The sequence below is a fragment of the Nocardia canadensis genome, assembly GCF_032656385.1.
Classification (GTDB): domain Bacteria; phylum Actinomycetota; class Actinomycetes; order Mycobacteriales; family Mycobacteriaceae; genus Nocardia; species Nocardia canadensis.
Genome location: NZ_JAVCWB010000008.1, coordinates 114,460 through 170,819 on the forward strand (window position 1 = coordinate 114,460; position 56,360 = coordinate 170,819).

57 protein-coding genes (2 of these 57 only partly in view) are annotated in these 56,360 nt (G+C 66.9%); 31 read left to right on the plus strand and 26 right to left on the minus strand.

Going from position 1 to position 56,360, the window contains the following annotated elements; all coding sequences use genetic code 11:
• The 4 genes in view from Q7X29_RS14220 to Q7X29_RS14235 are tightly spaced (at most 45 nt apart) and all read right to left on the minus strand, a layout consistent with a single transcriptional unit that may run on beyond the window.
• On the minus strand, positions 1–289 hold the 5' portion of the coding sequence (locus Q7X29_RS14220) for an NAD(P)-dependent oxidoreductase (protein ID WP_316574320.1). 584 nt of this gene lie to the left of the window's left edge; only the first 289 of its 873 coding nucleotides appear in the window; its start codon is at positions 287–289; its stop codon lies off the left edge, out of view.
• A complete protein-coding gene (gene pcaC, locus Q7X29_RS14225) occupies positions 282–677 on the minus strand; it encodes a 4-carboxymuconolactone decarboxylase (RefSeq protein WP_316574321.1) in 396 nt (131 codons plus the stop codon). Before pcaC ends, Q7X29_RS14220 begins: the two co-directional genes overlap by 8 nt.
• Before the next feature lie 15 nt (positions 678–692).
• On the minus strand, positions 693–1,517 hold the full coding sequence (locus tag Q7X29_RS14230) for an SDR family oxidoreductase (RefSeq protein WP_316574322.1): 825 nt from the start codon (positions 1,515–1,517) through the stop codon (positions 693–695).
• 45 nt (positions 1,518–1,562) lie between these two features.
• On the minus strand, positions 1,563–1,772 hold the full coding sequence (locus Q7X29_RS14235) for a hypothetical protein (protein ID WP_316574323.1): 210 nt from the start codon (positions 1,770–1,772) through the stop codon (positions 1,563–1,565).
• 78 nt (positions 1,773–1,850) lie between these two features.
• Between Q7X29_RS14235 and Q7X29_RS14240 the strand changes: the two genes are divergently transcribed.
• The 8 genes from Q7X29_RS14240 to Q7X29_RS14275 all read left to right on the plus strand — a co-directional run bounded on the left by Q7X29_RS14240 (position 1,851) and on the right by Q7X29_RS14275 (position 10,089).
• Positions 1,851–3,428: a methylmalonyl-CoA mutase family protein gene (locus Q7X29_RS14240; RefSeq protein WP_316574324.1), complete on the plus strand. Its 1,578-nt coding sequence runs from the start codon at positions 1,851–1,853 to the stop codon at positions 3,426–3,428.
• On the plus strand, positions 3,428–3,829 hold the full coding sequence (locus Q7X29_RS14245; protein ID WP_316574325.1) for a cobalamin B12-binding domain-containing protein: 402 nt from the start codon (positions 3,428–3,430) through the stop codon (positions 3,827–3,829). The genes Q7X29_RS14240 and Q7X29_RS14245 overlap by 1 nt, the downstream gene beginning before the upstream one ends.
• A 48-nt stretch (positions 3,830–3,877) precedes the next feature.
• On the plus strand, positions 3,878–4,834 hold the full coding sequence (locus Q7X29_RS14250) for a TIGR03564 family F420-dependent LLM class oxidoreductase (protein ID WP_316575350.1): 957 nt from the start codon (positions 3,878–3,880) through the stop codon (positions 4,832–4,834).
• Positions 4,831–5,880 carry a CaiB/BaiF CoA transferase family protein gene (locus tag Q7X29_RS14255; RefSeq protein ID WP_316574326.1) on the plus strand — a complete coding sequence of 350 codons (1,050 nt, stop codon included), beginning with the start codon at positions 4,831–4,833 and terminating at the stop codon, positions 5,878–5,880. Before Q7X29_RS14250 ends, Q7X29_RS14255 begins: the two co-directional genes overlap by 4 nt.
• Positions 5,881–5,955: 75 nt before the next feature.
• Entirely contained in the window at positions 5,956–7,359 is a 1,404-nt protein-coding gene (locus Q7X29_RS14260) for a class I adenylate-forming enzyme family protein (protein ID WP_316575351.1), read from the plus strand.
• Positions 7,337–8,242: an acyl-CoA dehydrogenase family protein gene (locus tag Q7X29_RS14265; RefSeq protein WP_316574327.1), complete on the plus strand. Its 906-nt coding sequence runs from the start codon at positions 7,337–7,339 to the stop codon at positions 8,240–8,242. The genes Q7X29_RS14260 and Q7X29_RS14265 overlap by 23 nt, the downstream gene beginning before the upstream one ends.
• Positions 8,229–9,317 carry an acyl-CoA dehydrogenase family protein gene (locus Q7X29_RS14270; protein ID WP_316574328.1) on the plus strand — a complete coding sequence of 363 codons (1,089 nt, stop codon included), beginning with the start codon at positions 8,229–8,231 and terminating at the stop codon, positions 9,315–9,317. The genes Q7X29_RS14265 and Q7X29_RS14270 overlap by 14 nt, the downstream gene beginning before the upstream one ends.
• 1 nt (position 9,318) lies before the next feature.
• On the plus strand, positions 9,319–10,089 hold the full coding sequence (locus Q7X29_RS14275) for an enoyl-CoA hydratase/isomerase family protein (RefSeq protein ID WP_316574329.1): 771 nt from the start codon (positions 9,319–9,321) through the stop codon (positions 10,087–10,089).
• Between the two features lie 72 nt (positions 10,090–10,161).
• Here the strand turns inward: Q7X29_RS14275 and Q7X29_RS14280 are convergent, their stop codons facing one another.
• Together Q7X29_RS14280 and Q7X29_RS14285 are read right to left on the minus strand one after the other, a co-directional pair.
• Positions 10,162–10,917 (minus strand): SDR family NAD(P)-dependent oxidoreductase, encoded by a 756-nt coding sequence (locus Q7X29_RS14280; protein ID WP_316574330.1) that lies wholly within the window; start codon positions 10,915–10,917, stop codon positions 10,162–10,164.
• Entirely contained in the window at positions 10,914–11,678 is a 765-nt protein-coding gene (locus tag Q7X29_RS14285) for an SDR family NAD(P)-dependent oxidoreductase (RefSeq protein WP_316574331.1), read from the minus strand. The genes Q7X29_RS14280 and Q7X29_RS14285 overlap by 4 nt, the downstream gene beginning before the upstream one ends.
• Positions 11,679–11,730: 52 nt before the next feature.
• Here Q7X29_RS14285 and Q7X29_RS14290 point away from each other — a divergent pair, with 52 nt between their 5' ends.
• From Q7X29_RS14290 to Q7X29_RS14305, 4 genes are all read left to right on the plus strand, one after another.
• Positions 11,731–13,167: a class I adenylate-forming enzyme family protein gene (locus Q7X29_RS14290; protein WP_316575352.1), complete on the plus strand. Its 1,437-nt coding sequence runs from the start codon at positions 11,731–11,733 to the stop codon at positions 13,165–13,167.
• The gene (locus Q7X29_RS14295) at positions 13,160–14,311 is read left to right on the plus strand and encodes a thiolase family protein (RefSeq protein WP_316574332.1); all 1,152 of its coding nucleotides are present in this window, start codon (positions 13,160–13,162) and stop codon (positions 14,309–14,311) included. Before Q7X29_RS14290 ends, Q7X29_RS14295 begins: the two co-directional genes overlap by 8 nt.
• Before the next feature lie 55 nt (positions 14,312–14,366).
• Positions 14,367–15,284 (plus strand): ArgK/MeaB family GTPase, encoded by a 918-nt coding sequence (locus tag Q7X29_RS14300; RefSeq protein WP_394358716.1) that lies wholly within the window; start codon positions 14,367–14,369, stop codon positions 15,282–15,284.
• A gap of 133 nt (positions 15,285–15,417) precedes the next feature.
• Positions 15,418–16,671, plus strand: coding sequence for an amidohydrolase family protein (locus Q7X29_RS14305; RefSeq protein WP_316574334.1), 1,254 nt, complete (start codon positions 15,418–15,420; stop codon positions 16,669–16,671).
• Between the two features lie 57 nt (positions 16,672–16,728).
• Here Q7X29_RS14305 and Q7X29_RS14310 read toward each other — a convergent pair whose 3' ends face one another.
• From Q7X29_RS14310 to Q7X29_RS14320, 3 genes are read right to left on the minus strand one after another with little or no spacing between them, the layout of a single operon-like run.
• Positions 16,729–17,850 carry an NAD(P)H-dependent amine dehydrogenase family protein gene (locus Q7X29_RS14310; RefSeq protein WP_316574335.1) on the minus strand — a complete coding sequence of 374 codons (1,122 nt, stop codon included), beginning with the start codon at positions 17,848–17,850 and terminating at the stop codon, positions 16,729–16,731.
• Complete coding sequence (locus Q7X29_RS14315; protein ID WP_316574336.1) at positions 17,804–18,661, minus strand: acyl-CoA thioesterase; 858 nt, start codon at positions 18,659–18,661, stop codon at positions 17,804–17,806. The genes Q7X29_RS14310 and Q7X29_RS14315 overlap by 47 nt, the downstream gene beginning before the upstream one ends.
• Positions 18,662–18,705: 44 nt before the next feature.
• Positions 18,706–19,362 carry a TetR/AcrR family transcriptional regulator gene (locus Q7X29_RS14320; RefSeq protein ID WP_316574337.1) on the minus strand — a complete coding sequence of 219 codons (657 nt, stop codon included), beginning with the start codon at positions 19,360–19,362 and terminating at the stop codon, positions 18,706–18,708.
• Between the two features lie 182 nt (positions 19,363–19,544).
• Here Q7X29_RS14320 and Q7X29_RS14325 point away from each other — a divergent pair, with 182 nt between their 5' ends.
• The 3 genes from Q7X29_RS14325 to Q7X29_RS14335 are packed head-to-tail and all read left to right on the plus strand — an operon-like array spanning position 19,545 to position 22,495.
• Positions 19,545–20,543, plus strand: a complete 999-nt coding sequence (locus Q7X29_RS14325; RefSeq protein ID WP_316574338.1) for an acyl-CoA dehydrogenase family protein — start codon at positions 19,545–19,547, stop codon at positions 20,541–20,543.
• A complete protein-coding gene (locus Q7X29_RS14330; protein ID WP_316574339.1) occupies positions 20,527–21,705 on the plus strand; it encodes an acyl-CoA dehydrogenase family protein in 1,179 nt (392 codons plus the stop codon). Before Q7X29_RS14325 ends, Q7X29_RS14330 begins: the two co-directional genes overlap by 17 nt.
• 4 nt (positions 21,706–21,709) lie before the next feature.
• Positions 21,710–22,495: an enoyl-CoA hydratase gene (locus Q7X29_RS14335; protein ID WP_316574340.1), complete on the plus strand. Its 786-nt coding sequence runs from the start codon at positions 21,710–21,712 to the stop codon at positions 22,493–22,495.
• A 129-nt stretch (positions 22,496–22,624) separates the two neighbouring features.
• Here Q7X29_RS14335 and Q7X29_RS14340 read toward each other — a convergent pair whose 3' ends face one another.
• The 6 genes from Q7X29_RS14340 to Q7X29_RS14365 form a co-directional block, all read right to left on the minus strand.
• Complete coding sequence (locus Q7X29_RS14340) at positions 22,625–23,605, minus strand: Gfo/Idh/MocA family protein (protein WP_316574341.1); 981 nt, start codon at positions 23,603–23,605, stop codon at positions 22,625–22,627.
• Between the two features lie 72 nt (positions 23,606–23,677).
• Entirely contained in the window at positions 23,678–25,240 is a 1,563-nt protein-coding gene (locus tag Q7X29_RS14345; protein ID WP_316574342.1) for a carboxylesterase/lipase family protein, read from the minus strand.
• 40 nt (positions 25,241–25,280) lie between these two features.
• Positions 25,281–26,117: an ATP-binding cassette domain-containing protein gene (locus Q7X29_RS14350; protein ID WP_316574343.1), complete on the minus strand. Its 837-nt coding sequence runs from the start codon at positions 26,115–26,117 to the stop codon at positions 25,281–25,283.
• The gene (locus Q7X29_RS14355; RefSeq protein ID WP_316574344.1) at positions 26,114–27,922 is read right to left on the minus strand and encodes a dipeptide/oligopeptide/nickel ABC transporter permease/ATP-binding protein; all 1,809 of its coding nucleotides are present in this window, start codon (positions 27,920–27,922) and stop codon (positions 26,114–26,116) included. Before Q7X29_RS14355 ends, Q7X29_RS14350 begins: the two co-directional genes overlap by 4 nt.
• Entirely contained in the window at positions 27,919–28,860 is a 942-nt protein-coding gene (locus Q7X29_RS14360) for an ABC transporter permease (RefSeq protein WP_316574345.1), read from the minus strand. Before Q7X29_RS14360 ends, Q7X29_RS14355 begins: the two co-directional genes overlap by 4 nt.
• A 9-nt stretch (positions 28,861–28,869) precedes the next feature.
• The gene (locus tag Q7X29_RS14365) at positions 28,870–30,237 is read right to left on the minus strand and encodes an ABC transporter substrate-binding protein (protein WP_316574346.1); all 1,368 of its coding nucleotides are present in this window, start codon (positions 30,235–30,237) and stop codon (positions 28,870–28,872) included.
• Positions 30,238–30,751: 514 nt separating this feature from the next.
• On the opposite strand from Q7X29_RS14365, the gene Q7X29_RS14370 reads away from it, so the two are divergent.
• From Q7X29_RS14370 to Q7X29_RS14425, 12 genes are all read left to right on the plus strand, one after another.
• Positions 30,752–32,083 (plus strand): ABC transporter substrate-binding protein, encoded by a 1,332-nt coding sequence (locus tag Q7X29_RS14370; protein WP_394358717.1) that lies wholly within the window; start codon positions 30,752–30,754, stop codon positions 32,081–32,083.
• Positions 32,084–34,201 (plus strand): branched-chain amino acid ABC transporter permease, encoded by a 2,118-nt coding sequence (locus Q7X29_RS14375; protein ID WP_316574348.1) that lies wholly within the window; start codon positions 32,084–32,086, stop codon positions 34,199–34,201.
• Positions 34,179–34,892, plus strand: coding sequence for an ABC transporter ATP-binding protein (locus Q7X29_RS14380; protein WP_316574349.1), 714 nt, complete (start codon positions 34,179–34,181; stop codon positions 34,890–34,892). The genes Q7X29_RS14375 and Q7X29_RS14380 overlap by 23 nt, the downstream gene beginning before the upstream one ends.
• Positions 34,889–35,596 (plus strand): ABC transporter ATP-binding protein, encoded by a 708-nt coding sequence (locus tag Q7X29_RS14385; RefSeq protein WP_316574350.1) that lies wholly within the window; start codon positions 34,889–34,891, stop codon positions 35,594–35,596. The genes Q7X29_RS14380 and Q7X29_RS14385 overlap by 4 nt, the downstream gene beginning before the upstream one ends.
• Entirely contained in the window at positions 35,593–35,964 is a 372-nt protein-coding gene (locus tag Q7X29_RS14390) for a hypothetical protein (RefSeq protein WP_316574351.1), read from the plus strand. Before Q7X29_RS14385 ends, Q7X29_RS14390 begins: the two co-directional genes overlap by 4 nt.
• The gene (locus Q7X29_RS14395; RefSeq protein WP_316574352.1) at positions 35,936–36,244 is read left to right on the plus strand and encodes a hypothetical protein; all 309 of its coding nucleotides are present in this window, start codon (positions 35,936–35,938) and stop codon (positions 36,242–36,244) included. The genes Q7X29_RS14390 and Q7X29_RS14395 overlap by 29 nt, the downstream gene beginning before the upstream one ends.
• A gap of 64 nt (positions 36,245–36,308) precedes the next feature.
• Positions 36,309–37,475, plus strand: a complete 1,167-nt coding sequence (locus tag Q7X29_RS14400; protein ID WP_316575353.1) for an acyl-CoA dehydrogenase family protein — start codon at positions 36,309–36,311, stop codon at positions 37,473–37,475.
• A complete protein-coding gene (locus Q7X29_RS14405) occupies positions 37,475–38,236 on the plus strand; it encodes an SDR family NAD(P)-dependent oxidoreductase (protein ID WP_316574353.1) in 762 nt (253 codons plus the stop codon). The genes Q7X29_RS14400 and Q7X29_RS14405 overlap by 1 nt, the downstream gene beginning before the upstream one ends.
• Positions 38,236–39,432 (plus strand): CaiB/BaiF CoA transferase family protein, encoded by a 1,197-nt coding sequence (locus Q7X29_RS14410; RefSeq protein ID WP_316574354.1) that lies wholly within the window; start codon positions 38,236–38,238, stop codon positions 39,430–39,432. The genes Q7X29_RS14405 and Q7X29_RS14410 overlap by 1 nt, the downstream gene beginning before the upstream one ends.
• Before the next feature lie 16 nt (positions 39,433–39,448).
• The gene (locus Q7X29_RS14415; protein ID WP_316574355.1) at positions 39,449–40,255 is read left to right on the plus strand and encodes an enoyl-CoA hydratase/isomerase family protein; all 807 of its coding nucleotides are present in this window, start codon (positions 39,449–39,451) and stop codon (positions 40,253–40,255) included.
• The gene (locus Q7X29_RS14420; RefSeq protein WP_316574356.1) at positions 40,248–41,393 is read left to right on the plus strand and encodes a thiolase family protein; all 1,146 of its coding nucleotides are present in this window, start codon (positions 40,248–40,250) and stop codon (positions 41,391–41,393) included. Before Q7X29_RS14415 ends, Q7X29_RS14420 begins: the two co-directional genes overlap by 8 nt.
• A 13-nt stretch (positions 41,394–41,406) precedes the next feature.
• On the plus strand, positions 41,407–42,555 hold the full coding sequence (locus Q7X29_RS14425; RefSeq protein WP_316574357.1) for an acyl-CoA dehydrogenase family protein: 1,149 nt from the start codon (positions 41,407–41,409) through the stop codon (positions 42,553–42,555).
• 66 nt (positions 42,556–42,621) lie between these two features.
• Here Q7X29_RS14425 and Q7X29_RS14430 read toward each other — a convergent pair whose 3' ends face one another.
• Together Q7X29_RS14430 and Q7X29_RS14435 are read right to left on the minus strand one after the other, a co-directional pair.
• On the minus strand, positions 42,622–43,764 hold the full coding sequence (locus tag Q7X29_RS14430) for a thiolase family protein (RefSeq protein WP_316574358.1): 1,143 nt from the start codon (positions 43,762–43,764) through the stop codon (positions 42,622–42,624).
• Positions 43,765–43,795: 31 nt separating this feature from the next.
• Positions 43,796–44,212 (minus strand): Zn-ribbon domain-containing OB-fold protein, encoded by a 417-nt coding sequence (locus Q7X29_RS14435; RefSeq protein WP_316574359.1) that lies wholly within the window; start codon positions 44,210–44,212, stop codon positions 43,796–43,798.
• Positions 44,213–44,440: 228 nt separating this feature from the next.
• On the opposite strand from Q7X29_RS14435, the gene Q7X29_RS14440 reads away from it, so the two are divergent.
• Together Q7X29_RS14440 and Q7X29_RS14445 are read left to right on the plus strand one after the other, a co-directional pair.
• On the plus strand, positions 44,441–45,070 hold the full coding sequence (locus Q7X29_RS14440) for a TetR/AcrR family transcriptional regulator (RefSeq protein WP_316574360.1): 630 nt from the start codon (positions 44,441–44,443) through the stop codon (positions 45,068–45,070).
• 95 nt (positions 45,071–45,165) lie between these two features.
• The gene (locus Q7X29_RS14445) at positions 45,166–45,576 is read left to right on the plus strand and encodes a hypothetical protein (protein ID WP_316574361.1); all 411 of its coding nucleotides are present in this window, start codon (positions 45,166–45,168) and stop codon (positions 45,574–45,576) included.
• Between the two features lie 198 nt (positions 45,577–45,774).
• On the opposite strand, the gene uidA is transcribed toward Q7X29_RS14445, so the two are convergent.
• The 6 genes from uidA to Q7X29_RS14475 are packed head-to-tail and all read right to left on the minus strand — an operon-like array spanning position 45,775 to position 52,390.
• Entirely contained in the window at positions 45,775–47,577 is a 1,803-nt protein-coding gene (uidA, locus tag Q7X29_RS14450; protein WP_316574362.1) for a beta-glucuronidase, read from the minus strand.
• Positions 47,546–48,304, minus strand: coding sequence for an SDR family oxidoreductase (locus Q7X29_RS14455; protein WP_316574363.1), 759 nt, complete (start codon positions 48,302–48,304; stop codon positions 47,546–47,548). The genes uidA and Q7X29_RS14455 overlap by 32 nt, the downstream gene beginning before the upstream one ends.
• Before the next feature lie 27 nt (positions 48,305–48,331).
• Entirely contained in the window at positions 48,332–49,300 is a 969-nt protein-coding gene (locus tag Q7X29_RS14460) for an NADPH:quinone oxidoreductase family protein (RefSeq protein WP_316575354.1), read from the minus strand.
• 5 nt (positions 49,301–49,305) lie between these two features.
• On the minus strand, positions 49,306–50,076 hold the full coding sequence (locus Q7X29_RS14465; protein WP_316574364.1) for an enoyl-CoA hydratase-related protein: 771 nt from the start codon (positions 50,074–50,076) through the stop codon (positions 49,306–49,308).
• Entirely contained in the window at positions 50,073–51,062 is a 990-nt protein-coding gene (locus Q7X29_RS14470) for a phosphotransferase family protein (RefSeq protein WP_316575355.1), read from the minus strand. Before Q7X29_RS14470 ends, Q7X29_RS14465 begins: the two co-directional genes overlap by 4 nt.
• Before the next feature lie 26 nt (positions 51,063–51,088).
• A complete protein-coding gene (locus tag Q7X29_RS14475) occupies positions 51,089–52,390 on the minus strand; it encodes an acyl-CoA dehydrogenase family protein (RefSeq protein WP_316574365.1) in 1,302 nt (433 codons plus the stop codon).
• Between the two features lie 110 nt (positions 52,391–52,500).
• Between Q7X29_RS14475 and Q7X29_RS14480 the strand changes: the two genes are divergently transcribed.
• Entirely contained in the window at positions 52,501–53,163 is a 663-nt protein-coding gene (locus Q7X29_RS14480; RefSeq protein ID WP_316574366.1) for a TetR/AcrR family transcriptional regulator, read from the plus strand.
• Here Q7X29_RS14480 and Q7X29_RS14485 read toward each other — a convergent pair.
• Genes Q7X29_RS14485 through Q7X29_RS14495 form a run of 3 tightly spaced genes read right to left on the minus strand, consistent with a single transcriptional unit; the run spans position 53,111 to position 56,159 of the window.
• Entirely contained in the window at positions 53,111–53,953 is an 843-nt protein-coding gene (locus Q7X29_RS14485; RefSeq protein ID WP_316574367.1) for an SDR family NAD(P)-dependent oxidoreductase, read from the minus strand. The two genes, Q7X29_RS14480 and Q7X29_RS14485, sit on opposite strands and share 53 nt — an antisense overlap.
• A gap of 2 nt (positions 53,954–53,955) precedes the next feature.
• Positions 53,956–54,942 (minus strand): LLM class F420-dependent oxidoreductase, encoded by a 987-nt coding sequence (locus Q7X29_RS14490; RefSeq protein WP_316574368.1) that lies wholly within the window; start codon positions 54,940–54,942, stop codon positions 53,956–53,958.
• Positions 54,915–56,159, minus strand: a complete 1,245-nt coding sequence (locus Q7X29_RS14495) for an MFS transporter (RefSeq protein WP_316574369.1) — start codon at positions 56,157–56,159, stop codon at positions 54,915–54,917. The genes Q7X29_RS14490 and Q7X29_RS14495 overlap by 28 nt, the downstream gene beginning before the upstream one ends.
• 100 nt (positions 56,160–56,259) lie before the next feature.
• Between Q7X29_RS14495 and Q7X29_RS14500 the strand changes: the two genes are divergently transcribed.
• On the plus strand, positions 56,260–56,360 hold the 5' portion of the coding sequence (locus tag Q7X29_RS14500; RefSeq protein ID WP_316574370.1) for a LysR family transcriptional regulator. 823 nt of this gene lie beyond the right edge of the window; 101 of the gene's 924 nt are visible here — the first part of the coding sequence; its start codon is at positions 56,260–56,262; its stop codon lies beyond the right edge, outside the window.

Consider the following 56,360-nt stretch of genomic DNA (forward strand, 5'->3'; position numbering starts at 1 on the left):
TCATGTCGATAACGGTCGTGCCCGCCCGCAGACTGCCGCAGACGGCGGGATCGCCGAGCAGCGACTCGATGACAGCGGAGCTGGGCAGCATGAGGACGACGTCGTCCGCGTCGGCCACCGCGGCGGGCGCTGTGTCGGCGACCCGGCCACCCGCGAGGGCGAGGGCGGCTCGCGCGGAGTCCAGCGGATCGAACCCGATGACATCGACCCCGGCCTTGACCAGCCGCCGCGCCATCGGCGCGCCCATCTTGCCGAGGCCGAGAAAGGCGACCGCGCGACCGTCACTCATCGGTGTACTCCTCGATAATCGGTCCGGCTACCCGGAACGCTTCCACGGCGGCGGGCACGCCCGCGTACACCATGGTCTGTAGTAGTGCTTCCCGGATCTCCTGCGGTGTAGCGCCATTGGTGAGCGCGGCGCGCACATGGGTGGTGAGCTCGTGGGAGCGGTTGAGAGCCGCCAGCATCCCCAGGGTGACCAGCGACCGGGTGCGGCGGTCCAAACCGGGGCGGGTCCACACCGCGCCCCAGCAGTACTCGGTCACCAGATCCTGTAGGGGTCCGGTGAATTCGTTCGTGGCGGCGAGAGCACGGGCGACGTACTCGGGGCCGACCACCTCGCGGCGGACCCGGAGCCCGGCGTCGTAGAGCTCGCGGCGAGTGCCATCGGAAGCCATGCTGACCGTGCCCTCTCAGTCCAGGAACATATCGCGGATCGGGTTCTCGCCGCCCCCGTAGCGCGTGAGATCGCCGTGGCCGGAGTCGATGAGCACACGGCCGTCGAGGAAGCACTGCCCCGTGGTGTATTCGGCTGGGCGCGAGAGGATTTCGGCAGCCGCGTCGCCCATGATCTCGGGGCTGCGCGAGCGCGCGAGCAGGCTGCCCTCCTGAAGGTTCGCCACCGCCGAGGTGGCGATGTAGGTCTGTGGCCACAGGCAGTTGACGGCGATGCCGTCGTCGGCGAATTCGGTTGCCCAGCCGAGCGACAGCATGGTCATTCCGTACTTGGACAGCGTGTAGGACGGGTGCGCGCCCAGCCAGCGAGGGCTGAGGTTGAGGGGCGGCGCGATGGTCAGCACATGGGGATTCGTGCCGGTCCGCAAATGCGGCAGGCAGGCGCGGGTGAGTAGGAACGTGCCGCGGATATTGATCTCCTGCATCAGATCGAACTGCTTGACCGGCAGGTCCCCGGTCGACTTGGTGGCGATGGCGCTGGCGTTGTTGACACAGATATCGATGCCGCCGAACCGATCCACCGCGGTGTCGACGGCGCGCTGGACGTCTTCCTCACGGCGCACATCGCCGACAACGGCGACGGCCTTGCCGCCCGCCGCCTCGATCTCGGCCACGGCCGTGTGCACGGTGCCAGGGAGTTTCGGATGGGGTTCGGCGGTCTTGGCCAGCACGGCGACATTGGCACCCTGCCGAGCGGCGGCGAGCGCGATGGCCAGTCCGATTCCGCGGCTGGCGCCGGAGATGACCATGGTGCGATCGGTGAGCGGGTGCTGGCTGGACATTGTTCTCCTGAGGGTGTGGGGGGCGAGTGAGGTGGAGGTCTGCGCCTAGGCGACGTCGTCGAGCGGGCGCGCCCGGAGTTCGGCTGGTCCGCGCCATCCGCAGGGCAGGCCGCACGACGCGGTGACTTCCCGCTCGATTCCGCCGTCGGGGAAGCGCCGCACGGTCTCCGATGCGTCGGCGGGGTATCCGCAGCGCGGGCACTTGGCGAAGTAGTCGAGTACGTCTCGGACGCTCAGGTAGCTGGGATTTTTCATGGTCCTCCTCGCCGCAACCATCGGATTCTCTTCACATGGTATTGGCATTCTCATTTTCTGCAAGTATCGTATTCACTGATGAACGACCAGACGCAAACCTCCGCAGGCATCCCGCTTCTAGCGGCATACGGCCCGGACGACCGGCGCGCGGAACCACCCGCGGCCGGCCAGTTCCCCTTCACCCGTGGCAATTTCGCCTCCGGCTATCGGGGGCGGCTGTGGACGTTTCGCCAGTACTCCGGTTTCGGTACTGCCGAGGAGTCCAACCGCCGCTACCGCTACCTCCTCGGGCAGGGCGGTACCGGACTCTCGGTGGCGCTCGACCTGCCCACCCAGTGCGGCTACGACTCCGACGATCCTGAGGTGACCGAGGAAGTCGGCCGGGTCGGCGTAGCCGTCGATACGCTCGCCGATGCCGAGGTGCTGTTCAACGACATCCCGCTGGACAAGATCTCGACCAGCTTCACCATCAACGGCACCGCCGCGATCCTGCTGGCGATGTACGTGGCGGCGGCAGAGAAGGCCGGGGTGTCGCGGGACAAGCTCACCGGCACCATTCAGAACGACATCCTCAAGGAATACGCCTCGCGGGGCACCTGGATCTGGCCGCCGGAGCCGTCGCTGCGCCTGATCGCCGACACCATCGAGTTCTGCGCCGCGGAGGTACCGCGCTTCAACGCGATCTCGGTGGCGGGTGCGCACTTCCGCGATGCTGGGGCGAACGCGGTGCAGGAGATGGCGTTCACCCTCGCCGACGGGGTGACCTACTGCGACACCGTGGTCGAACGCGGGCGCATGACCATCGAGCAGTTCGCCCCGCAGATCTCCTTCTTCTTCTACACCCACGGTGACTTCTTCGAGGAGATCGCCAAGTACCGGGCGGGACGGCGGCGTTGGGCCACCATCGTGCGGGAGCGATACGGCGCGGAGTCCGACAAAGCATCGATGTTCCGATTCGGGTGTGTGGCCGGAGGAGCGTCGCTGTACGCCCCCCAGGCGCAGAACAACCTGGTCCGGGTCGCCTACGAGGCCATGGCGGCCGTGCTGGGCGGAGTGCAGTCGATGTTCACGGCCGCGTGGGACGAACCCTTCGCGCTGCCGAGTGAGGAATCGGCGACCATGGCGCTGCGAACCCAGCAGATCCTCGCCTACGAGACAGGCGTCACCCGGGTGCCCGATCCGCTCGGCGGGTCCTATTTCGTCGAGGCGCTCACCGATGCCACCGAGGAACGAATCATCGAGATCATGGCCGATCTGGAGCGGCACGGCGGGATGGTCCGCTGTATCGAGGACGGCTACCTGCAAGGACTCATCGCCGACGAGGCGTATCGGTCGCATCAGGATGTCGAGTCGGGGACCCGTCCGGTGGTCGGCGTCAACAGATTCGTCTCCGACGAGGCACCACCGGAGATCGCCACCTACGAACTCGATGCCGAAGGGCGTGAACTGCAGTTGAAGCGGCTCGCCCGGGTCAAAGCCGAACGCGATTCCGCGGCCGTTCGCGCCAGCCTCGCCGCCTTGTCGCGTGCCGCGGAGGGAACAGAGAACCTCATGCATCCACTCATCGATTGCGTCAACGCCTACTGCACGGTGGGGGAGATGACCACCGCGCTCAAAGACGTGTGGGGCGAGTTCCAGCAGCCGGTGGTGTTCTGATGACCGCCCGGATTCTGGTTGCCAAGCCCGGTCTCGACGGGCACGACCGCGGCGCGAAGATCGTCGCTCGCGCTCTGCGCGACGCCGGTTTCGAGGTCATCTACACCGGTATCCGGCAACGCATCGAGGACATCGTCTCGATCGCGCTGCAGGAGGACGTGGCGGTGGTGGGGCTGAGCATTCTGTCCGGCGCACATGTGTCGATGACGCAGCGCACCGTCGACGCGCTGCGTGCGGCGGGTGCAGGCGACATCGATGTCATCGTCGGCGGCACCATCCCCAGCGGCGATGTGCCGCGGCTGCTGGAAGCCGGTGCCGCGGCGGTCTTCCCGACCGGCACCGCGCTGGAAGAGCTGGTGCGTTCGGTGCGCGCCCTGACCGAAACCCCCTCCCCGGCATGACCTCTCATCCGGAATCGGGCTCAACGACTGTGGAGAAGTGAAGCAATGGTGCGCATAGGTGTGATGATCGGGCCCGAACGCGGGGATACCACGCGCAAGGTCACCCGCATGCTCGACGACATCGAATGGGCCGAGTCCGCGGGACTCGACACCGCCTGGATTCCGCAGATCCCGACCGATTTCGACGCGTTGATCACCGTGGCGCTCATGGGAAGTCGCACCACACGGATCGAACTCGGCACCGCCGTGGTGCCGCTGCAGGCCCAGCACCCGATCGCCCTCGCCCGCCAGGCGCTGTCCGCGCACGCCGCGGCGGGCGGGCGGCTGGCGCTCGGGGTCGGGCCCTCGCATCACTGGATCGTGCGGGACATGCTCGGGCTGCCCTACGACAAGCCCGCCGCCTACACCCGCGACTATCTCGACGTGCTGACCACGGCATTGAGTGGGCCGGGACCGGTCGACGTGGAGAACGACACCTTCACCGTGCACAATCCACTCGATATCGGCCCGGTCGCGCCATTGCCGGTGCTGATCGCTGCCCTCGGGCCGGTCATGTTGCGGATCGCGGGCGAGCAGGCCGACGGCACCATCCTCTGGATGGCCGACGAGCGCGCCGTCGCCGACCATGTGACGCCGCGCATCACGGAGGCGGCAGCCGCCGCAGGCCGCCCCGCCCCGCGCATCGTCGCGGGTCTGCCGGTGTGTCTGTGCCGGCCCTCGGAGGTGGACGCGGCACGGGAACGCGCGAATCGCATTCTGGCAGAGGCGGAAACGTCGCCGAACTACCAGCGCCTGCTCGACCGCGGCGGCGCGACCAGCATCGGCGACATCTGCGTGGCAGGCGATGAGGAAGCCATCGCCGCTGGGCTGCGTCGCTATGCCGAGGCAGGCGCGACCGACCTGTCGGTGCGCTTGCTCCCGATCGGCGACACCCTCGACGATCTGCGCGCCTCCAAACGCCGCACGCGCGAGATGATCGCCACGCTGGCAAAGGACCTGAGGTGACTGCCCCACTGGCGGGTATCCGCGTGCTCGAAGTCGGAACCATGCTCGCCGGGCCATATGCCAGCATGATGCTCGCCGACCTCGGCGCGGAGGTGACCAAGATCGAACCGCCGACCGGGGACATCTCCCGGCAGGTCGGCGACGCGTATTTCGCCAGCCTCAATCGCGGCAAACGCAGTATCCGCCTCGATCTGGATTCGGAGGTAGGACAGGCCCGGCTCGGGGAACTGGTCGGCGGATCGCACGCGTTGCTGGTGAATCTGAAACCCTCGGCGATCCGGCGGTACGGGCTCACCTACGACTCGCTGCGCCGGTGGAACGAGCGCATCGTCTGCGTCGCCCTCACCGGATACGGGATGGACGCCGGGGACGAGCCCGCTTTCGATTACGTCATCCAGGCCGTCGCGGGGGTAGCCGCGTTGACCGGTGACCCCGCGGGCCCACCGACCTTGCCCGGGTATTCCGCCGCCGACAATTCGACGGGCCTGACCGCCGCCCTCGGCCTGCTCGCCCAGATCGTGTCGGGCCGGGGCGGGCAAGTGGAGGTGTCGCTGCGCGATGTGATGCTGTCCCAGCTGAACTACCACGCCGCCGCCTACCTCAACGAGGGCCGCGCGCCGCAGCGGCGGCCGTTCGGTGCGCATTCGTATTATGTTCCAGCACAGCTCTTTCCGACCTCCGATGGCTATCTCGCGCTCTTCGTGACGCACGACGGCTTCTGGAAGTCGTTCGCGCACGAGGTCGGCATCGACGGTTTCGCGACCATGGCCGAACGCGCCGAGCGTCGCGACGAGGTTCTCGCCGCCGTCACCGCCGCGTTGGTTACCGACACCGCCGCCGGGTGGGAATCCAGGCTCCGGCCCCTCGGTGTGCCCGCCGCCGCGGTCAAGGACCTCCCCGAGGCGCTGGAGGCCGCGCCCGAGGTGATCGTCGACGCGGGGGACTTCCGTCTTGTCGGCTGTCCAGTTCGAGTGACCGGGTATCAGCCACGCTACGGCCCGCCGCCCCTGCTCGGCGAGCACGACATCTCGGCCGGTGCTCAGTGATCTCGAGTGCCGATGTCGGCCCTGGGCGGGTCCGCGCGGATGACTGAGGCGGTGACCGTGGACGAGACGGGCGCTCTGGACGCTACCGCCGCCCTGGTGTTCGAGGATCAGGAGTACACCGGGACCGAACTGGATGCGCTGGCCGATGGATTGGCCGCGACGCTGACAGCGCGAGGTGTGCACAGCGGGGCGCGGGTGGCGCTGATGTCGTCGAACCGTCCCGAGTTCGTCGTCGCGGTGCGCGCGCTGTGGCGGCTGCACGCCGCGGCGGTGCTGATCAGCCCGGCGTTGAAGCGCGGCGAAGTAGCGCATGCCTTATCGGTCACCGCACCGTCCCACGCACTCGGCGACCAGGCTGTCCTTGCCGGGTTGATGCCCATGCTCTCGCTGGACGAGCCGATCACGCCTGCCCGCGGCCGCTACCGGCCCCCGGCTCCCGAAGCGGATGCCCTGCTGGTGTTCAGTTCCGGCACAACGGGGATGCCCAAGGCCGTCCGGCATACCCACGGCTCCTTCGCGACAGCCGTCGAACACTGGCGGCAGGCGCTGAGTTTCACCGCGGACGACCGCATCCAGGTGCTCACCCCGCCCTCGCACATTCTCGGTCTGCTCAATATCGAACTCGCCCTGCGCAGTGGGGCGTGGGTGCGACTGCATCCGCGGTTCGAGCTGGAGCGGATGCTGCGGTGTATCGAGGCCGACGGGATCACCGTCGAGATGGCCGTCGCCCCCATCGCGATGGCGCTCGCGGCCCATCCCGAGCTGGAAACCTATGACCTGACCTCGCTGCGCTACATCATGTGGGGTGCGACCCCGGTCACGGTCGGGGTGGCCGAAAAGGTCACGCGCCGAACGGGAATCGGTTGGGTACCCGCCTACGGAGCCAGTGAGGTACCGGTCATCGCCTGCAATCCGACCGACGGTGCGCGACTGGACAGCGTCGGTCGGCCCGTGTCCGGCGTGGACGTGCGGATCGTGTCACTGGAATCCGGTGTGCCGGTGGAGTCGGGTGGGACCGGTGAGATCGAGGTGCGTTCGGCATCGCGGATGGCCGGTTACCTGCCGAGCGCCGCGACCGCGCAGGCAGTGCACGACGGGTGGTACCGGACCGGCGACGTCGGGTACCTCGATGCCGACGGTTGGCTGTTCGTCACCGACCGCGCCAAGGAGATGATCAAGGTCCGCGGCTTCCAGGTCGCTCCCGCGGAGATCGAAGCGGTGCTGCACGGCCATCCGCTGGTTGCCGACTGCGCGGTCTTCGGGGTGCCGGATCCGGCCGACGGGGAAGCGGTCGTCGCGGCCGTCGCCACGACCGGACCGGTGACCGCGGCCGAGCTCACCGGCCTGGTCGCCGACCGGCTGGCCACCTACAAGCGAGTGCGACAGGTCGTATTCGTTGACCAGATTCCGCGCCTGCCATCCGGCAAGGTGCTGCGCCGAAGTCTCGAGGAGCGCTATGGACGTACGTCTGACGAGTGAACAACGGCAGCTGCGCGACGCGGCTGCCAAACTGGCCGACGAACTGGGACCGGGTTCGGTCCAGGATCTGGCGGACACCACCCGGATCACCCGGCTGGAAAAGGCCGTGGACACCACGGGCTGGCGCGCACTGCGCTCCGACGGCGCGACCGGCGTCGAAGTCGCCCTCGTGGCCGAGGAATTCGGCCGCGGCCTGATCGATGTGCCGTTCCTCGGACCCGTACTGGCCGACGACCTGTACGGACGCGTACGCGGCGAGGCCGAGTACTGGACGATCGCCATGGACGGCCGGACCGTGGACAGTCGCGGCTGCGAGCGCGTCTTGATGATCGACGAGCGCCAGGTCGTCGCCGGGGTGGTGGGAGCCGCACTGGACACCGTGGACCTGACCCGTATGGAAGCCGAGGTGACCGGCCCCCGGGAGCTGCTGGGTGAACTGTCGGAGCAACAGACCGACCACTGGTACGCGCTCGCGCTGGTCACCACCACGGCGGATCTGCTCGGCGCGGCTCGCGGTGCGCATGCCCTGGCCGTCGACTACGCGAAAATGCGTGAGCAGTACGGACATTCGATCGGTTCGTACCAGGCTGTCGCGCATCTGCTGGCCGAAGGGCTGGCGCTGATCGAAGGATCGATCAGCGTGCTGCGACACGCGGCCTGGGCGGTCGACGAACTCGATCCCGACCAGGCCGTGCGGGCCGCCCGCATCGCGAAGGTGTACAGCGCGCGGGCGGCGCGCACCGTGTGCGAGACCGCGATCCAGGTCCACGGCGGTATCGGCAATACCTGGGAGTGCCTGGCGCAGGTGTACCTGAAGCGCGCACTCGCATCCATCGAACTGTTCCCCGTGACCCTGGAGGAGATCGACTGTGGACTTTCGTGATTCACCGGCGGAGGCCGCGTTCCGGGATCGGTTGCGTGGCTGGCTGTCCGAACAGGCGGGCAAGTTCCCGACTTCCGGCGACGAGTACTGGGCCAGGCAGGGCGAATGGCATCAGGCGCTCTACGGGGCCGGCTTCTTCGGCATCACGTGGCCGAAGAAGTTCGGCGGTCAGGAACTGGCGCCGGTCTACGACGTGATCCTGGACGAGGAACTGGCTCGGGCCGGCGCACCGCCGCGACCGAGCTTGGGCTACCTGATCCAGGGTCTCGGCAGGCACGGCAGCGAGCAGTTGCAGCAGCGTTTCCTGCCCGGGATGATCGACGGCACCGAGCGCTGGTGCCAGGGCTTCAGTGAACCCGATGCAGGCTCGGATCTGGCGTCGCTGAAGACTACAGCCGTCCGCGACGGCGACGACTACGTGATCCGCGGCCACAAGATCTGGACCAGCTATTCCGATGTCGCCGACTGGTGTCTGCTGCTGGCGCGCACGGACCCGAAAGCGCCTCGGCACAAGGGAATTTCGGCTTTCGTCGTCGCCATGCGCCAGCCAGGGATCGAGCAGCGCCCGCTGCAGATGATCAGCGGTGTCACCCGGGAGTTCGGGCAGGTGCTCTTCGACGAGGCACGGGTGCCCGCCGACCACATGGTCGGTGCGCCGGGGGAGGGCTGGAAACTGGCGATGACCGTGGTCGGGCACGAGCGTGAGCCCGCTACCCTCGGCTACTCGGCCCGGTACGGAAAACTGCTGCGGCAGTTGACCGGCCGGGTCCAGGGTGAACCGCCGCAGGAGCTGCGCTGGGCCGCGGTCGAAGCCGAGATGCTGCGCCTGCACGTGCGACGGCGGCTGTCCGAACAGCTCGACGGTGTCTCGCACGGCCCGGAGGGATCGGTCGACAAACTGCTCATGACCTGGGTGGACCAGTCGGTCGGGCACGCCGCGCTCGCTGTCGGCGGCACCCGCGACCCCGAACTGTTCGGGTCCTACCTCTACAGCCGCGCGCAGAGCGTGATGGGCGGCACCTCGCAGATCCAGAAGAACATCATCGCCTCACGTATTCTCGGATTGGAAGCCTGATATGTACGACCTACCAGCCGAAATCGACGTTCGCGCCGAGGGCTCGCTGCGGATCATCACCCTGAACCGCCCCGACAACCTCAACGCCGTCAACGATGCCCTGCACACCGGGCTGGCGAAGCTGTGGCCGCAGCTGAACGACGACCGCGAAGCCCGCGCCGCTGTCCTCACAGGAGCAGGCAAAGCCTTCTCGGCGGGCGGGGATTTCACCTACCTCGCCGAGCTGGCCCGCGACGACGAGCTGCGGACGAAGACTATCGCGCACGGACGCGACATCGTGCTCGGCATGACCCGTTGCCGGGTACCGGTGGTGGCGGCGGTCAACGGCCCGGCGGTGGGCTTGGGGTGCAGCTTGGTGGCGTTGAGCGACATCGTATACATCGCCGAGGACGCCTACCTGGCCGACCCGCACGTCCAGGTAGGGTTGGTCGCCGCCGACGGCGGACCGCTCACCTGGCCCCTGCAGATCAGTCTGTTGCTGGCCAAGGAGTACGCGCTCACCGGCACCCGCATCACCGCCGAACGCGCGCGCGAACTCGGCTTGGTCAACCATGTGGTGGCCGACCCGTTCGCCGAAGCTCTCGCCACGGCGAAACGCATCGCCGAACAACCACGCCAAGCGGTGGAGGCGACCAAACGGTTATTGAACATCCACCTCGAGCGGGCTGTGCTGGCCAGCATCGACTACGCGACGCAGGCTGAGTACCAGTCCTTCCAGACCGAGGATTTCCAGCGCAACATCGCCCGGCTGACTGCCGGAAAGCAGCGCTGACAGCGAGCCTGCGCGCAGAACGCAGAACAGGCCCCGAAGCTCGGCTTCGGGGCCTGTGCGCTCTGCGCCCGGTCAGCGGGATTGCCGCTGTGCCAAGGGGCTGTCGGAGCGCTGGACGGTTCCGGTGATGCCCCTGCCGTCCTGTCCGGCCAGGAGAACAGCGGCCGCGGCCATCGTCTCCGGAGGTTCGACCATGTCCGGCGGGATGTCGCCGCCGCCTGCCGCCTGCCAGCCCTCGGTGAGTACCACCCGGGCCGGGCTGAGGCAGTTCACCGCGATGTTGTCAGCTCGGAGATCGGCGGCCAGCCCGACGTAGAGACGTTCGACCGCGGCCTTGGACACCCAGTAGGCATTCGAGCCGCGGTCGATCATGTCGACGCCGGTGGTGGTGACGGCGATGAGCGACCCGCCGCCACGGGAACGCAAATGCGGGACAACCGCTTTCGTCACCAGGAACACACCGGTGAGATTGACGTCGAGACACAACTGCCACCGCTTCAATGGTGTGGACTCGATGGGGCCGAGCCACAGCACGCCCGCGTTGGCGACCAGAATGTCGATTCCGCCGAACTCGGCCACGGTGGCAGCCACCGCCGTCTCGACGGACTCCTCATCTGTCACGTCGCACGGTACCGCGAGTGCGCGCCCGCCGGCCGCCGTAATACGTTCGGCGACACTGTGAATGGTTCCGGGTAGCCGTTGCTCGCGTTCGGTGCGCGCGGCGACCGCGACCGCTGCTCCGGCCCGCGCCAGCCCTTCGGCCACCGCCGCCCCGATGCCCCGGCTGGCACCGGCGACGAAGGCGACTTTGTCGGTGAGCGAGGTCATTTCGGCGGGAAGCGCAGCGCGCCGTCGAGCCGGATGACCTCACCGTTGAGGTACTCGTTCTCGATGATCGACTGCGCCAGTTGCGCGTACTCGGTGGATCGGCCCATGCGCTTGGGGTGCGGTACTTGCTTGCCCCAGTACTCCTCCAGCTGATCGGCGGCTTTGCCGTAGGCGGGTGTGTTGACGGTGCCGGGCGCGATGGTGACCACGCGGATGCCGAGCGGAGCCAGGTCGCGCGCGGCGACGAGGGTCATGCCGACCACACCGCCCTTGGCTGCGGCATAGGGGAGCTGACCGATCTGCCCCTCGTAGGCGGCGATCGAGGCGGTATTGACGATGACGCCCCGCGAGCCCTCGGCCAGCGGTTCGGTCTTGGCGATCGCCTCGCCCGCGAGCCGCATCACGTTGAAGACCGCGGTCAGATAGAACTCGATGGTTGTCCGGAAGCCGTCGAGCGCCAGCGGTCTGCCGTCCTTGCCGATCAGTCGACCACCGCTCGCCGGTCCGCCGTGGGTGTCGACCGAGATCCGCAACGGACCCAGTGATTCCGCCTCGGCAATCGCCGCCCGCACCGACTCCTCACTGGTGGCGTCGGTGTGTGTGTAGCGGATGCCGAGCTCGTCGGCGAGTTGCTTGCCCTTGTCGTCGGCGACGTCGGCGACCACCACTTTCGCGCCCGCCGCGACCAGGCGGCGCACGGTGGCCTCGCCGAGTCCGCCCGTGCCGCCCACGACGAGTGCGACGCTCCCGCTGATATCCATTTCGAATCCTCTCTTGCAATTGCGACTCTCTGTTGTAGAGAATAGCATTCTCATGAACATCAGCATGATTCTCGATATGGCCGCTTCGGCGGAGGAGCGCGCGGTGGTGACGGCCGAGGGCCGGTCACTGTCGGCGATAGAACTGGCCGCGGCGTCGCGGCGGGCGGCGGGGCGGTTCCGGCGACATTCCGCGGTGCTCTACCTCGGTGCCAACCACCTCGCCTATCCCGTCGCGCTGTTCGGCGCGGCGCTGGCCGGAGTGCCGTTCGTACCGCTGAACTACCGTCTCGGCGCGCAACAGCTGGCTGCTCTGCTGGCTCGCCATCCCGGCGCCCTGGTCCTCCGATCCGACGATCTCGACGCACTCGTGGCACACGATGCGGCAGAAGATGATTCGGATCCGCCGGGCGAGGTTCACTGGGACGGCGACGGCATCGCGGTGATCATCTACACCAGCGGCACCACCGCAGAGCCCAAGGCCGCGCTGCTTAGGCACCGGCACCTCATGGCCTACCTGCTGAACACGCAGGAGTTCGGTAGTGCGGGCGGAGAGTCCACGCTGGTGTCGGTGCCGCCGTATCACATCGCGGGTCTGACGAATCTGCTGTCGAACCTCTACAGCGGCCGGCGTATCGTCTACCTGTCCGCCTTCGATCCCGTCGACTGGCTGGAAACCGTTCGGCGCGAAGACATCACCCACGCCATGCTGGTGCCCACCATGCTCGCCCGGATCGTGGACGCAGTACCCGGCGAGGACGCTGCCGTGCCGAACCTGCGCAGCCTCGCCTACGGCGGCGCGCGCACGCCGCGTCCGGTGCTGGAGCGCGCGCTGCGGGTCTTCCCGCACACGGGATTCGTGAATGCCTATGGCCTGACCGAAACCGCCTCCTCCATCGCGGTGCTCGGTCCGGACGACCATCGCACGGCGCTCGCTGCCGACCAGCCCTCGACCCGCGACCGCCTCGGTTCGGTGGGTCGCCCGCTACCCGGGATCGAGATCGAGATCCGCAGCGAGGCCGGGCAGGCCGTCGCGGCGGGGGAGCCGGGGCTGGTCTTCGTTCGTGGGGACCAGATCTCCGGCGAATACGGCGGCCGCAGTGCCCTTGATGCCGGTGGCTGGTTCCCGACCCGGGACCTCGGACGCCTGGATATCGACGGTTACCTCTATATCGAGGGCCGGGCCGACGACACCATCATCCGCGGCGGCGAGAACATCGCACCGGCCGAGATCGAGGATGTGCTGCTTGCGCACCCCGGTGTTCGGGAGGCTGCGGTGATCGGTGTGCCCGACCCGGAGTGGGGGCAGCGGCTGGTCGCCGTCCTCGTCGGTAAGGGCGACCCGGAGGAGATCCAGCAGTGGGTGCGCGAGCGCCTGCGCTCGTCCAAGACGCCCGACGCGATCGTCTTTCGCGGTGAACTGCCGCGAACTGAAACCGGAAAACTATTGCGCCGCAATTTGATCGCTGAATTGGAGAACACCAATGCCTGATCCCGAAGCCGTCATCGTCGCGGCCTTGCGCACCCCCATCGGTACCGCTGGGAAGGGGACCTTACGCGATACCAACGCGTTCTATCTGGCCGGCCACGTGATCGCCGCCGCGGCGGCGCGCGTGGACGCCGGTCGCATCGACGACGTGATTCTCGGTGAAGGTCGCTACGGCGGCGGCGTGGTCGCCCGGCACGCCGCCATCACCGCAGGCCTCACCACGATTCCCGGACTCGCCCACAACCGCCACTGTGCCGCGGGGATGTCGGCGGTACAGACCGCAGCCGCCGGAATCCGGGCCGGGATGGACGAACTCGTGCTAGCAGGCGGCGTGAACTCCGATTCCACCGCTCCCAAGGCCCGCTTCCGGGTCGATGCCGACGAGTGGATCGACCCCTGGGTCTCGCCGTCTCATCCGGACCGGCCGGACGCGCCCAACCTGGACATGTCCATCACTGTCGGCTGGAACACCGCCGTCAAATACGGCCTGACCCGCGAGGAGATGGACGCCTGGGCGCTACGCTCACATCGCAACGCTATCGCCGCCATCGACGATGGCCGTTTCGTCGAGGAGATCGTGCCTGTCGAGACCCCACACGGCACCTTCGCGGTCGACGAGCATCCCCGGCGCAGTACCAGCATGGAGAAGTTGGCCGCCCTCAAACCGTTGCACCCGGAAATCGACGGGTTCGGCATCACCGCAGGCAATGCCAGTGGGGCCAACGACGGGGCCGCCGTGCTCGCCCTGGCCTCCGGGCAGCTCGGCCTGCCGGCGCTGGCGACCGTGCGCGCGTGGGCCTCGGTGGGCGTCGATCCGGCCGACACGGGCCTTGCTCCCATCGGAGCGATTCGTAAGACGCTGCACCGATCGGGGCTCTCGGTCGCCGATATCGACCTCTTCGAGATCAACGAGGCATTCGCGGCAGTGCCGTTGGCGACCATCAAAGAACTCGACATCGATCCCGCGCGTGTCAATGTCAACGGCAGCGGTTGCTCGCTCGGCCATCCCGTGGCCGCGAGCGGTGCGCGGATGATCGTGACCATGGTCCACGAATTGCGCCGTCGTGGTGGCGGATTCGGGATGTTGGCCATGTGCGCGGGCGGCGGCATGGGATCGGCCACCCTCATCGAGGTGCCCGCCCCGTGATGGCGATGCGCCGGTGACCATCACCGAACTCGTCGCGGCGGCGCGCGGTGGCAGCATGCGCGCCGCCGGACGGCTGCTGAGTATGGTCGAAAGCCCGCGCCGTGCCGAGGTGCTGGCGACGCTCGACGACGTCCCGATTCGGGTGATCGGCCTGACCGGCCCACCCGGCGCGGGCAAATCCACCACGATCGCCGCGCTCACCTCCGCCTACCGCGCGCGCGGGCTCCGCGTGGCCGTGCTCGCAGTGGATCCGTCCTCGCCCTACAGCGGCGGCGCGCTGCTCGGTGACCGCATTCGGATGGCGGCCCACATCAACGATCCGGATGTGCTCATCCGGTCGGTCGCCACACGCGGGCACCTCGGTGGGCTCGCCGCCGCGGTGCCCGCCGCCATCCGGGTGCTGGCGGGGCTGTCCTATGACCTGGTACTGCTCGAAACGGTCGGTGTCGGCCAGTCGGAAATCGAGATCGCGGCGGTGGCCGATCCCACCCTGGTGATCATGAATCCTGGTGCGGGGGACTCGATTCAGGCGGCGAAAGCGGGTCTGTTGGAGATCGCCGACATTCTGGTCGTCAACAAGGCCGACCGCGACGGTGTGGAGCAGACCGTCCGCGATCTGCACGCCGAGACCCACCTGCCTGTCCTCACCCTGGTCGCCGCCCGTGGCACCGGCCTGGATGCGCTGGTCGATGCCGTCGAAGCCCACCACCGGGCCGACACCGGTGGCCGTCGGGCCCTTCGCGCGCGGGCGCAGATCCTCTCGTTGGCACAGACCCGGCTCCGCGCCCATCCTGAGCTGGATCGCCTGGCGCGCGGTGTCGCCGAGGGGTACCACGACCCGTACACGGCGGCGGAGTCGCTGGTGCGACCATCGGCGCCGCGACCCGTCGCGGTGGTCGCAGGCCCATCCGATGATCCATCGTTCTGCGACGCGGGCACCACCGGACCTGAAATCCCGGAATGCCGATTGTAATGTGACCGACTCCGTGCGAGAGTGGAATTCTCGGTAACGGAGATTGATAATCTCAAACCCAGAGGGGACCGCGCGCCCGCACCGACGCGGGGCGGCAGTCCGCGCGTATCCCCAGTGATGACGGAGGATTCACGTGAATATCGACGACATGATCCTGGTGAGCATCGACGACCATGTGGTCGAGCCGCTGGATATGTTCAAAGGACGGATTCCGCAGAAGTGGGCCGAGCACACCCCCGGGGTGGAGGTCGACGACAAGGGCGTTGACCGATGGGTCTACCGCGGGCGGCCGACCGGTGTGGCGGGGCTCAATGCCGTGGTGTCCTGGCCCGCCGAGGAATGGGCGCGAGATCCAGCTGGTTACGCCGAGATGCGCCCCGCGGTCTACGACATCCACGAACGCGTCAAGGACATGGACGCCAACGGCATCCTCGCCTCGATGTGCTTCCCGACATTCCCCGGCTTCAGCGCCGGGCATCTGTCGCACTTCAAGGACGAGATCACCGTCGCGATGATCCAGGCCTACAACGACTGGCACATCGAGGACTGGGCTGGTGCCTATCCCGGCCGGTTCATCCCCTGTGGCATTCTGCCGCTGTGGGATCCGGCGCTGGCGGTGGCGGAGATCGCGCGCCTGGCGAGCAAGGGATGCCACTCGGTGACGATGGCGGAACTGCCGCATATCGACGGACTGCCCTCCTATCACGACATCGAGTACTGGGCACCGGTGTTCGAGGCGCTGTGCGAACACGAGACCGTCATGAATCTGCACATCGGGCAAGGGTTCGGTGCACTACGGCTGGCACCGAACGCGCCGATCGACAATCTCATGGTGCTCGCGCCGAGCATTTCCCAGATCGCCGCACAGGATCTGTTGTGGGGCCCGGCTTTCCGTACGTATCCGAAGCTGAAGGTGGCACTCTCCGAAGGTGGAATCGGCTGGATCCCGTTCTTCCTCGACCGCTCCGATCGGCATTACACCAATCAGCGATGGCTGCGACGCGACTTCGGCGGAAAACTGCCCAGCGAGGTGTTCCGTGAGCACGTACTCGCCTGCTATGTCACCGACAAGACGGCGTTGAAATTCCGCCACGAGATCGGCATCGACAACATCGCCTGGGAGTGCGACTACCCGCACTCGGACTCGCTGTGGCCGGATGCTCCGGAATTCGTCCACAACGAACTCACGGCGGCCGGTGCCGACGACGCCGATGTCCACAAGATCACCTGGCAGAATGCCTGCCGATTCTTCGGAATCGACCCCTTCACCCATATCCCCAGGGAGCAGGCGACGGTCGGGGCGCTGCGCGCTCGCGCCAAGGACGTCGACACATCGACCAAGTCCCGCAAGGAGTACGCCGCTCTCTACGCCGCGCGCGTGGGCTGAGCCGACACGATCGGGCGGCCGGATCAAGTGATCCGGCCGCCCGATCGAGTATCTGGTTCAGGCGAGCGTGGCGCCGAACGGCGGCAGCTCAGTGGTTGTCCGAATGCCGGGGGGTGCGGCACACACCGCCGCGACGGCGTTCACCGCGCGATTGGCCGTGTAGGCGGGGAAGGTCGACGTCATCCGCTCGACCGGTACCGGAAAGCGGATGTCGATGTCGAGCGGTGCGTCCCCATCGGCCTCGATGTGCCAGCCGGTGTCGCGCAGTTCCCAGTCCGGTTCCAGATCTCGCGTGCAGTACCAGGTCGCGCGGAAGCGCAGCAGGGTCTCGCCGCCGCGGACCCCGGAGACGGTCACTCGTTGTGCGCCAACTGTTCCGGCGGCCAGCGTACCGGCCGCGATATCTGTCGTGCGCCGTGCGACCGCGATCTCGCCGTCGGCGACCACGGAGTCGAGGGGAGTCCCCATCTCCTCGGCCAGCAAACGCAGTGACGGCCCGAAACTCGTGCCGAGGTGCTCGGAACGCCCCCTCGGGAAGTCGGCCGGACTCCGGCCGAAGCCCATCACGTCGAAGAGCATCGCCGGCGAGTCACGGTGTCCGAGATCGGCGTACTCGTCGATGCTCAGCAGGCCGAGCCGGCGTTGTAGGGACAGGAGCGCGAGGGGGATGGCCTCGCTGATGAAGCCGGGACTGCTGCCGGTGCTGTAGATGGAAGCACCGCCTGCCCAGCAAGCGGCCTCCACCCGCGCGCACAGATCGCGGTCCATGCTCGGAGGATGATGGAACGCGGTGCTGGTGGTGACGATATTCGTGCCCGACGCGAGGATTCGGCACACCTCGGCGGCGTCGAGCACCCGGGGCATGTACAGCACGCAGTCGGCATCGAGGCTCAGGATTTCGTCGATGTCGTCGGTCGCGCGCACGGCGGTGGCGATAGCGGACCCGCCGAGCTCACCGGCAGCACGCCCCACCTTGTCCGATGTATGGACATAGAGCCCGGCGAGAGCAAGCCGGGGATGCTCGATCACCGCACGCAAGGAGCGGGAGCCGATGTTTCCGGTGGCCCACTGCACGACCCTGAGGTTCCCGGCGGCGGGCGGATGAATGTTCACAGGTGCCTCACTGATGCGATCATGGGCGGAAGCGCAGCAACGCTTCCTGGGCGAAGGATGCGACAAGGGCGCCGTCCTCGGTGAAGACGTCGCCGCGGCCGAAACAGCGGCCGTGCGCGAGAATGGGACTGTGGTGGCGCAGCAGTAGCCACTGATCGGCGCGGAACGGGCGATGGAACCAGACCGTATGTGAGGTGGTCGCGGAGGTGAAGGTGGTCCCGTTACCGCGTTGGCCAACGCCGTCCACCGCGCGCAGCGCGGTTCCGATCAGATTGAGATCGGTCGCGTAGGCGACGAGCGGCGCGGCCAGTTCCTGGTCCACCTCGGGGGTGCGCATCCACAGGTCGTATCCGGGCGGGCCGACCGCAGTGTCGTCGAGATCGGCGGAAGCCCTTGTCTCCCAAGGGATCAGGTCGAGGTGCACCCGACTCTCGGGTGGCAGTAGTGGCGAGTCGGCCGTGACGGACTGGTGTGCGAAACCCTCCTCCACCGCGTGCATGGAGACAGCGGCGGTGCCGATCACCTCGCCCTTCTGCCGGGCCGTGACGGTCAATGCGGCGAAGGAGCGACCCTGGTGCTGGCTGTGCACGATGTAGTACACCGGCGCGTCGCTCTTGCCCTCGCGTGCGAACAGGACATGGACCGACTTGACGGCCTTGTCGGGGCACGCGGCGACCGCGGCCCCGACGAACTGCGCGAGCAGTTGCCCGCCGAAGAGGCGGTGGTATTCGAGTCGCTGATTGGTGCCCTCGAACACGGAGAGCGTTGTCGCGCGATGGGTGTTGTCCCGTCGTGGAACGGCACTCTCCGAGTTCGGGTAATCCTGCTGTGGTCGCAGGTCGAGGCAACCTAGAAGGTCGGTCCAGAGATCGTGCATACGATCAGTGTAAGCGATACTCTATGAGAATGAGAATCGTATTCTCATTCTGGGGCAGCGAACCCCCGTGAGCAGAAATCCCAGACTTCCTCGGCGCTGATGGGTTTCGTGGTCGCGTCGTCGGCGGAACTCGACGACTGTGCGATGAACATGACGGTCTGCATTGTCATCGCCCCGATGCGGCGGGTGTTGACCCCGGGTCGAAGCTTGCCCTCCGCTGCGGCCTTGTCCATCAATTCCCTGAACAGGGCAAGTAGTGGTGCGTGCGCGGTCTTGACCTCCACTGGGTGGGAGATCAGTAACTGCGGCGCGAAGTCGGTGAACAGCGGCCGGGTGGCACTCGGGTCCGGTCGGGACAGTTCGTAGAGCAATTCCACGGCGACGCGCAGCTGCTCCAGTGGGTTCGATCGACCGTCGGCGGCGGCGCGGATCTGGTCGGCGGCCCGGCCGAGTGCGTCTTCGAACAGGGCGAGCAGGAGCTCGTGCTTGCCGTCGAACTGCAAGTAGAAGCTGCGCAGCGACTGCTTGGAACGGTCGACGACCTCCTGGACCGTGAAGTCCGTGGTGCCCTTCTCGGTAATGATCGCCTGGGCTGCGTCCAGGAAACGCTGTACCCGTACTTCGGCGCGCAATTTCGCCGTCTTGAGGGAGCGTTCGACCGCGCGCTGCTTCCACGCCGGCTCTTCGGTGGGGGTCGTCACTGGGTGATCAGTCCTCTGGTGTCGGGGGAGAACATGGTTGCACCCTACCCGAGAGTACGGTCCTGCCCTCCTGCAGGTTGGCGTGTCCCCTCAAGAAGAATGAGAGTCTTACTTTCGAGAATCAAGAATGCTATTCTCGCACATGTCGTCGATCTTAGTTCTGATAGAGGAGGTAGGCCGGGATGCTCTTCGAGCTCGACCCCGACCAACGGCTGTGGCGGGAAACCGTTCGTGACGTCGTGGCCAAGGAATGCCCTTCGACGCTGATCCGGTCCATCGTGGATGCCGCGGCGGACCCGACTCCGCTGTGGCAGAACTACGTCAAGCTCGGCTGGACCGAACTCACGGATCCGGGGGAGGCGGTTGAACTGGCCATCGTGCTCGAGGAGCTCGGCCGGGCCGTCGATCCGACGCCCTACCTGGCGACCATGACGCAGTTCGCCCCGCTGGCACCGGACTTCGGTCGCCTGAAGCGGCCGGGGGCCGCTGTGCTGGATGGGGTGAGCGCCACCCGCGACGGTGCCGGATGGCTGCTGCACGGCACCAGCCGTCACGTCCTGGACGGTGATCGTGCCGAGTGGCTGGCCGTGGTGACCGACGCGGGTGTGTTCACCGTGCCTGCCTCCGCCGTGATCGTCATCCGGACGCCGGTTCTCGATCCGGTGCTGCATCTCGCGCAGGTGTCGTTTCCCGGCGTCCGCGTGGGCAACGGCGATCGCCGTGCCGTCGACGCGGGCCGGGCGCGTGACCTGTCGCTGACGGGCATCGCGCTCACCACCGTCGGAGCCTGCCAGCGCGTTCTCGAACTCGTTCTCGATCATGTCGGCAGCCGCAAGCAGTTCGACACCGTGATCGGTTCGTTCCAGGCGGTGCAACACAAAGCCGCCGATATGCACGTGGCCATCGAAAGAGCCCGTGCTCTGTCCTATTTCGCCGCGCTCACCATCGCCTCCGACGATCCACGCCGACGCCTGGCCGCCGCCATGGCCAAGGCCGCGGCGGGGGAGTGTCAATCGCTGGTGTTCCGCAACGGCCTGCAATTGTCCGGAGCCATGGGGTTCACCTGGGAGAACGATCTGCAGTTCGCGCTCAAGCGGGCAAAAGCTGGTGAGCTGATGCTCGGCGGCGCGGATGAACACCGAGCGCTCATCACCGAGGAGTACCGTGCAGCTCACCTTTGATGCCGAGGTCGAAGCCTTCCGGGCCGAATTCGTCGCCTTTCTCGCTGAACATCTACCCGCGGAAGCGCAGACGAGCCAGCGGGCGCGTTCCAGTGCCGATATTCCGGAGTGGGCGCGTCGCTTCCAGCGACTGTTGTTCGACCACGGCTGGCTGCTGCCGGGCAATCCACCGGAGTTCGGTGGTCGCGATGCCACCCTGCTCCAGCAGTACGTGCACCTGGAGGAGCTGTCGAAGCGGCGCATCTATCACAGCTTCAATCCGCAGGGTCTGGGGATCATCGCCGCCTCGCTGCTGAGTTTCGGTACCGATGCGCAGAAGAAGCATTGGGCCGCGCCGATTCTGCGTGCGGAGCTCACCGCGGCGCTCGGAATGAGCGAGCCCGGCGCGGGGTCGGATCTGGCCTCGCTGCGCACGCGTGCGGTGCTCGACGGCGACCACTTCGTGGTGAACGGGCAGAAGGTGTGGACCTCGGGCGCGCATGACGCCGATGTTCTGCTCACCTTCGTGCGCACCGATCCGGATGCTCCCAAGCACAAGGGCATCAGTGTTCTGCTGATTCCCACCGATACGCCCGGCGTAACCCGGCGCCCGTTCCCGTCGGTCTGCTCTGCCGACGACCTCGACTTCAACGAGGTGTTCCTGGAGGACGTCCGGGTGCCCGCCGAGAATCTGGTCGGTGGGTTGCACCAGGGCTGGCAGGTGGCCACCGGTTCACTCGGGCACGAGCGCACCCTGCTGTGGTTGAGCTTCGCTGACCGGCTCGAGGATCTGGTCGAGGACTTCCGGCCGCGAACGGTGCTGGATCGTGACCGCTTCGCGACACTGGTGATGGACGCGCACGCGCTGCGGTTGCTCGGGTCGGCCGCGCTGGCGCGCGAGGCCCGTGGCGAGCAGGACGTGGCCGCGCTGTCGGTGCTCAAACTGCTCGGGTCGGAATCGGTCCAACGCGCTTCGGAGCACGCGCTGCTCGCGGCCGGCGCGGACGGGCTGGTGCACCCGGCGATGACCGGGCCCTACATGCCACTGAACAACGATCACTTCTCCGCGAGCTGGTTCGAGCGCTATGCGCGCAGCTTCGCGGGCACCATCGCCGGCGGGACCTCGGAGATTCAGCGCAACATCATCGCCGAGCGCGTGCTCGGGATGCCTCGGGGCCGGTGACGTGATGTATATCCGATACGAAGTCGCGAACAAGATCGCGACGATCACCCTGGATCGGCCCGAGGTCGCCAATGTCCAGAATCCGGCCCTGCTCGACGAATTGGACGAGGCGTGGAGCGCGGCCGTCGCCGATGACGAGGTGGTCGTGATCGTGCTGCGGGCGGAGGGCAAGCATTTCTCTGCGGGACACGATCTGAAGGGCGGCTTCGGACCAGCGCCCGACAAGATCACCCTGGAGATGATCTATTCCGCAGAAAGCCGCCGATACCTGGAGTATTCGCTGCGATGGCGGAACGCGCCGAAACCATCCATCGCGGCGGTGCAGGGCCGCTGCATCGCGGGTGGACTGCTGCTGTGCTGGCCGTGCGACCTGATCGTGGCCGCCGAGGACGCTCTGTTCTCCGACCCGGTCGTGCTGATGGGGATCGGTGGCGTCGAATACCACGGGCACACCTGGGAACTCGGCGCTCGCAAGGCCAAGGAGATTCTGTTCACCGGTCGCCCGCTCACCGCCGCCGAGGCGGAACGGACGGGCATGGTCAACCTGGTGGTACAGCGCGATGAATTGGACTCACGCACACTGGAATTGGCGACCCGAATCGCGAAGATGCCGCCGTTCGGTCTCCGTCAAGCCAAACGCGCCGTCAACCAGACCTTGGATGTGCAGGGCTTCTACGCTTCGATCCAGTCGGTCTTCGACATCCATCAGACCGGGCACGGTAATACGCTGAGCGTGAACGGATATCCGGCCCTGGTGGGCTTGGACGACATGAAAAGGCGGATCCAATAGGCGCACAACTGTCCGGTGTCGCTGATTCGACGGCCCCGAGCGCGCAGTGCGAGTCACGTACGTGTGCTCGGGGCCGGTGCTGTCGATCGAGTCGGTCCACATCCAGACCCCGTGCGTGGGATCGGAAGCTCAGCTCAGCGGAGTGCGTGGCCGCATTCCGGCAGCCCGGTAGGCGTCGTCGATCAGGCGCATGATGGTCGCGGCGTCGGCGGCCTCGGTGACCACCGCGTCACCGTCTCGGACCGCATCGCGGAATGCCTGTAGCTGATACGAGTAGGTGGTCCGCGTTTCGCAGTCCTCGACGGCCGTGGCGGTGGCCGTGACAATCGTGATCTTTCCGGCGTAATGCGGATGGTACGGCGAGCGCACATGGATTGTTCCGGCCGTACCGGTGACGTGGAGTTCGGCGCAGAGCTCGTCCTGCGGCCGCATGCTCGCCACCGCCTCGGCGCCGACTCCGCCGGGGAAGGAGAATTCCACTGTCATGGCGGCATCGACGCCGAGGGCGTGCTCGGCGTGCGCCGCACGGATCTCTGGTCTGCCGAACAGGTAGCACAGCAGCCGAACCGGATAGACGCCCAGATCCATGAGCGCACCGCCACCGAGGGTGTACTGCCATCGGATATCGGCGTGGTTGGTGTGGGGGACTACGAAACGTGCTGTAGCCCAGGTGATCTCACCGATCACCCGGGACCTCAGTAGCTGCGACAGTGCGGCCCAGCTCGGGTGGTAGAGCGAATGGAACGCCTCCATCACCACGAGTGGCCCGCCCGTGACGAGCTCGGCGATCGCGATGGCCTCGTCCGCGTTCGCGGTGAAGGGCTTCTCGCACAGTACGTGCTTGCCGGCCTCGACCGCCCGGCGTATCCAATGACCGTGCAGCGCGGCCGGTGTGGGTATGTAGACGGCGGTGATGTGCGGATCGTCGAGGATCTCGTCGTAGTCGCGCAGCACGCGGGGAACACCGTGCTTGGCCGCGAAGACGGCGGCACGCGCGGGATCACGGGCGGCGACGGCGGCCACCTCGATGCCGTCGAGTTCGCGCGCCGGGTGCACGAGTGCGAGCGGGGCGATGCGGGCCGCACCGAGGATTCCGACGGTCACTGTCATCGGTGCGACCTTTCCGATCGTTCTGCGGTCTTGTCGTCCGCCGGCGCGAGGTAGGCCACCGTGCGGCGCTGGTCAGGCATCGCACGCAGCCGAGAGCCAGTATGCGGCGACATCTTCGGGCGGCTCGGCGGCGAAGGCTGTGGTCGGTCCGATCTGGTAGGTGTTTGCTCGCTGCGCGAAATCGTATGCGGGCCAACCGGGGTCGCCGGTCGCGAGGAATCGTGCCCACGCGCCTGCGAGCGCATCGCGGACCGCACGGTGTTCGGGCGTATCGATATCGAGTGCGGCGAGTTTGTCGTAGAGGTACATCGCTTCGACGCTGTGGTACGCCCCACCCGGTTCACCGAAGGGACTGCCCTCGAACAGATACGTGTAGGCCCGCCCGCCCGCCGCGGTCTGAGCCCGGGCGAGCCGGATGGCAGGAACACGGTAGACGGCATCGGACAGGAACAGGGTGCGCAGTTCTTCGAGTGCGTCCGGGGCAGGTGCGGTCGCGGGACGGGTGCGTAACCGGATGCGATACGCGGCCAGCAGATCCCGCGTCCGCTCGACCCCGGCCCTGGCCATCTCGGCACGCAGCCAGGACTCGTCGGGGGGACGGTAGCTGTCGCCGGCCAGCGCGGCGAACATCCGGAATTCGTCCTTGTTCGCACCGATCAGCAGCGGAATACCCGCCGCGGTGCCGGCCCGCACAGCGTCGTGGGGGTGCTCGACCACCACGGTGCCGTCGTGCACCACACCCCAGGCACGCCCGCCGGGCAGGCTGCGGACACCGATATCGGAGTCGATCACCGTGACCTGGGCCCGCAGGATGTCCTCGAGTGGAACCGCTGTCAGGCCGTGCATGTCCGTCACGCCGAGAACGGAGAACAGGTCGGTGGTGATCGACTCGGCGATCTCGGGTGTGTACACCCGCCCGGTGCTGCCGCTGTGCAGGATCGCCTGGTGGAAGGTGCCCGCGGCGGCGGGCTGGGTAAGCAGCGCTCCGACCGAGAAGGCCCCCGCCGAACCACCACCCACGGTGATGTTGTCGGGATCGCCGCCGAAGGCGGCGATGTTCTCGCTGACCCAGCGCAGGGCCGCGGCTTGATCCTGGAGACCGAGGTTGGCGCTGTCGGCCCACTCGGCGCGGTCGGGTCCGGTGGGGTAGACCCAGCCGAGCGCGCCGAGTCGATAGTTCGCGGCGACCACCACGGCGCCCGTCAGCCGGGATACCGCGGCGCCGTCGAACTTGGGTGGAGACGCCGATCCGGTCTCGAAGCCGCCACCATAGATCCATACCAGGACCGGGCTCTTGGTATGGATGGACGGTGTCCAGACATTGAGGTAGAGGCAGTCTTCGGCGGATGTGTCGCCCATGCGGCGCGCGGCGTCCATCATGGCCGCGCCGCGGGAGCTGAGGCTCCGGCCTGCCGGCGCGGGCATTGCCCGTGTCTGTGGTGGTGCCGGGGGGAATGCGGTGCCGTCGCGAACTCCGGTCCACGGCCGCGGCGGCTGTGGCGGGCGAAAGCGTCGTTCCCCGACGGGTGGGACCGCGAAGGGGATCGCGCAGAAGACCGCTCCGGCGCCGGCTCGTATGCCTCGAACGGCGCCGGAGCGGGTCGACACGACAACGGGATCGGTGGCTCGGGTCACCGGGCCGGTCCCTCGTAGCTGCGGCGGCGCGCTCGAATTCTCATGTGGTGCCGACCTGTCCGGCCAGCCGATGGCGTTCGGTGCGACGGCGGCGCTGTTCGACCGGATCGGAGACAGGCGCGGCCAGCAACAGGCGTTGGGTGTACGGGTGAGCGGGCGCGCTGGTCACCACGGGCGCTCGGCCGGTCTCGACGATGTCGCCGCGGTACAGCACGGTGACCCGGTGGCTGACGTGCCGGATCACGGCGAGGTCATGGGAGATGAACAGATAGGCCACCCCCGTTCGCCGCTGGATGTCGATGAAGAGATCGAGAACGCGCGCCTGCGTGGACAGGTCGAGTGCGGAGACGGGTTCGTCGCAGACGATGAGTTTCGGCTCGGGCGCCAGTGCGCGGGCGATGGCGACGCGTTGCCGCTGGCCGCCGCTGAATTCGCGGGGCAGGCGGGCGGCGGCGTCGCGCGGTAGGCCGACCTGGTCCAGCAGTTCGGCGATGCGAGCCCGCGCGGCTGTGGAGCTGACGCCCTGGACGACCAGTGGCTCGCTGAGGATGTCGCCGATGGTGAGGGAGGGGTTGAGGGACCCGTAGGGGTCCTGGAAGACGACTTGGATGTCGCGCGCGAGGGCCCGCCTGGCGTTACCTCTGAGATCGGTGATATCCGCGCCGCCGAACCGGATATGCCCGCCGCTCGGCTTGATCAGCCCGAGGACGGCGCGGCCGATAGTGGTCTTACCGGAGCCGGATTCGCCGACCAGGCCGAGGGTTTCGCCCGCGGCGGCGGTCAGGGATACGCCGTGCAGCACCTCGTTGGGGCGGGCGCGGAAGCCACGACCGGGAAAGGCGACGCGCAGATCGTTCACTTCCAGCAAGGGGGTCATGACACTGTCTCCACAACGGTCGCGGTCGGAGGGGATTTCTCGGTGTCCCCACCGGCGGGCGGGTCGGTGCGTACGACGCTGTCGTCGAGAATGGAATTCAGCAGCATGCGGGTGTATTCGTGGTGTGGTTCGTCGAAGAGTTCGACGGTGGTTCCGGTTTCGACTATCTCGCCCTGGCTCATGACGGCGACGCGGTCGCACAGGTCGGCGACGACGCCGAAGTTGTGCGTTACCAGTAGCACTGCCATATCCAACTCCTGCTGCAGGTCGCGGAGCAGGTCGAGGATTTCGGCCTGGACGGTGACGTCGAGCGCGGTGGTCGGTTCGTCGGCGATGAGCACTCGCGGTCGGGAGGCGACCGCCCCGGCGATGAGGACGCGCTGCGCCATCCCGCCCGAGATCTGGTGCGGGTAGGAGGAGAACGTCCGCGCGGGATCCGGGATGCCGACCTTGCCGAGTAGCGCGATCACCCGGTTGCGGGCCTCCTTCCGGGACATGGGCTTGGCCGCGCGCACGCCTTCGACGAGCTGGGAACCGACTGTGACCGAGGGGTCGAGATTGGTCATGGGCTCCTGCGGCACATAGGCGATATCCCGCCCGCGAATGGCGCGAAGTCCGGATTCGTCGCGCCCCAGCAGTTCTTTACCATCCAGGGTGACCGATCCGGCGGTGACCACCGCCTCGGGCGGCAGCACACCGAGGACAGCGAAGGCGGTCTGAGTCTTGCCGGATCCGGATTCGCCCACCAGCCCCAGGGTTTCGCCCGCGTTCAGGTCGAACGAGACTCCGCTCACCACCTCCTTCAGCGCACCGGACGGTGACGGATAGGCGATGGTGAGATCTCGTACGGTCACCAGTCCGGGGGAGACCGAGGGACTGTCGCTGCCACGCACCGTCTGTGGGGCCGTGGCGACCAGTTTCACGGGCGTGCGGCGGCTGTCCCCGGCCAGCGTGTCGCGCAGTGCGTTACCGAAGAGCACCAGGGACGCAGTGATGAGGCCGAGCATCAGACTGGGCCAGAAGAAATGCATCGGATCGACGTAGAGGTTGATGAATCCGTCGGCGATCATGGCCCCGAAGCTCGGTACCGAGCTGGAACCGACACCGAGGAATGCCAGGCCGGACTGTACGCCGATGGCGGACCCGGCGAGGAACGCGGCGGCGATGATGATCGGCCCCCGCACCACGAACAGCACGTGCCGGGCCAGAATTCGCCGGTCCGGCAGTCCGGATACCCGGGCGGCGTCGATGAACAGTTCGTGCTTCACGCCGAGCACCTGGTTGCGCGTGATGCGGTAAACGGCCGGCGAGAGCAGAACGCCGAAGATCGCCATGGTGGTGCGGAAGTCGCCGTGGGTCACCGGCATGAGCACGATCAGCAGCAGCAGGCCTGGAAAGGTCATGATGAGGTTGAAGACCCACTCGGTGACCGCGCGGGCCCGGGTGCCGAAATAGCCACCGACGAGCCCAGCGCTCACGCCGATAATCAATGCGATGCTGGTGCCGATGAGTGCCGTGACCACGCTCGTATTGATCGAATGCAGTAGCCGGGCGAAGATGTCGCGCCCGTTCTGGTCGCCGCCGAGCAGGTATCCGGGTGTGCCGATCCCGGCATTGACGGCGTCGAGGGAGGAGACATTCGGATCATGTTCGGCCAGCAGCGGAGCCGCCAGTCCGAGGACGACAATGATGAGCAGGAGCCCGGCAGTGATGACGGCCTGCGGTTCGCGCAGTAGCCGCCGCAGGTTTGAGGTGCGGACCGCCGCTTCGGTGTCCTGGCCCGGGGTGGTAGATGTCGCGTTCAATGGATTCTCGCCTTCGGGTTGAGCCAGCCGTTCACCAGATCCACGGTCAGGTTGATGCCCACCACCAGCATGACGGCGAACAATGTGATGCCCATGATGATCGGAACGTCGCCCTGCAGGGCCGCGTTGAAGGCGTAGGAGCCGAACCCGGGCAGCGCGAAGACGTTCTCGATGATGATCGCGCCACCGAGCATGGTGATGAACTCCAGCGACAACACCGTCAGCGCCGGACCGGCGGCGTTACGCAAGGCGTGACGCAGTACCACCGACCGAGTGGAGATGCCGCGGGTGCGCAAGGTGCGGATGTAGTCCTTGCGCAATTCGTCGATCATCGCGCCACGCACCTGCGCCGTGAGATTGGCGATGCCGTGCACCACCAACACGATCACCGGAATGGTGATGGCGGCCGCCCAGCGCCCGGGATCCTCGCTGAACGGCGTGAAACCGGTGGCGGGCAACAGTTTCAGTTTGATGGCGAGTACGAAGACCAGCACGATGGCCAACAGCAGGTTCGGCACGAGCGTCCCGGTCAGTGAAATGCCCTGCGCGATACGATCGGTCGCTCCGCTGTGCGTGGCGGCCAGCACGCCCAGCGCGATACTCACCACGGCGGTGATGATCAAGGCGACCACCACGATGGACAGAGTCACACCGAGACGGGTGGAGACGGCGTGCCCGACCGGTTCGCTGGTGAAATACGAGACACCGAAATCGCCGCGCGCCGCGTGCGCGAGCCAGTCGAGATACTGCACGAGAATCGGCCGGTCCATACCGATGTCGGCCTTACGCGCCGCGATTGTCTCCGGGCTGGCGGCCGGGCCGACAATGCCGTGCACGATACTGTCGAACGAGACGCTCAGCAGCAAATAGACGATCAGCGTGACCAGTACCGCGAGCACCAGGCCTGTTCCCAGTCGTCGGAGCGCATAGAGCGCCATGGTTACTCCTCACTTCGCGATATCGAACTGCCGTACGGAGTTCAGGCCCCGCGGCCCGGTTGCGATGTATTCGACGCCGCCCTTGGTCACCCAGTTTTGAGTGATGAAGAACAGCGGTGCATCCCACGCGTGGCGCACGGTGAACGCGTTGATCTGCTTGGCCAGTTCGTTCGCGCGCTGTGGGTCGAGTTCCCGGTTGTAGCGTTCGCCCAATGCGGTGAGCTCGGGCTCGGTGGTGTGGAAGGGGTTACGGGAATGCTCCGGCGCGAAGCCCTGGAGATCGCGCGGGAACGGAGCGGTAGCGTCGATGGCGAGCAACATCGGGAACCGCTGCGACGCGATCGCGGCCGCCGCCTGCTGCAGGGGTACCGATTCCCAGGTCACCGTGATTCCGATGGCTGCCAGCGACTGGGTAACGGTCGGCGCGAAGGTTTTGGCGTAGACCGTTTCCGGCATGGTCACGGTGAATCCGTCGGGGTAGCCCGCATCGGTCAGCAGGCGCTTGGCCCGCTCCACATCGAACGGGTACTCCGGCTCGAGCGCGGGGTCGTAGGCGGGTCCCTTCGGGTTGAACGTCTGTACCGTCGGCGTGCCTGCACCGTGGGCGATCTGCTGGACGATCTTCGCGCGGTCGAAGGCCATGTTGATTGCCTGGCGCACACGGATATCGGCCAGGGCGGGGACTTGTTCGCCCTTGCGATCGGCGATCACCAGACTCACCAGCGAGCTGCCCTCGACGGGAGTGAGCGTGAAGCCGCTCGCTTTGACCCGGTCCAGGTGGGTGGCCTCGACACTGCCCGCGTTGAGTTCACCGGCCTGCAAGGCGTTCAAAGCGGCGGTACGGTCGGCGATCACCCGGACTTTGATCGTGTGGAACGGGTATGCCTGCGCATTCCAATGGTCGTCGCGCCGATTCAGCACATAGGTCGTGCCGTTCACCGTCTCCGCGGTATTGAGCGTGTACGGCCCGGATCCCACGGGATTCAGGGCGGTGCGGTCCTGGTCCATGGTCGCCGGGTCGCCGATGACGCCGGGTCCCATGGCCAGGGCGGGGAGCAGTCCGGCGTCGGGTCGGGAGAGTTTCAGGACGATGGTGCGGTCTCCGGGTGTCTCGATGGTGTCCACCCGCTTCAGCCAGCCCTGCATCGTTCCGGGCGTCGCCTTGGTGCGTTCCATGGTCGCTTTCACAGCGGCCGCGTTCACCGGGGCGCCGGAACTGAAGGTCATCCCGGCGCGCAGGTGCAGTGTCACGGTCCGCGCATCGTCGCTGATCTCCCAGCTCTCGGCGGCGTTCGGCTGCAGCTTTCCGTCGTCGTCGAGATAGAGCAGGGTGTCGAAGATGCTGGCCCATACATAGGGGGCCTGGCCCTCGACCAACTGAGCGGGGTCGAAGGAGTTGGGCACACCCTGGATGGCGAAAGACAGGGTCCCGTCGCGTGACCCCGAGGACTGGTCTGTGCCACAGGCGGTGACCGCGGACAGGGTGACTACGGCGACCAGCGCGATGAACAGTCCCGTGCGCACCCGCGAGCGGAGCGAATTACACAACATATGCGAACTTCCTTGTTCTGTGATGTGCGTCAATTACGCGGGCTCACACCTATGACTCACAAGCGGTTGCCACGTGTTGCCCCACCCCAGGGCCGTCGCCGCGGCAAGCCGTCCGACCAACCGAGGCGGAGCTCTACCGGCACCTTTCTCGAGAACGGAACATTGATTCTCTCAATATGAGAAGGTAGTTTCCCAATAGAGAGAGTGTACGGGTTACTCGGAAGTGCTTGGCTCATCGGGGAGCTGGACGGTCTGCCGTTCGCTCGTCGGCGGTCGGCATGGAGCCCGGTGAAGGAGGAAGACCTTGAAGCCCCATCGAAAAGTCGTCGCCGTAGTGGCGATGGCCCTGCTCGTTGCCGCGTGCGGCGGGCGCAGCGGCACGGGTACCGAGGAAACGGCAGGCCCGGCGACGGCATCCACCGCGTTCGGTGATCTGAGCGCGGTCTGCGGGCCTGGCACCCCGAGCAGTGCGCCCACCCAGGGCGTGACAGCGAAGGAAGTCAAGGTCGGCGTCTTCACCGACGTGGGATTCACCAAGAAGCCCGAATTGGTGGATGCGGCGAAGGTCTTCACCACGTGGTGCAACGCCGCCGGTGGAATCAACGGCAGGCGGGTCGTCGCCGAAACCCGTGATACGAAGATGATGGAAGTCCGCCAGCGCATGCTCGACGCCTGCCGTGAGGACTTCGCGCTGGTCGGCGGCTCGGCCTCGCTGGACGGTCTGGGTGTGAAGGATCGGCTGTCGTGCTTGCTGCCCGAATTCTCCGCTCAGATCAGTCAGCCCGAGAACATCGAGTCCGATCTGCAGATCAACGCCTCGCCCTCGACCTTCGCGCGCTACGAGCCCTACTTCGGGCTTCGGCAATGGCTGTTCAAGCAGGCATACCCGGAGTCTGCCGGTGCGGTCGGCATCATCAACGGCGACTCGCCCGTCACCAAGGTGCTCGGCGCCAAAGCGGTGGAGAGCATCACTGCCGCGGGCGGCACCGTGACCTACAACGAGCTCTACCCGGCCGCCGGCGTCAGCGATTGGACACCGTACGCGCAGTCGATCAAGAGCAAGGGCGTGCGTGGGTTGCTGTTCCTCGGCAGCTACGCGCAATTGGCGAAGCTGGAGGACGTCCTGACCGGGATGGACTACAAGCTCGACTGGATCGACGCCAACAACAACGCCTACAACCAGTCGTTCGTCGAACTGCTCGGCCGGTCCGCTGATTATCAGAACAATCTCGTCGACCTGGGCGGTGTCGTGCCGTTCGAGAACGAGACCGTATCGGCTATGCGGCAACTGCACGAGCTGTACAAGACTTACGCCCCGGACGCCGAGATCACGATGCCCGCTCTTCGTGCCTTCTCGTCGTGGTTGCTGTTCGCCAAGGCGGCGTCCAGTTGCGGTGACGCGCTCACCCGCAAGTGTTTGGTCGATGCCGCCGCCAAGGAGACCGCATGGACCGGCGGCGGGCTGCATACTGCCAACGATCTGTCGAGCGAGGACGCGGCGCCGCGGTGCTTCAGTGTCCTGCGGGCCACCTCTCAGGGCTGGAAGCCCGCGGACTTCGCGCCCAATCAAGACGGATTCCGTTGTGGGGGAGAGCCATACCGCTACACCGGCAACTATCCCGCGCCGATGACGCTGGCTGATGTCGGCAAGACCATGAACGATCTGAAGTAGATGGAGCAGTTTCTCGCCTTCGGAATCGTCGGGCTCAGCACCGCGGCCATCTACGCGGTGATCGGCAGTGGACTGGTACTCACCTACACCACCACCGGCATCTTCAACTTCGCGCACGGTGCCGCCGGCATGATGGCGGCCTTCTCGTACTGGCAGCTGACAATCGGCTGGGGCGTGCCGGTGCCGGTCGCCCTCGCGATCGTGCTGCTGTGTCTGGCGCCGCTGACCGGCCTGCTCGTCGAGCGTGCGTTGCGGGCGGTGCAAGGGCTCGGTGAGGCCGAGCGGCTGGTGATGACCGTCGCGATGCTCAGCGGGCTCATCGCCACCGCGCAATGGATCTGGAGTCCGAGCAAGGCTCGGTCGCTGCCGAACTTCTTCGCCGAGCAGCGGCCGTTCCACATCGGATCAGCCACGGTTACCTGGCATCAGGCGCTGACCATGGTGGTCGCGGTAACCGTCGCAGTGGGACTCCGTATCCTGCTCTACCGAACCCGAACCGGCGTGGAAATGCGGGCGACCGTCGATGACCGGGCGCTGGCGGGCCTCACCGGCTCCGACCCGCTGCGGGCGAATCGAGTGGCCTGGGTGCTCGGTATCGAATTGGCAGCTGTCGGTGGCATTCTCATCGCACCGACGGTCGCTCTCGATGCCCCGCAGCTGTCGCTTCTGATCGTCAGCGCCTATACCGCGGCGATATTCGGCAGGCTGAGGAATCTGCCGATGGTCTTCCTCGGCGCGGTAGTGGTCGGTTGTCTGGAGAGCTACCTGGCCGGATATCTTCCGCAGAACGACTATCTACCCGGCCTGCGGCTGGCTGCGCCCGCGCTTCTGCTGTTTCTCGCGCTTCTGTTGTTCCCGCACGGGCAGCTACGCGGCCGGGATCGTCAATTGAGCCGGGTGCCCATGCCGAGCCTGCGCGGTGCGGCGGGCTTCGCCGCGGTGATCGTGGTGGTCGGCGTCATGCTGGCAACCGTGCTCAGCGAGGGCGACCTGATCACCTACGGGCAGATATTCGCCTTCGGGCTGATCGGGCTGTCGTTCGTGCCACTGGCGGGCTACGCCGGCCAGATCTCGCTGTGCCAGTTGAGCATGGCGGGCATCGGGGCCGTCGCCTATGCCCACCTCGGTCCGGGCGGACAGGTATGGGGACTGCTCGCCGCGGTGCTCATCGCCGCGGCGGCGGGAGCGTTGATCGCGGTGCCCGCGATGCGCTTGTCCGGGGTGTATCTGGCCCTGGGTACGGCCGCTTTCGCGGTGGTACTCGACCGCTGGATCTTCACCCTCCCGTCCTTCGAGGTGCTCGGTGTGCGGATCAAGCTGTTCGACCAGGGTTCCGTCGACCTCGTCGGCCCCCGGATCTTCGGGTTCGCCGTGGACACCACCGCGGAGATCACCGTCTTCGCGGCGGTGTGCCTCGCGCTGGCGACCGTCGGTGTCGCGCTGTTGCGGCGTGGTCGGTTCGGGCGGCGGCTCATCGCCCTGCGCGACAGTGAGGCGGCGTACGCGACGCTCGGCGGAAACCTGCTGCCCGCCAAGGTCGCGGTCTTCGCGCTCAGCGCGGGCATCGCCGGACTCGGTGGCGCGCTCTACGGCATGCAGTTGCGATCGGTCACCGCCGAACAGTTCAATTTCGTTGCAGGACTGCCGATCTTCCTGGTCGCGGTGTTCGCCGGACTCGGTGCGGTCGGTGTGGGTATGTTCGTCGGCACCGCGCTCGCCGGGCCGCTGCCGGTGATCTCGGTGATCTGGCCGTCGATGCAGAACCTGGTGCACGTGATTCCGGCGCTGGCCGGTGTCGCCTCCGGTTCGGTCGTGCGCGAGGGCGCTATCGCCCATCTGCGCGAGGGTTGGAACGCCGCGCTACGGGATCCGCTGACGCGGACGGTACTGATCGGCATGCCGGTCCTGCTGTGGTTGCTGCGGTTGGCCGATGTGATCAACGGGTGGGTGCTGTTCTTCGGATCGCTGCTGTCCGCCTTCGCTGTTCGCTACTGGGCGCAGGCGCGCACAAGGCAGCCCGCCCCCGCCGACGTGCCGGTCGAGTGGTGGGGCGTGCGCCGTCCCTGGCAGGCCGAGGACAAGGAGGTGATCGACCGTGCCCTCATTGCTACGCGTTGACGGTGTCACCGTCGCCTTCGGTGGCCGAAGGGCTCTCGACGGTGCCGGACTGGTCGCCGAACGCGGACAGGTCACCGGTTTGATCGGCCCCAACGGCGCGGGCAAGAGCACTCTGTTCGACGTCGTCTGCGGCCTGCGCCGCCCCCAGTCGGGGCAGGTGCTGCTGGAAGGGCGCGATGTCACCCGATCCGGTCCCACCCGTCGCGCCAGGTACGGCTTGGCCCGGACCTTTCAACGGCTGGAACTGTTCGGCCGCTTGACCGTTCGGGACAATCTGCTGGTCGGCGCGGAACTGGGGTCGGGGCGGCGGCGCGCCGCCGAGATCGCCGACGAACTGCTCGAACGGCTCGGTCTGACCGGGGTCGCCGACCGCGGGGCCGACACCTTGCCCACCGGATCGGCCCGGCTGGTCGAGGTGGGTCGGGCGTTGGCCGCCCAGCCCGCCCTGCTGCTGCTGGACGAGCCGGCGGCGGGACAGGACAGCGAGGAGACCGAGCGGTTCGCGGCGCTGCTGCGGTCGGTGGCCGCCGACGGCACCGCCGTGGTGCTGGTGGAACACGACATGAGCCTGGTCATGAGCGTCTGCGACCAGGTGTACGTGCTCGATCTCGGCAAGATCATCTCTTCCGGACCGCCGGAGGTCATCCGCCAGGACGAGACCGTCCTGGCCGCCTACCTGGGGGACGCGTGACGACCCTGCTCGAACTGCGTGATGTCCACGCCGACTACGACGCCATCACCGTGCTGCACGGGGTGAATCTCAGCGTCGCCGCTGGGCAGGTGGTAGCCCTGCTCGGGCCCAACGGTGCGGGAAAATCGACCACCCTGCGGGTCGCGGCGGGCGCGCACTCGATCGCCGAAGGCGCGCTGCTGCTCGGCGGGCGGGAGGTGACCGGCGCCCGCACCCGCGAGCTCGCCAGGGCCGGAGTGTGCCTGATTCCGGAGGGTCGCGGAGTGTTTCCCAATCTGACCGTCCGCGAGAACCTGCGGATGATGACCTTCACCGGACGGTCGCGTCAGGAGATCGAGAGCATCGCCTTCGCACGCTTTCCGATTCTCGCCCAACGGGCTTCGCAGCTGGCCGGCACCATGTCCGGCGGTGAACAGCAGATGCTCGCGCTGGCTCGCGGGCTTGCCACCGATCCGGCGGTGCTGTTGCTCGACGAGCTGTCGATGGGCCTGGCCCCCCTGATTGTCGGCCAGCTCTACGAGCAGGTCGCCGAGATCGCCCGCGACGGCATCGCGGTCCTGGTGGTCGAGCAGTTCGCCGCCGCCGTTCTCGATATCGCCGACCACGCCGCGGTCATGGTCCGCGGCCGGGTCGAGCACGCAGGCCGCCCCGATGACGGGCTGCGCAACGAATTGGCCTCGCTCTATCTAGGAAGTGCCTCATGACCGAAACCCGCGCGGACCGCTTCGTCCGCGACCTGGCCGACCTGAAGATCCCCGATCCGGCTGCCGGACGGGGCAATCTGTGGCAGCGAGCAGGCACCACGTTCATGGCGCTCGGCCCGCTCCTGCCGCTGGTTGCCTATTTCCTCTCGCACAACACCTCCGACCCTCTCGTCCAGCGCGACGCGATGATCATCGCCCTCGGCGGGATCGCGCTGAGCATCGTCGGCGCGGCGCTGTTCCTGCGCTACGCGCTGACCGGGGTGTTGCGGTTCTGGATGGCCCGCCAGTCCTTCGACCTCGCACAGCTCTCGGACCACGTGTCCGGAAAGGAGATCAATGATGACAGCGTCGCAGCTTCATCCCGGTGAGCAGCTCGCCAGCACGGTGTGCGCCACCAAGGTGGTGGTCGTTCGCGCCCCGGCCGACCGCGCGCCCTCGCTCGCGTGCGGGGGAGCTGATCTGGTGCCGGCCGCCGAAGCGCCCACGACACCGCCTGGCGGGGCCGCGGTGACACTCGTCGGCAAGCGGTATGTGAATGCCGACGAGTCAGTCGAATTGCTTTGTACCGCACCGGGTGCCGGTCAGCTCACGTGTGACGGTGAACCCATGACGATCAAGGCCGCCAAGGCGTTGCCCGCCTCGGACTGATGGCGATGGTGGCCGAATACGTGTGGGTGCGTGACCGAGTGGAGGAGTGCGGGTGTCCGCGGGAATGAGTTTCGAGCTGTCCGAGGATCAGCAGTTGATCCGCAAGTCGGTCGCCGAACTGATGAAGAAATTCGACGACAACTATTGGATGGAGAAAGACCAGGCGCACGAATTCCCCACGGAATTCTACGATGCCATCGCCAAGGGCGGTTGGCTGGGCATCACCATGCCCGAGGAGTACGGCGGCCACGGTCTCGGTATCACCGAGGCCACCCTCCTGCTCGAAGAGGTGGCCCGCTCGGGCGGCGGAATGAACGCCGCCAGCGCCATCCATCTGTCGATCTTCGGCATGCACCCGGTGGTCGTGCACGGATCCGAGGAGCTCAAACAGCGCACCCTGCCCCGCATCGTCAACGGTGACCTGCACGTCTGTTTCGGCGTCACCGAACCCGGTGCGGGACTGGACACCACGCGCATCACCACCTTCGCCCGTCGCGAGGGTGATCACTACGTGGTGAGCGGGCGCAAGGTGTGGATCTCCAAGGCCATGGAGTCGGAGAAGATCCTGCTGCTCACCCGAACACAGCGCTACGACGAGGTCGAGAAGAAGACCGACGGTCTGACGTTGTTCCTCACCGATCTCGATCGCGATCGCGTCGACATCCGGCCGATCGCCAAGATGGGCCGCAATGCGGTGACCTCCAACGAACTGTTCATCGACGCCTTGCGCATTCCGTTGTGGGACAGGGTCGGTGAAGAGGGGAAGGGGTTCACCTACCTGCTCGACGGCCTGAATCCAGAGCGGATGCTCATCGCCGCGGAGGCCTTGGGTATCGGCCGGGTCGCGCTGGATCGGGCAGTGCGCTACGCCAACGATCGCGAGGTTTTCGGCAGGCCGATCGGCATGAACCAGGGCATTCAGTTCCCCCTCGCCGATTCGCTGGCACAGCTGGACGCGGCCGAACTCATCCTGCGCAAGGCGACCTGGTTGTACGACTCGGGAAAGCCGTGCGGCCGGGAAGCCAATACCGCGAAATATCTGTGCGCGGACGCCGGATTCACCGCGGCCGACCGCGCGCTGCAAACCCACGGCGGCATGGGTTACGCCGAGGAATACAACGTCGCCCGCTACTTCCGGGAGGCGCGCGTCATGCGTATCGCCCCGGTCAGCCAGGAAATGATTCTGAACTACCTGGGATCGCACACTTTGGGACTGCCGAGGAGCTATTGATGAGTAACGGAAAATTCGATCTCACCGGACGCGCTGCGCTGGTGACCGGTGCGGCCGGTGGGATCGGCGCAGCGGTGGCGACCGCGCTCGCCGAGGCGGGCGCGGCGGTGCTGGTGACCGACCTGAACGGTGAAGCGGCTGCCGCTGTCGCGGAGAAGATCACCGGAAATGGTGGCCGGGCACAAAGTTTCGCCCTCGACGTCGCCGACCGCACCGCGGCAGGCGTTGCCGCCGAACGCGCCGCCGCGCTCGCCGACGGCACACTGCACATCGTCGTGAACAACGCGGGCATCACCGCTCCCGCGATGTTCGCGGACACCACGGTGGAATCGGTCAAGCAGTTGTTCGATATCCACGCGATGGGCACCTTCAATTGTGCCCAGGCGGCGCTGCCGTACCTGGCCACCGACGGTACCGGTCGCATCATCAATGTCACGTCTTCGGCCGGGATCGTCGGCACGCTCGGCCAGGTGAACTACTCGGCCGCCAAGGCCGCGATCATCGGAATGACGAAATCGCTGGCACGGGAACTGGCGCGCAAGAACATCTGCGTCAACGCACTCGCGCCGTTGGCCGCCACCCCGATGACATCGACCATCCGCACCGACGAGAAGTTCGCCGCCCAGATGCTGGCGCGAATTCCGTTGCGCCGCTGGGCCGAGCCGGAAGAAGTGGCGCCCGCTTTCGTATTCCTCGCCTCCGACGCTGCCTCCTTCGTGACCGGACAGGTGCTGCCGGTGGACGGCGGCATGGTGATCTGATGGCGCCACTGGCCGGAGTCACCGTGGTGACGCTCGAACAGGCCGTGTCCGCGCCGATGTGCACGCGCACGCTCGCCGATTTCGGTGCTCGCGTGATCAAGATCGAGAACCCGGACGGCGGCGACTTCGCCCGCCACTACGACGATGTGGTGCACGGGCAGGCGGCACACTTCGTCTGGGTGAACCGTGGCAAGGAATCGGTGGCCCTCGACCTGAAGACCCCCGACGGTCTGCGACTGCTGCATCGCCTGCTCGAACGCGCCGATGTGCTGGTCTCCAATCTCGCGCCGGGTGCGACCGCACGATTGGGCATCACGCCGGCCGAATTGGCGGTCAGCCACCCGCAGTTGATCGCCGTGGAGATCGACGGATTCGGCGCGGGTGGCCCACTGTCACACAAGCGTGCCTACGACCTGCTCGTGCAGGCGGAAACCGGCGTGTGCGCGGTGACCGGCCGCGCGGGCGAGCCCGCCAAACCGGGGCCGCCGGTCGCGGATGTCACCACGGGTCTGTATGCGGCACTGGCGATCATGGCGGCGCTGTGTGAACGGATCCGCAGCGGTCCCGGACCCGGTGCGTCGATCACGGTGAGCCTGTTCGACGCGATGGCCGAGCTGATGGGGTACCACCTCACCTACAGCCGGTACGCCGGGGTCGACCAGCAGCCGCTCGGCATGAGCTCACCCGCGGTCGCGCCCTACGGCGCCTACCGCACCGCCGACGACCGAACCGTCGTACTCGGTACCACCAACGACCGGGAATGGCAGCGGCTCGCGCGCGAGGTTCTGCAACGCCCGGATCTCGCGGGCGACGAGCGGTTTCGCACCAACTCCGACCGGGTGCGCAACCGGGCCCCGCTCGACGCGGCCATCGGCGAATGGTGCGCCCAGCACGACTTGGCTGTGGTGCAGAAGGCCGCCGACGACGCCGGAATCGGCAATTCCCGCTACAACACGCCGAGCGAAGTGCTCGTGCATCCGCAACTGATCGACCGCGACCGCTGGCGCACCGTCGACTCGCCGGGCGGCCCCGTCACCGCTCTGCTCCCACCACCGGTCATCGCGGGCTTCGACCCGCCGATGGGCGCGGTGCCCGCACTCGGTGCGCATACCGGGTCCGTCCTCGCCGAATTGGGTGTGGACGACGTGGAGATCGCCCGGTTGTCCGAGCACGGAGCGATCGGACCGCGCCGGTAATGACCTGGGAGACACCATGACCGAAGACTCTGTGTTGCTCACCGCGGACGCCGAGGGCGTCCGCACCATCACGTTGAATCGCCCACACCGCAAGAACGCCATCACCTGGCAGATGTGGGCGCAGCTGCGTGACGCCCTGCGCGGCGCCGCGGATGATCGCACGGTGCGCGCGTTGGTGATCACGGGCGCGGGCGGAGCGTTCTGCTCCGGGGCGGACGTCTCCTCGATCGCCGACGGCCATCCCGCCCACAAGATGCGGCTGCTCACCGAGGTGGCCCTGGAGCTGCACGAACTTCCGAAACCGACGATCGCCAAGGTGACGGGCGTCGCGGTCGGCGCGGGCTGGAACCTCGCCCTCGGTTGTGACCTGGTGGTGGCCACCCCGCAGGCGCGGTTCTGTCAGATCTTCGCCGCCCGTGGCCTTTCGCTGGACCTCGGTGGGTCCTGGTTGCTGCCGAAACTGGTCGGCCTGCAACAGGCCAAGCGGTTGGCGCTGCTCGCCGAGATGATCGACGCCGAGCAGGCACGGGAAATGAACCTGGTGACCTACCTGGTACCGGGTGGTGAGATCGACGCCTTCGTCGACGATCTCGCCGCGCGGCTGGCGGCCGGCCCGCCGATCGCGCTGGCTCAGACCAAGGCGTTGCTGAACGAAGGCGCGGATCGCTCGTTGCGCGACGCACTGGCAGGCGAGGCCAGGGCTCAAGGTGTCAACTTCGCGGGAACAGACGCGCCCGAGGCCTTTTCGGCATTCGCTGACAAGCGTGATGCCCAGTTCACCGGCGGGTGGCTGCCCGCCGAGAGAGAGACGACACATGCGTGAAGTAGTAATCGCCGCGGCGGTGCGTACCCCCGTGGGCAAACGCAACGGCGGGCTGTCCGGCGTGCACCCGGTCGATCTGTCGGCCGTGGTGCTCAATGCCCTGGTGGAGCGCACCGGCATGGATCCCGCCGAAGTCGACGATGTGGTGTGGGGCTGTGTCTCCCAGGTGGGTGACCAGGCCAGCAATATCGGCCGCTATTCGGTGCTCGCTGCCGGATGGCCGGAGAGCGTGCCGGGCACCTCCGTCAACCGGGCCTGTGGATCCAGCCAGCAGGCGCTGGACTTCGCCGCGCAGGCGGTCATGTCGGGCCAGCAGGACCTGGTGGTGGCCGGGGGCGTCGAAGTGATGAGCCGGGTGCCGCTCGGTGCCGCCAAAGCGGGCGGGCATCCCTACGGGCCGCGGGCGCTGGCTCGTTACCAGGATTTCACCTTCGATCAAGGTGTGTCGGCTGAGATGATCGCCCGCAAATGGGGATTGGACCGCGCCCGGGTGGACGAGTACTCCGCGACATCACACGAACGCGCGGCGGTGGCGCAGGATACCGGCGCCTTCGACGGGCAGATCGTTTCCGTCGCCACCGATTCGGGCGTCGTCACCGCCGATGAGGGAATCCGGCGCGGTACCACGGCGCAGACGCTCAGCGGGTTGAAGACCTCGTTCCAAGAAGACGGAGTCATCCACGCGGGCAACTCCTCGCAGATCTCCGACGGCGCGGCCGCACTGCTGGTGACCACGCCGGAGAAGGCACGCGCGCTCGGGCTGACACCGCTGGTGCGCTACCGGGCGGGCGCGGTAGCCGGCTCCGACCCGGTCCTCATGCTGACCGGCCCCATCCCCGCCACCGAGAAGGCACTGCGCAAAGCAGGCATCGGTCTGCCGGACGTGGGGGTGTTCGAGGTGAACGAGGCATTCGCCCCCGTGCCGTTGGCCTGGCTCGCCGAAACCGGCGCCGACCCGGCAAAGACGAATCCGCTGGGCGGTGCCATCGCGCTGGGCCATCCGCTCGGCGCCTCCGGTGCGGTCCTGATGACCCGCATGATCCATCACATGCGGGACAACAGAATTCGCTACGGCCTGCAAACCATGTGCGAGGGCGGCGGCACCGCCAACGCCACCGTCGTCGAACTCGTGTCCTGAGAGGGAGCCCGCAGTGCGCCGAGATATTTTCACCCCGGATCACGAAGCCTTCCGGGAGCTGGCAAGGACGTTCATCGACAAGGAGGTCGTGCCCCACTACGCGGACTGGGAAAGATCCGGACGCATGCCACGCGAGGTCTTCCGCGCGCTCGGCGAACTCGGGCTGCTCGGCACCGCGATCCCCGAGGAGTACGGGGGAGCGGGGTTGCGCGACTACCGCTACAACCAGGTGCTGCAGGAGGAGGCTCAGCGCGCGCTCGTCACGCTGGGCACCGTGCGCACTCAGATCGACGTCATCCTGCCGTATTTCCTCGAATACGCCGACGAAGAGCAGCGGCGACGCTGGTTCCCCGGTCTCGCGTCCGGGGAACTGCTCACCGCCGTCGCCATGACCGAACCCGGCACCGGCTCCGACCTCGCGGGGATGCGCAGCACCGCCGTTCGCGACGGTGACGATTACATCCTCAACGGCGCCAAGACGTTCATCACCGGCGGCCTGCTCGCCGATCTGGTGGTGGTGGTGGCGCGCACCTCGACCGATCCCGACGAACGACGCGCCGGCCTCACCCTGCTGGTGGTGGAGGACGGGATGCCCGGATTCGAGAAGGGCCGGGTGCTGGAGAAGATGGGCTGCAAGGTGCAGGACACCGTCGAGCTGTCCTTCGACAATGTCCGGGTGCCCGTAGCCAATCGACTGGGCGAGGAAGGCAAGGCGTTCGGCTACCTCGGCCACAATCTGGCCCAGGAGCGCATGACGGTGGCGGTGGGTTCGGTCGCACAGGCGCGCGCCGCGCTCACCACGACCGTGGAATATGTCAAGGAGCGCAAGGCTTTCGGCACGCCGGTGGCCTCGTTCCAGAACACCAAGTTCGAGCTGGCGGCGATGTCCACCGACATCGAGGCCGCCCAGACCATGGTCGACAAGGCGGTGATGGAACTGGTGCGGGGAGAGCTGTCCGGCGCCGACGCCGCGCGGACGAAGCTGTTCGCCACAGAAGTGCAGGCCCGCGTTGTCGACCGCTGTCTGCAGCTGTTCGGTGGCTACGGCTACATGATGGAGTACCCGATCGCCCGGCTCTACACCGACGCCAGGGTCGCCCGGATCTACGCGGGTACCAGCGAAGTGATGAAGGTGATCATCGCGAAATCGCTCGGCCTGTAGAGGCTGCCGACGACAACGGGACCCGCCGCCACCAGGCGACGGGTCCCGTTTCTCGTTCTTCGTGAATCAGAGCGACAGGATCGATGCCGCGGCCGTTCCTGGCGCACCGTAGACCTGTGCGTAGCCGACCTTGGGTTTGCCCGGCACCTGTCGGTCACCCGCCTGCCCCCGCAATTGGAGGGTGAGCTCGTACACCTGACGGATGCCCGACGCTCCGATGGGCTCGCCGTTGGCGATCAGACCACCGTCGGTATTGACCGGCAGCCGCCCGCCGATCTCGGTCGCGCCCTCGGCCAGCAACTTCTCCTGGTCACCGTCTGCACAGAACCCGTTCTCTGCCATATGGATCACCTCGGCGCCCGCGTCGGTGTCCTGCAGCTGAACGACATCGACGTCCTCGGGGCCGATGCCGGCGGCCTCGAAGGCGGCACGGGAGGCGTACACGGTGGGCGAGACATCCTCGTCGATCGCCGCCCAGGTGCTGTGCACCTCGTACGCGCCGTAGCGCCGGGTACGGATCGCCGAGGACCGCAGGTACACCGGTGTCGAGGTATAGCGTTTGGCGAGATCACCGCGACACATGATCACCGCGGCGGCGCCCTCGTCGGGAGAGCAGAACATGTAGTGCGTCAGCGGATAGTTCAACATCGGCGAGGCGAGGATCTGCTCCTCCGACATCGCCGTGCGCCGGAAGGCATTCGGATTGCGCACACCGTTGCGGTAGTTCTTGGCCGCCACCTTGGCCAGCGTCTGGTGTGAGATGCCGTGATCGAGGCAGTACCGATTGGCCTTGATGCCGAAGAACTGGGTGGTGACGAACTGCCCGTTCTCCGCGTACCAGCCGGGCAGACCCAGTTTGGCCGGGTCATCGGTGAACGCACCGCGAGGATGCTTGTCCATGCCGACGGCGATGCCGATGTCGTAGCGCCCGGAGCGGATAGCCTCCGCGGTCTGTTCGATCGAACTGGCCGCGGTGGCACAGGCATTGAACACGTTGGTGAACGGAATCCCGGTCAACCCGACGAGTCGGGTGACCGCGTCCGGATTGCTCACCTCATAGCTACCCCCGAAGCCGAATTGGATGTCTTTCCATTGGATTCCGGCATCGATGAGGGCGGACTGAATGGCATCGGCGCCCATTTCGATCGCCGACTTCTGGAAACGACCGAACGGATGGATACCGATGCCGATGATGGCGACGTCGTTCATCTTCAAACTCCTGTAGTACTCGCGGATACCGTCAGGCGGGCGCGAACGCGCACGTCATGACGTCGGTGCCGTCGTCGGCGGTGTAGAGCGGCACAAAGACCAGTTCCACAGACATGCCCGGGCGTAAACGGTCCGGGTCGGCCACGGTCAACCTGGCCTCGACGCGGACGTCGTCGCCGAGCTGAATCAGGCCGATGCCGAACGGCTCGAAATTGTCCGCGGTCGCCTTGCCCGCGTAGGGCAGTTTCGGAACGAAACCCTGTGTCGTCCAGGCGATGAGCGTTCCCTGGCGCGGCAGCATCCGGTCGGTCATCTCCGCGCTGCTGCATCGCGGGCATCGTGACTGCCGAGGCCAGGTCACCGCCGTGCATGCCCCGCATCGGCTGCCGACGAGTTGGGGGTTGTCCGCGGGCCATGTCGAGACTTCGGGCGCGAGCGCCATTGCCATGTGCCGTCCTCCGTATTCATCTGATCGCCACGCCAGGTGCGCGACGACCAGTGTGAGAATTACATTCTCCATAAATGTATACGAGACTGCCTCGAAGCGTAAGTACGCTGGTTGACGGCAGTTGTCGGCGACTCGGGGAAGTGCCTACAGCGTCTTGATGAGACCCTTGTCACATCGCCGGAAATGACCTACTGTGCATTCAGTAGGTTGATTGAACGGAGGAGTTCGATGCTCGATCGAGAGTCATCGGCACCGAGCGCCACGCGGCCGTACGAGACGCTTCTCGTGAAAGGGGAGCGGCGCAAGCTGCGAATCCTCGCGGCGGCGCAGCAGTCACTGGTCCGTGGTGGCTGGCGAACTACATCGCTCGCGCAGATCGCCAAGCTCGCCGGCGTCACACCGGCTGGCCTGCTGCACCACTTCGAGTCCAAGCAGCAGTTGCTGGACGCGGTTCTCGAAGCGCGTGACATCGACGACGATCTCCATGCCGACCGGGCCGGAGATCTCATCGAGCAGCTCGAGCGGGTCGCCGAAAGATTCGACCGCTCACCGGATCTAGTGGCGATGTTCGTCGTGTTGCTGGTCGAGAATCTGCAACCCGATGCTCCCCTCCATGATCGGCTACACGCGCGGTACCACGCAGCGGTAGAGACCGTTGCCGAAGCGATTCGGCGAGGTCAGCGCGCTGGCAAGTACCGCACGGACATAGACGCGGCCGTCAAGGCCGTGGAAATCGTCGCCTTTCTCAACGGGATGGAAACCTCATGGCTGCTCGAACCCTCGATTCCGGTGGCGCAAGTGTTCAGCGAGTACACCTGCGCGCTAGCTCAACATCTAACAGTCGAAAGGGGCTGTTGAGACCCCGTCTGGTAGTGCTGGCGCCGACAGCGGCCGCGGTCGTGCAGGGCGCGGGCGGCTGGTTGTTCGATCGGGTGATGGCCGGATGGGATGTGATGGCGCTGGTCGCCGATCACACGGAAATGCGGCCGCTGCAGATCTTGGGCGTTCGCGTCGCCGATCTGACGTCGTGTTTGAACGCCGAGCATCGTGGACCGCTGCCGCAGGCGATCGCGGTCGATTCCGCGCTGTGCTCGACGGACGCTCGCGTTCGCGACCGGCTGTCGCGGGTGCTCGAGCAGGGACAGCACGAGGAAGTCACCCTCTGGGGTGACGGCTCGACCGCGGACTTCGGTCGTCCCGTCGATTCGGTGATGCACCATCTGAGCTATGCCGCACAGGCGTTCAAGGCTCAGGCGCTGGTCGCCATCGCGGCGCCTACGCCGGTGCACCCCGATGAGATGTTCCACAGCTACGAGCTCCACCCCGGCTGTCGCGAAATCCGCGACCTCGTCCCGATGTCCTGATCGGGACAGGGATCGCTCCCGACCGTCTGTTCCGCAGTACGGCGGGCCCATCGACTCGAACGTCGGTCCGGTCATCGACCGGACCGACGTCGTGTGCGTGCCCCCTGACAGCGGCGACAGCGTGCATCGAGGCCGACCCGGTGCCGCGTTCGAATCGCGGTATCGGATCGGCCTCAGTATGTGGGCGGAACAGGCCGCTCAGTTCTGTGTGTCCGGTGCGGTCGGCTTGCGGCTGCCGATCCGGCGCCAGCGGGCGCGCAACGCGTGGGCGGCGTTCTTGGGGTTGCGCTCGCGGGTGAACACGCCCTTTTTGTTGCCGTCGACGCGGTGGATACCGTTCGTGGTGCGGAAGTCGGCGAAGTTCCAGACGTGCTCGCCGATCATCGCTTCGTGGCGGTCGAAGACTCGGTGGTGCATGTCGAGGAACGCGGTCTGGTACTCCTCGGTCCACGAGATGTCCCAGATCGAGTGCAGACCCGACAGGGTGTCGGCGCCGTACTCCATCATGATCATCGGCTTGCCGTACTTTTCCGCCCAGGCGGTGATTTCGGCCTCGAGGGTGATCTCCGCGGTCGCCAGGTCACCGTTGGACATATACCAGCCGTGATAGCGATTGAGGCCGAGCACGTCGAAGAGGTCGGCGATGCGGTCGTTGTCGGGTGTGGCGAACATGAAGCTGGCGTAGGTCACCGGGCGGGTGGGATCGAGATTCCTGGTCAGCTGGACCAGCGGCTCGAAGTATTCGCGAGCGCCGTTTTCGATGGAGGACGGCTCATTGGACACACACCACATGACCACGCTCGGATGGTTCTTGTCGCGCGCGATCAGCTCCCGCAACGCCTGTGCGTGCGCTTCGCGTGTCTGGTCGTTCATCGTTTCGGGGGAGAAGGTGGGTCGTTTGTCCGGGCGGCCGATTCCGCCCTCGATGAAGAGGTTGAGACCGACGGCGGCTGTCTCGTCGATGACGACCACACCGTGGCGGTCGGCGAAGTCCATCACCTCCTCGGCATACGGGTAGTGCGAGGTCCGGAACGAGTTGGCGCCGATCCACTCCATCAGCTGGAAGTCGTGGACCAGAAACGCGTTGTCGTGCCCCTTGCCTCGCACGGGTGTGTCTTCGTGCTTGCCGAAACCGGTGAAGTAGAACGGCTCGCCGTTGATCAGGAACTGGGTGCCCCGCACCTCGACGGTGCGTACGCCGACCGCCAGGGGGTAGCTGTCGATCACTGTTTCACCATCGACTGCTTCGGTCACCAGTTCGTACAGGTAGGCCTTGCCCGGTTGCCACAGTGTGACTCCCGGGACACGAAGTGACCCGGTCGCGCCCGACCCGTTCGCGACTTCGACGCCTGCGGCGTCGAGCAACCGAACCCGCACGTCGGCGGTCCCGATGGTGGCGACACGGTAGTCGACGACCCCCTCCGCACCGTTGACATCGGTCACCACGGTGATGTCGGAAATCCGCACAGCCGGAGCGCAATACAGCCACACCGAGCGCGCGAGACCGGCGTAGTTGTAGAAGTCGTGCAGGTATTTCTGCTGGCGGCGACCATCCGCGGTGACGGTGATGCTGCCGGGCGGGATCGTCGTGTTGGTCAGCTCGTTGCTCACGCCGATGGTGAGCCGGAACTCCCCGCCCGTGGTGACGGCGTCGGTGATATCGGCGTCGAAGGGGGTATACCCGCCTACGTGCTCGGCGACCAGCTGATCGTCGACGTACACCTTGCCGGTATGGGTCGCGGCCTCCACCCGCACGAAGATCCGCTCCCCGGCCCAGCCACGCGGAACCCGAACCGTGCGTTGATACCAAACCCAACCGACATGGTCACGAATGGCCGGGTCGGCGAACAGGTCGTTGTAGCTGGCGGGAACGGCGGCTTCCAGCGCGCCGTCGAGCGCTCCGCGCCACGGCTCAGCGACGGCTGCCGAGTCGACAGCGAACCTCCAGACGCCGTCGAGCGATGTGAGTTCACGAGTGGCGGTGGCTTTCGGCTTCAACATGCATGTGCTCCTCGGATGGGTCGCGCCGTCGTAGGGGTGCGGCGACGTATGCGGTGGGGGCATGCCCCGGTGTGAGTACGAGCTCGGTGCCCGGTTCGGCGGCGTAGAGCGTCTCCTCGATGGCTGCGGCCACCTCGTCGGAGCTGAGCATCGGTATGCCGGCCGCGCGGAATCGGTCTCGTGCGCCCGCGGTGAGCGGGGTATCCACCAAACCGGGACAGACGGCACTGAGCCGGATTCCCTCGCGCGACAGCGGTCCGGACAGCGCGCGCACGAGACCGATGACGGCGTGCTTGGTCATGGTGTAGATGGGGTCCTGCTCGACGCCGGTCAGCGCCGCGTGCGAAGCAGTGACGACGATCGATCCACCGCCCGCGCGACGCAGCGTCGGCAAGGCCGCCCGCAGCCCCCACACCACAGCGTGCTGGTTGACTCCGACGACCGCGTGGTAGCGGTCCAGATCCAGCGTCGCGGGATCCTTGTCGGCGCAGTTCATCCCAGCGTTGAGGACGACCAAGTCGAGTCCGTCACCTGCCTGCGCGACGGCTCGCGCGGTCAGCTCGGGATCGGTGAGGTCGCCGACGACGGCCGTTCCACCGATCTCGGCGGCGACCTGGTCGACCGCGGAACTCCGATCGATCAGCACGCAGTGTGCTTGCGTGGCGAGTCGGCGAGCGACCGCGGCACCGATCCCGCCTGCCGCTCCGGTGATCAACGCGGTTCTCACGCGAGGTCTCCTTCTCTGGTTCGGTATTCACGCTGTGACATCGATGACGACCTTTCCGATGGCGCGACCGTCGGCGACCGTGCGCAGGGCCTCGGCTGTCCGGTCCAGTGGTACTACGAAATCGATGTGCGGCCGCACCCGTCCGGAACTGAACAGGTCGGCGAGTTCACTTTCGTTGCGCTGGAACTCGTCGGCCGCGATGTCCTGGAATTGGAACCCGAGGATATGAATCCCTTTGACCAGCACCAGGTTCAGCGGAATCTGTGGGATGTTCCCCGAGGCGAAACCGACGGTGACGTAGCGCCCGCCGCGGCGCAGTGCGCGCAGCGCGGGTTCGGCCAGTCTGCCGCCGACCGGGTCGACGACCACATCCGCACCGTCGGGCAGGACGGCGCGCAATTCTCGACGGAAGTCACCCGTTCGATTGTCGACCAGGCGGGTGGCGCCGTACCTCGCCGCCGTGGTCAGCTTCTCGGAGCTGGAGGCCACCGCGGTGACCTCGGCTCCGAGCAGTGCTCCCAGCTGTACGGCGGCGAGGCCGACACCGCCGCCCGCCCCGAGTACCAGCAGTCGCTCCCCGGCGCACACCCGCGCGACCGAGCGCAGCGTGTGGTACGCGGTGCGATGCGCGACACCGAAGGCCGCGGCCGTCCGGTCATCGACACCGTTCGCGGTCCGAGTGAGCTTTTCGGCGGACACGACGATCTCCTCGGCGAACGCGCCGTAGAGGCCGGTGCCCGTCACTCGGTCACCGACTGTGAATCCTTCGACCCGATTGCCGAGTTCGGTGATCACGCCCGCGAATTCGCTGCCGGGTACGAACGGGGGTGGCACGCTGATCTGATATTTGTCCGCGATCAGCAGTACGTCCGGGAAGTTCACAGCGGCTGCCCCGACCCGAACCCGAACACCGCCGGCGTCCGGCGCGGGCACCGGGCGGTCTTCGATGCGCACGACCTCCGGTGGACCGTAGGCCGGACAGACGACGGCGCGCACGCCGCTCACCGCCCCCGCCAGACCGGGGCGCGCTTCTCGACGAAGGCGCGCGAGCCCTCCTTGGCGTCGTCGGAAGGGAAAACCACGTTCTGCCAATGGGTCAGGCGTTCGTTGACCCGCGTAGGTGCGGCGACCGACATGCGGACCAGTTCTTTACATGCCGCCAATCCGAGTGGGGCGTTGGCGGCGATCCGTTCGGCGAATACCAGGGCGGTGTCGAAGGTTTCCACGTTGGGGGCGACAGCATTGACCAGGCCCAGCTCGTAGGCGCGGGCAGCTGTGATCGGGTCGCCGGTCAAGGTGAGTTCCAGGGCGATCCCCATCGGAATACGCTGGGCGATGGCGGTGCCGGAGCCACCCGGAAACAGGCCGCGCTTGACTTCGGGCAGGCCGAAGGTGGCGGTGTCGGCCGCGATGATGACGTCACAGCCCAGCAGCAGTTCCAGCCCACCTCCGACAGCGCTGCCGTTGGCGGCGGCGATCACCGGCACGGTGAGCGTGCCGCTGCTCAACCGCTGGTACGCGGCGTAGTCCGGGTTGTCGGCGCCGAAATTCGCGCCGTCGGCGAATGCGCGCAGATCCATGCCGGCACAAAAGGCGCGATCGCCGGATCCCGTGATCAGCATCGCGCGTACGTCCGGATCGGCTTCGGCATCGCGGGCCGCGGCGCCGATCCGGTGAATCATGTTCGGAGTCAGGGCGTTGCGTGACTCCGGCCGATTCAGCCGCAGGATCAGGATCGGTCCGTGGCGATCCACCAGGAGTTCGTCGCTCATCCTCGGTACCCACTTGTCTCGGCGAGCTCGGCCGCAGATCGCATGAGCTCGGGCACGATCGGGCCGAAGGACTGCAACTTGTAGTCGTCGCCTGCGCGTTGAAAGCCCTGCTCCAGCACGATCGCGAGTTTCCATTTGGCCAGGACCAGGTAGTAGTCGAGGTCGTCCACCTGGCGACCGGACACCTCGGCATAGTGCGCGACCAGTTGTGATCGCGACGGCATCCCCCGCAAGTCGACGTAGCTGGCGGTTTCCGCCTCCGGTGCGGCGGTGTCCTCCGGCCAGCTCTGAATCATCCAGGCGAGATCGAGTTTCGGATCGCCGACAGTACCCATCTCCCAGTCGACGATGGCGGCGAGTGTGGCGGGTGCGCCGTGGTCGAACATGACATTGGCGAACTGGTAGTCGCCGTGCATGATGCCGGGGATGTAGTCCAGCGGCCGGTGCCGCCGCAGCCAGTCGGTCGCGACGTCGAGGCCGTCGAGGTCGCGGCCCTTGATCCGCTCGAAGAACCCTGTCCACCGCTGCACCTGACGTTCGTGGAAGCCGTCGGGCCTGCCGAGATCCGTCAAACCCTGTGCGCGCCAATCGACCTTGGACAGCAAGGCGATGCCCTCGGCCAGCTGATAAGCGAGTCCGGGCCGTGCGGCGGTATCAGCGTCGAAGGGCGCGGGCCATCCCTTGCGGCCCATCGGCGACCAGCCGTCGACGTAGCCCATCAGGTAGAAGGTCCGTCCCAGCACCGCGGGATCGGTGCACACCGCCACCGCGGGTGTGTGCGGAACGTCGGTGCCGTCGAGCGCCTCGGTGATCCGCCACTCGCGCAGGATGCCCTTGTCGCGGTCGGCCGGGGCGGTGGTCGGCGGTATGCGCAGCACACTGCGCTCGTCACCGCGGCGGATCTTGTAGATCTCGTTCTGGGTTCCGCCGGACAGGAATTCGGCCTCGAGGGGCGCGCCCTTACCGGGCAGCCCACGGTCGTCCATCCATGCGGCGAGGCGTTCGGTGTCGATCACAGGTTCCCCACTTCGTGTTCCAGGAATTCGGAGTATTTGGCACGGGCGGCGTCGAGCTTGCGCGGAATCCATTCGCTGGGCCAGCGGTCTTCGCTGGGCCGGTGGTCGCGCAACACCTGTTTGGCGACCGTGCCCTTGTGTACCTCGGTGGGTCCGTCGGCCAGTCCCATGACGCCCGCGCCGTGGATCATGGTCATGAAGGGCATCTCGTTCGACACACCGAGCGCGCCGTGTACCTGCATCGCCCGCCACGCGATGTCGTGCAGAACGGTCGGCATGACCACCTTCACCGTGGCGATGTCCTTGCGGGCTGCGCGATAGTCGTTGAGCTTGTCGATCTTCCACGCGGTGTGCAGTACCAGGAGCCGGAATTGGGTCAGCTGCGCGTAGGAGTCCGCGATGTAGCCCTGGACGGACTGTTTGTCCGCCAGACGCTCACCGGCCGTCTGTCGCGACAGCGCCCGTTCGCACATCATGTCCAGTGCCTTGCCTGCCAGGCCGATCGTGCGCATGGCGTGATGGATACGTCCACCACCGAGCCGAACCTGCGCGACCGCGAAAGCCTGCCCTTCACCACCGAGCAGCGACTCGGCGCCGACCCGGACATTGTCGTAGTGGATGAGTGCGTGTGAGCCCTCGCCGAGCGCCTCCCCGTACAGGCCGACATTGCGTTCGATGCGGATGCCGGGAGTGTCGGCGGGTACCAGGAACATCGACATGCCCCGGTGCGCACCGACATCCGGATCGGTCACCGCCATGACGATCAGGAACGACGCGGTGCGCGCGTTGGAGGAGAAGAACTTCCAGCCGTTGATCACCCAGTCGTCGCCGTCGCGCACCGCGCGGGTCTCGAACTGCGCCGGGTCGGCGCCACCCTGCGGCTCGGTCATGGAGAAGCAGGAGAAGATCTCCCCGTCCAGAAGTGGGCGCAGATAGCGCTGCTTCTGCTCGGAGGTGCCGAAATGCGCGAGAATCTCCGCGTTGCCGGTATCGGGTGCCTGGCAACCGAAAATGATGGGGGCCCAGGATGATCGGCCCAGTATCTCGTTCAGCAGCGCCAGCTTCAGCTGGCCGTAGCCCTGTCCACCCAGATCGGGTCCGAGGTGGGTGGCCCACAGGCCTTGTTCGCGGACCCGCTCCTTGAGCGGATCTATCGCCTTGCGTCGTGTCTCGTCCAGTGGCACGAACTGCAGGTCAGGCCAGATGAGGTCGAGTGGTTCGACCTCATCCCGTACGAACGCGTCCGCCCAGTCCAGCTTGTGTTGATAGTCGGGGTCGGTGTCGAAATCCCATGCCATTTGCGCCTCCTCTCTTTGGATGAGAATATGCTTCTCGTGGCACAGAATGCAATTCTTTGTTTTGCGATACGTGAGCAAACCTCGGCGGGCCGGCGTCGTGAGGGGTGGCTGTGACCGACGATGTCGCGGCCGGAATCGCGCAGCGTGCCCTGGCCAAGCGCCATGCGGACTACCTCGACGAGGTGCGCCGACTACTCGACGCGGCATTGGCGCTGATGAGTCGGGGCGGTGGCGCCGCGCGGCCGAGGGTCGCCGATATCGTGGCCGCGGCCGGCTTGTCGAACGACGCGTTCTATCGGCACTTTCCCACCAAGGATGCGCTCGTGGTGGCGCTTCTCGAGGACGGTGCGCAACGGTTGAGCGGGTATGTCGCCCACCGGATGGCGCAGGCGGCCGCGCCGCAGGAGCAGGTGCGCCGCTGGGTCGAGGCAGTGCTCGGCCAAGCCGCTGCTGGAATCGCCGCGACCGCGCGGGCGGTGCTGTGGAACGCGGGCAGTGCCGGTGAGCAGTTGATATCCGGGCACTCACGGGCCAGTGCACTGCTGGCGGCGTTGTTGCGCGAGCCCTTCGCCGCCCTCGGTAGTATTGACCCGGATCTCGACGCGGCCCTCGCCGCGCACGCCGTGGTCGGGCTGCTCTCCGACTACCTCTGGCGGCGTGCCGAACCGACAGCTACCGAGGTCGACCGTGTCACGAGGTACTGCCTGCGGGCTGTCACGTCTACAGATGCTGGGCAGGTACATGGTTGGCCCACCCCGAGTCCGGCCAGTTGAACCAGCCCGAGGACGCGAAGGTGCCGCCGTCGGGATGCAGTGTGGTGCCGGTGACGAAGGTGGACAGGCCGGAGGCGAGGAAGACCGCGCAGTTCGACACATCGGTGGCTCGGCCGGCCCGCCCCATCGGGATGGCCACCCGAACGCCGACGGGATGGTTCATTCCTTCGTCACCGGTCGCCAGTGGGTTCAGGCTCGGCGTCGGAACGTAGTCCGGGGCGATGTTGTTGACGCGGATGCCCTCTGGCGCCAGCTCCACCGCGAGAGTGCGAGCGAAGTGCTCGACGGCCGCCTTTGCGGCGGCGTACACCGCGAAGCCTGGTGCGGCCCGGTGCGCCTCGATGGTGGTGATATTGATGATGCTGCCGCCGCGCCGACCGGCCCGCATACGCGGTACCGCCAGCGAACAGGAATGCAGAACATGATGGAAGTTGGTGCGCATCACGGCGTCCCAGCCCTTGGGCGCGGTCTCGGTGAATGGGCTGCGGAAGGTGCCGCCGACCACATTCACCAGTGTGTCGAGCCGCCCCCAGCGTTCCTCGACGGCATCGAAGACCGCCGCCAAGGCTTCCGGATCGCGAACGTCCGCACAGCGTGTAATCGCATCGTGTCCGCGCTCGGCCAGGTCCCGGCCCGCCGTCTGGATCGCGTCGGGATCGAGATCGACCACGGCCGTTCGTACCCCGTTGGCGGCGAGGTCCAGTGCGATCGAACGGCCGAGGGTGCCCGCGCCGCCGGTGATCACCGCGACGGTGCCGTCCATTCCGGCACGTTCGGAAAACCAGTCCATGATCATCGCCCGGCCAGGTAGGTCGCGCCGAACGACTCGACGAAATCCACCGTGGCAGCAGGAGAATCGGTGCGACCGGATATCACGATCCAGGTGACGCCGGCCTCGGCGAGTCCGGCGAACGACTCGCGGTGCCGGTCCGGTTCGTCCAGTGCGACGTCGATGCCTTGTCCGTAGGAATACACCACGTCGATCGGCTCGTCGCGCCCGGCCGCCGCGGCTGTCGCGCGTAGTTCGGTGATCCGCAGCGCCAGTTGATCCACCGAGCCCAGGGTGGGCGTGCGTGCGGTGGTACTGAGCTGAGAGCTGCCGCTCATCGGCATCCAGCCCTGGGCGCGCTCGGCGACCCGGCGCCTGCTGAGCGCGGAATTACCGCCGATCCAGATCGGTATCCGCCCCTGCGTCGGCCGAGGGCGGGCGATCACATCCCGGGCGCTGAAATGCTTGCCCTCGTAGCTGAACGCGCTGCCCTGCCAGTGCATCGGGAGCGTGTCGAGAATTTCGTCGAACAGGTGGTTCCGCTCGTCGAAATCCACTCCGAGCGCATGGAATTCGCTCTTCTGATAACCGGTGCCCAAACCGAGGGTGACCCGACCGCCGGAGACCAGGTCCAGCGTCGCGGCGGCCTTGGCGAGCAGGAACGGATTGCGATAGGGCGCGACGGCGAGATAGGTGAGAAGCCGAAGTCTGCTGGTCACGGCCGCGACGAAACTCAATGCCACGAACGGGTCGAGCGTCTGGTGTCCGCCAGACGCGGACCAGCGGGCCCCGGGCACCGGATGCTCACTCAGCGACAGTCCGTCGAATCCCGCCCGCTCTACCGCGGTCGCCACCTCGCGCAGCGGTCCGGCGGAGAGTGCGGCGGCATCGGCCCCGCCGGGCTCGGGGTAGCGAGGTTCTGGATAGTGGAAGAAGAATCGCACAATGAGAATATACTTCTTCCTGAGTGAGAGTAACACTGTCAAACATGCTTGATTCCGACCGGGCACCTTCTGGAGACCGGTGCGAGGGGCGTGGCCGTGCGACCCAGGCGTGCGGAGAACACCGCCGCCAGCACTGTCAGCCCCGCCACGCAGCAGACGACCCCTGGCCATCCGTACCGACCGAAGGCGAGGCCGATGAGCCCGCCGCCGAGCGCGCCACCCAGGTAGTAGGCGAGCAGATACAGCGAGGTCGCTGCCGCCGGATTGGCGCCCACAGTGGAGCCCAGCCACCCGCCCGCCACGGTGTGCGCCGCGAAGAACCCGGCGGTGCACACAGCCATGCCGAGCGCTACCGTGACCAGTCGATCCGGCAGGGTGATCAGTACTCCGGCGGCCATGGCCGCCACCGCGGTGGTGAGGACCGCCGCCCGGCCGAAGCGGTCGGCGCACCGGCCGGCTATCACCGAGGTGGCAGTTCCGGCCAGATAGAGCACGAACACCGAATTGGCGACTGCGGGCGACAGCTCGAAGGGTGCTGCGAGCAGGCGAAATCCGAGGAAATTGTAGAGCGCTACGAAACCGCCCATAAGGACGAAAGCCATCCCGAAAAGCTTGGACAGCACAGGTTGTCGCAACGCGACGCCAAGGTCGCCGACGACCACGCGGAAGCCGATCGGTCTTGGTGTGAATCCGCACGCGGGCGGCAGTGTCCGCACGAACCAGACAGCGCACAGCGCCGCGGCCGCCGATCCGGCCGCCGCCGCCCATCGCCACGACGACACCTCGACGAGCAGTCCAGGGACGAGTCGCCCGCCCAGCCCGCCGAGCGAGGTGCCGGCGACGTACATCCCCACCGCGGTGCCGAGGCGTTGCGGTGCGCTCTCCTCGGTGAGGTAGGCCATGGCCACCGCGGGCACGCCCGCCAGCGCCAACCCCTGGGCGGCGCGCCCGGCCAGGAACACCTCCAGCGACGGGCTCAGGGGCAGCAGCAGCCCGATCACGGCGGCCGACAGCACCGACACCGTCATGATCTGGGTGCGACCCCAGCGCTCGGAGACGGCGCTGAGCGGCACCACCGCCACCGCGAGGGAACCGATCGTGAGTGACACCGCGAGTCCAGCCTGTGCCGACGTCGCCGAGAACGCGGCCGCCAGGCTGGGCAGCAGCGACTGGGCGCTGAAAAGCATGCCGAAGGTGGCGAGTCCGGCGGCGAAGAGCGCCATGGTGATGCGGCGTTGGTGCGCGGGACCGTTGATGGTGCGAGGGAAAGAAGCAATTGCCACGAGATCCACTGTGCGGTGGGTGGCCGCGCAATGGAAATGATGAATGTTCTCAGTACTGATCCGCTGGGCGCATCAGTGCAGGCAGACGAGAGGGCCCGATATGTTGGGTGAGGAACTGAACTGGTTCACGACGCTGGCCGAAATGGAACGTGTCCGAGGAGCCGCGGAGCGTCTGCACATCACGCAGCCCACCCTGTCGCG

Coding starts and splice junctions, on each gene's coding strand:
- Q7X29_RS14335 (WP_316574340.1), top strand. CDS start 21,710: ATGTATATCCGATACGAAGTCGCGAACAAGATCGCGACGATCACCCTG.
- Q7X29_RS14315 (WP_316574336.1), bottom strand. CDS start 18,661: ATGCACGATCTCTGGACCGACCTTCTAGGTTGCCTCGACCTGCGACCA.
- Q7X29_RS14410 (WP_316574354.1), top strand. CDS start 38,236: ATGGCGCCACTGGCCGGAGTCACCGTGGTGACGCTCGAACAGGCCGTG.
- pcaC (WP_316574321.1), bottom strand. CDS start 677: ATGGCTTCCGATGGCACTCGCCGCGAGCTCTACGACGCCGGGCTCCGG.
- Q7X29_RS14230 (WP_316574322.1), bottom strand. CDS start 1,517: ATGTCCAGCCAGCACCCGCTCACCGATCGCACCATGGTCATCTCCGGC.
- Q7X29_RS14485 (WP_316574367.1), bottom strand. CDS start 53,953: ATGGACTGGTTTTCCGAACGTGCCGGAATGGACGGCACCGTCGCGGTG.
- Q7X29_RS14440 (WP_316574360.1), top strand. CDS start 44,441: ATGCTCGATCGAGAGTCATCGGCACCGAGCGCCACGCGGCCGTACGAG.
- Q7X29_RS14360 (WP_316574345.1), bottom strand. CDS start 28,860: ATGGCGCTCTATGCGCTCCGACGACTGGGAACAGGCCTGGTGCTCGCG.
- Q7X29_RS14285 (WP_316574331.1), bottom strand. CDS start 11,678: ATGGATATCAGCGGGAGCGTCGCACTCGTCGTGGGCGGCACGGGCGGA.
- Q7X29_RS14470 (WP_316575355.1), bottom strand. CDS start 51,062: ATGGACGACCGTGGGCTGCCCGGTAAGGGCGCGCCCCTCGAGGCCGAA.
- Q7X29_RS14445 (WP_316574361.1), top strand. CDS start 45,166: ATGGCGCTGGTCGCCGATCACACGGAAATGCGGCCGCTGCAGATCTTG.
- Q7X29_RS14370 (WP_394358717.1), top strand. CDS start 30,752: ATGGCCCTGCTCGTTGCCGCGTGCGGCGGGCGCAGCGGCACGGGTACC.
- Q7X29_RS14325 (WP_316574338.1), top strand. CDS start 19,545: ATGCTCTTCGAGCTCGACCCCGACCAACGGCTGTGGCGGGAAACCGTT.
- Q7X29_RS14420 (WP_316574356.1), top strand. CDS start 40,248: ATGCGTGAAGTAGTAATCGCCGCGGCGGTGCGTACCCCCGTGGGCAAA.
- Q7X29_RS14395 (WP_316574352.1), top strand. CDS start 35,936: ATGACAGCGTCGCAGCTTCATCCCGGTGAGCAGCTCGCCAGCACGGTG.
- Q7X29_RS14465 (WP_316574364.1), bottom strand. CDS start 50,076: ATGAGCGACGAACTCCTGGTGGATCGCCACGGACCGATCCTGATCCTG.
- Q7X29_RS14400 (WP_316575353.1), top strand. CDS start 36,309: ATGAGTTTCGAGCTGTCCGAGGATCAGCAGTTGATCCGCAAGTCGGTC.
- Q7X29_RS14295 (WP_316574332.1), top strand. CDS start 13,160: ATGCCTGATCCCGAAGCCGTCATCGTCGCGGCCTTGCGCACCCCCATC.
- Q7X29_RS14390 (WP_316574351.1), top strand. CDS start 35,593: ATGACCGAAACCCGCGCGGACCGCTTCGTCCGCGACCTGGCCGACCTG.
- Q7X29_RS14340 (WP_316574341.1), bottom strand. CDS start 23,605: ATGACAGTGACCGTCGGAATCCTCGGTGCGGCCCGCATCGCCCCGCTC.
- Q7X29_RS14435 (WP_316574359.1), bottom strand. CDS start 44,212: ATGGCAATGGCGCTCGCGCCCGAAGTCTCGACATGGCCCGCGGACAAC.
- Q7X29_RS14300 (WP_394358716.1), top strand. CDS start 14,367: ATGCGCGCCGCCGGACGGCTGCTGAGTATGGTCGAAAGCCCGCGCCGT.
- Q7X29_RS14280 (WP_316574330.1), bottom strand. CDS start 10,917: ATGACCTCGCTCACCGACAAAGTCGCCTTCGTCGCCGGTGCCAGCCGG.
- Q7X29_RS14240 (WP_316574324.1), top strand. CDS start 1,851: ATGAACGACCAGACGCAAACCTCCGCAGGCATCCCGCTTCTAGCGGCA.
- Q7X29_RS14350 (WP_316574343.1), bottom strand. CDS start 26,117: ATGACCCCCTTGCTGGAAGTGAACGATCTGCGCGTCGCCTTTCCCGGT.
- Q7X29_RS14245 (WP_316574325.1), top strand. CDS start 3,428: ATGACCGCCCGGATTCTGGTTGCCAAGCCCGGTCTCGACGGGCACGAC.
- Q7X29_RS14275 (WP_316574329.1), top strand. CDS start 9,319: ATGTACGACCTACCAGCCGAAATCGACGTTCGCGCCGAGGGCTCGCTG.
- uidA (WP_316574362.1), bottom strand. CDS start 47,577: ATGTTGAAGCCGAAAGCCACCGCCACTCGTGAACTCACATCGCTCGAC.
- Q7X29_RS14265 (WP_316574327.1), top strand. CDS start 7,337: ATGGACGTACGTCTGACGAGTGAACAACGGCAGCTGCGCGACGCGGCT.
- Q7X29_RS14415 (WP_316574355.1), top strand. CDS start 39,449: ATGACCGAAGACTCTGTGTTGCTCACCGCGGACGCCGAGGGCGTCCGC.
- Q7X29_RS14375 (WP_316574348.1), top strand. CDS start 32,084: ATGGAGCAGTTTCTCGCCTTCGGAATCGTCGGGCTCAGCACCGCGGCC.
- Q7X29_RS14405 (WP_316574353.1), top strand. CDS start 37,475: ATGAGTAACGGAAAATTCGATCTCACCGGACGCGCTGCGCTGGTGACC.
- Q7X29_RS14235 (WP_316574323.1), bottom strand. CDS start 1,772: ATGAAAAATCCCAGCTACCTGAGCGTCCGAGACGTACTCGACTACTTC.
- Q7X29_RS14430 (WP_316574358.1), bottom strand. CDS start 43,764: ATGAACGACGTCGCCATCATCGGCATCGGTATCCATCCGTTCGGTCGT.
- Q7X29_RS14475 (WP_316574365.1), bottom strand. CDS start 52,390: ATGGCATGGGATTTCGACACCGACCCCGACTATCAACACAAGCTGGAC.
- Q7X29_RS14290 (WP_316575352.1), top strand. CDS start 11,731: ATGAACATCAGCATGATTCTCGATATGGCCGCTTCGGCGGAGGAGCGC.